The sequence below is a fragment of the Curvibacter sp. APW13 genome (assembly GCF_032337135.1).
GTDB lineage: Bacteria > Pseudomonadota > Gammaproteobacteria > Burkholderiales > Burkholderiaceae_C > Allorhodoferax.
In genome coordinates, this window is record NZ_JAVXZZ010000001.1 from 1 (window position 1) to 57,671 (window position 57,671).

45 protein-coding genes and 1 other RNA gene (1 of these 46 running past the window's edge) are annotated in these 57,671 nt (G+C 63.6%); 18 read left to right on the forward strand and 28 right to left on the reverse strand.

The window, feature by feature from the left end:
* Window positions 1-210 precede the first annotated feature (210 nt).
* Window positions 211-789 carry a hypothetical protein gene (locus RQP54_RS00005; protein ID WP_315676028.1) on the reverse strand — a complete coding sequence of 193 codons (579 nt, stop codon included), beginning with the start codon at window positions 787-789 and terminating at the stop codon, window positions 211-213.
* Between the two features lie 192 nt (window positions 790-981).
* Window positions 982-6,945, reverse strand: a complete 5,964-nt coding sequence (locus RQP54_RS00010) for an alpha-2-macroglobulin family protein (RefSeq protein WP_315676029.1) — start codon at window positions 6,943-6,945, stop codon at window positions 982-984.
* A gap of 285 nt (window positions 6,946-7,230) precedes the next feature.
* Here RQP54_RS00010 and RQP54_RS00015 point away from each other — a divergent pair, with 285 nt between their 5' ends.
* From RQP54_RS00015 to RQP54_RS00025, 3 genes are read left to right on the forward strand one after another with little or no spacing between them, the layout of a single operon-like run.
* The gene (locus RQP54_RS00015; RefSeq protein ID WP_315676030.1) at window positions 7,231-7,869 is read left to right on the forward strand and encodes a GbsR/MarR family transcriptional regulator; all 639 of its coding nucleotides are present in this window, start codon (window positions 7,231-7,233) and stop codon (window positions 7,867-7,869) included.
* Complete coding sequence (locus RQP54_RS00020; RefSeq protein ID WP_315676031.1) at window positions 7,856-9,247, forward strand: cytochrome ubiquinol oxidase subunit I; 1,392 nt, start codon at window positions 7,856-7,858, stop codon at window positions 9,245-9,247. The genes RQP54_RS00015 and RQP54_RS00020 overlap by 14 nt, the downstream gene beginning before the upstream one ends.
* A 7-nt stretch (window positions 9,248-9,254) precedes the next feature.
* Window positions 9,255-10,286 carry a cytochrome d ubiquinol oxidase subunit II gene (locus RQP54_RS00025; protein ID WP_315676032.1) on the forward strand — a complete coding sequence of 344 codons (1,032 nt, stop codon included), beginning with the start codon at window positions 9,255-9,257 and terminating at the stop codon, window positions 10,284-10,286.
* A 40-nt stretch (window positions 10,287-10,326) separates the two neighbouring features.
* Here RQP54_RS00025 and aroQ read toward each other — a convergent pair whose 3' ends face one another.
* The 6 genes from aroQ to RQP54_RS00055 form a co-directional block, all read right to left on the reverse strand.
* A complete protein-coding gene (gene aroQ / locus RQP54_RS00030; RefSeq protein ID WP_315676033.1) occupies window positions 10,327-10,773 on the reverse strand; it encodes a type II 3-dehydroquinate dehydratase in 447 nt (148 codons plus the stop codon).
* 83 nt (window positions 10,774-10,856) lie between these two features.
* Window positions 10,857-11,951, reverse strand: a complete 1,095-nt coding sequence (gene aroC / locus RQP54_RS00035; RefSeq protein ID WP_315676034.1) for a chorismate synthase — start codon at window positions 11,949-11,951, stop codon at window positions 10,857-10,859.
* Window positions 11,952-11,983: 32 nt separating this feature from the next.
* Window positions 11,984-12,478: a hypothetical protein gene (locus RQP54_RS00040; protein ID WP_315676035.1), complete on the reverse strand. Its 495-nt coding sequence runs from the start codon at window positions 12,476-12,478 to the stop codon at window positions 11,984-11,986.
* Window positions 12,479-12,514: 36 nt separating this feature from the next.
* The gene (locus tag RQP54_RS00045) at window positions 12,515-15,163 is read right to left on the reverse strand and encodes an ATP-binding protein (RefSeq protein WP_315676036.1); all 2,649 of its coding nucleotides are present in this window, start codon (window positions 15,161-15,163) and stop codon (window positions 12,515-12,517) included.
* A 19-nt stretch (window positions 15,164-15,182) separates the two neighbouring features.
* Window positions 15,183-16,295: an ABC transporter substrate-binding protein gene (locus RQP54_RS00050; protein WP_315676037.1), complete on the reverse strand. Its 1,113-nt coding sequence runs from the start codon at window positions 16,293-16,295 to the stop codon at window positions 15,183-15,185.
* Between the two features lie 177 nt (window positions 16,296-16,472).
* Window positions 16,473-16,940: a CBS domain-containing protein gene (locus RQP54_RS00055; RefSeq protein ID WP_315676038.1), complete on the reverse strand. Its 468-nt coding sequence runs from the start codon at window positions 16,938-16,940 to the stop codon at window positions 16,473-16,475.
* A gap of 149 nt (window positions 16,941-17,089) precedes the next feature.
* Here RQP54_RS00055 and RQP54_RS00060 point away from each other — a divergent pair, with 149 nt between their 5' ends.
* A complete protein-coding gene (locus RQP54_RS00060) occupies window positions 17,090-18,382 on the forward strand; it encodes an O-acetylhomoserine aminocarboxypropyltransferase (RefSeq protein ID WP_315676039.1) in 1,293 nt (430 codons plus the stop codon).
* 108 nt (window positions 18,383-18,490) lie between these two features.
* Window positions 18,491-19,297 carry an alpha/beta hydrolase gene (locus tag RQP54_RS00065; protein ID WP_315676040.1) on the forward strand — a complete coding sequence of 269 codons (807 nt, stop codon included), beginning with the start codon at window positions 18,491-18,493 and terminating at the stop codon, window positions 19,295-19,297.
* 18 nt (window positions 19,298-19,315) lie between these two features.
* On the opposite strand, the gene RQP54_RS00070 is transcribed toward RQP54_RS00065, so the two are convergent.
* The 3 genes from RQP54_RS00070 to RQP54_RS00080 form a co-directional block, all read right to left on the reverse strand.
* A complete protein-coding gene (locus RQP54_RS00070; RefSeq protein ID WP_315676041.1) occupies window positions 19,316-20,962 on the reverse strand; it encodes a potassium channel family protein in 1,647 nt (548 codons plus the stop codon).
* Between the two features lie 73 nt (window positions 20,963-21,035).
* Window positions 21,036-21,485: a PACE efflux transporter gene (locus tag RQP54_RS00075; protein WP_315676042.1), complete on the reverse strand. Its 450-nt coding sequence runs from the start codon at window positions 21,483-21,485 to the stop codon at window positions 21,036-21,038.
* A gap of 26 nt (window positions 21,486-21,511) precedes the next feature.
* The gene (locus RQP54_RS00080; RefSeq protein ID WP_315676043.1) at window positions 21,512-22,729 is read right to left on the reverse strand and encodes a YihY family inner membrane protein; all 1,218 of its coding nucleotides are present in this window, start codon (window positions 22,727-22,729) and stop codon (window positions 21,512-21,514) included.
* Window positions 22,730-22,751: 22 nt separating this feature from the next.
* Here RQP54_RS00080 and RQP54_RS00085 point away from each other — a divergent pair, with 22 nt between their 5' ends.
* Window positions 22,752-23,183 (forward strand): DUF2069 domain-containing protein, encoded by a 432-nt coding sequence (locus RQP54_RS00085; RefSeq protein WP_315676044.1) that lies wholly within the window; start codon window positions 22,752-22,754, stop codon window positions 23,181-23,183.
* Window positions 23,180-24,619 carry an FAD-binding oxidoreductase gene (locus RQP54_RS00090; protein ID WP_315676045.1) on the forward strand — a complete coding sequence of 480 codons (1,440 nt, stop codon included), beginning with the start codon at window positions 23,180-23,182 and terminating at the stop codon, window positions 24,617-24,619. The genes RQP54_RS00085 and RQP54_RS00090 overlap by 4 nt, the downstream gene beginning before the upstream one ends.
* Here the strand turns inward: RQP54_RS00090 and pepD are convergent, their stop codons facing one another.
* Window positions 24,620-26,092, reverse strand: coding sequence for a beta-Ala-His dipeptidase (gene pepD, locus RQP54_RS00095; RefSeq protein WP_315676046.1), 1,473 nt, complete (start codon window positions 26,090-26,092; stop codon window positions 24,620-24,622). It lies immediately after the preceding gene.
* A gap of 192 nt (window positions 26,093-26,284) precedes the next feature.
* Here pepD and RQP54_RS00100 point away from each other — a divergent pair, with 192 nt between their 5' ends.
* The 3 genes from RQP54_RS00100 to RQP54_RS00110 all read left to right on the forward strand — a co-directional run bounded on the left by RQP54_RS00100 (window position 26,285) and on the right by RQP54_RS00110 (window position 30,649).
* The gene (locus tag RQP54_RS00100; RefSeq protein ID WP_315676047.1) at window positions 26,285-27,475 is read left to right on the forward strand and encodes a S1C family serine protease; all 1,191 of its coding nucleotides are present in this window, start codon (window positions 26,285-26,287) and stop codon (window positions 27,473-27,475) included.
* Window positions 27,476-27,563: 88 nt separating this feature from the next.
* Complete coding sequence (locus RQP54_RS00105; RefSeq protein WP_315676048.1) at window positions 27,564-27,977, forward strand: response regulator; 414 nt, start codon at window positions 27,564-27,566, stop codon at window positions 27,975-27,977.
* A complete protein-coding gene (locus tag RQP54_RS00110; RefSeq protein ID WP_315676049.1) occupies window positions 27,974-30,649 on the forward strand; it encodes a PAS domain S-box protein in 2,676 nt (891 codons plus the stop codon). Before RQP54_RS00105 ends, RQP54_RS00110 begins: the two co-directional genes overlap by 4 nt.
* Before the next feature lie 170 nt (window positions 30,650-30,819).
* On the opposite strand, the gene RQP54_RS00115 is transcribed toward RQP54_RS00110, so the two are convergent.
* The 8 genes from RQP54_RS00115 to RQP54_RS00150 all read right to left on the reverse strand — a co-directional run bounded on the left by RQP54_RS00115 (window position 30,820) and on the right by RQP54_RS00150 (window position 42,903).
* Complete coding sequence (locus tag RQP54_RS00115; protein WP_315676050.1) at window positions 30,820-31,806, reverse strand: ABC transporter ATP-binding protein; 987 nt, start codon at window positions 31,804-31,806, stop codon at window positions 30,820-30,822.
* 96 nt (window positions 31,807-31,902) lie between these two features.
* The gene (locus tag RQP54_RS00120) at window positions 31,903-32,604 is read right to left on the reverse strand and encodes an ABC transporter transmembrane domain-containing protein (RefSeq protein WP_315676051.1); all 702 of its coding nucleotides are present in this window, start codon (window positions 32,602-32,604) and stop codon (window positions 31,903-31,905) included.
* A 152-nt stretch (window positions 32,605-32,756) separates the two neighbouring features.
* Window positions 32,757-33,815, reverse strand: a complete 1,059-nt coding sequence (locus RQP54_RS00125) for a hypothetical protein (protein ID WP_315676052.1) — start codon at window positions 33,813-33,815, stop codon at window positions 32,757-32,759.
* Complete coding sequence (locus RQP54_RS00130; protein WP_315676053.1) at window positions 33,815-35,596, reverse strand: restriction system-associated AAA family ATPase; 1,782 nt, start codon at window positions 35,594-35,596, stop codon at window positions 33,815-33,817. Before RQP54_RS00130 ends, RQP54_RS00125 begins: the two co-directional genes overlap by 1 nt.
* Entirely contained in the window at window positions 35,593-37,203 is a 1,611-nt protein-coding gene (locus RQP54_RS00135; RefSeq protein WP_315676054.1) for a restriction endonuclease subunit S, read from the reverse strand. The genes RQP54_RS00130 and RQP54_RS00135 overlap by 4 nt, the downstream gene beginning before the upstream one ends.
* The gene (locus tag RQP54_RS00140) at window positions 37,200-38,864 is read right to left on the reverse strand and encodes a class I SAM-dependent DNA methyltransferase (protein ID WP_315676055.1); all 1,665 of its coding nucleotides are present in this window, start codon (window positions 38,862-38,864) and stop codon (window positions 37,200-37,202) included. Before RQP54_RS00140 ends, RQP54_RS00135 begins: the two co-directional genes overlap by 4 nt.
* Before the next feature lie 15 nt (window positions 38,865-38,879).
* On the reverse strand, window positions 38,880-41,678 hold the full coding sequence (locus RQP54_RS00145; protein ID WP_315676056.1) for a DEAD/DEAH box helicase family protein: 2,799 nt from the start codon (window positions 41,676-41,678) through the stop codon (window positions 38,880-38,882).
* A gap of 169 nt (window positions 41,679-41,847) precedes the next feature.
* Window positions 41,848-42,903, reverse strand: a complete 1,056-nt coding sequence (locus RQP54_RS00150; RefSeq protein WP_315676057.1) for a Fic family protein — start codon at window positions 42,901-42,903, stop codon at window positions 41,848-41,850.
* Window positions 42,904-43,066: 163 nt separating this feature from the next.
* Between RQP54_RS00150 and RQP54_RS00155 the strand changes: the two genes are divergently transcribed.
* Complete coding sequence (locus RQP54_RS00155) at window positions 43,067-43,270, forward strand: hypothetical protein (RefSeq protein WP_315676058.1); 204 nt, start codon at window positions 43,067-43,069, stop codon at window positions 43,268-43,270.
* Between the two features lie 11 nt (window positions 43,271-43,281).
* Window positions 43,282-43,770: a DUF3489 domain-containing protein gene (locus tag RQP54_RS00160; RefSeq protein WP_315676059.1), complete on the forward strand. Its 489-nt coding sequence runs from the start codon at window positions 43,282-43,284 to the stop codon at window positions 43,768-43,770.
* Window positions 43,771-44,339: 569 nt separating this feature from the next.
* Here RQP54_RS00160 and RQP54_RS00165 read toward each other — a convergent pair.
* Genes RQP54_RS00165 through RQP54_RS00180 form a run of 4 tightly spaced genes read right to left on the reverse strand, consistent with a single transcriptional unit; the run spans window position 44,340 to window position 46,947 of the window.
* Complete coding sequence (locus RQP54_RS00165; protein WP_315676060.1) at window positions 44,340-44,810, reverse strand: hypothetical protein; 471 nt, start codon at window positions 44,808-44,810, stop codon at window positions 44,340-44,342.
* 21 nt (window positions 44,811-44,831) lie between these two features.
* Entirely contained in the window at window positions 44,832-46,481 is a 1,650-nt protein-coding gene (locus tag RQP54_RS00170; RefSeq protein ID WP_315676061.1) for an AAA family ATPase, read from the reverse strand.
* On the reverse strand, window positions 46,481-46,726 hold the full coding sequence (locus RQP54_RS00175) for a hypothetical protein (protein ID WP_315676062.1): 246 nt from the start codon (window positions 46,724-46,726) through the stop codon (window positions 46,481-46,483). The genes RQP54_RS00170 and RQP54_RS00175 overlap by 1 nt, the downstream gene beginning before the upstream one ends.
* Window positions 46,723-46,947, reverse strand: a complete 225-nt coding sequence (locus tag RQP54_RS00180) for a DNA-binding protein (protein WP_315676063.1) — start codon at window positions 46,945-46,947, stop codon at window positions 46,723-46,725. Before RQP54_RS00180 ends, RQP54_RS00175 begins: the two co-directional genes overlap by 4 nt.
* A gap of 329 nt (window positions 46,948-47,276) precedes the next feature.
* Here RQP54_RS00180 and RQP54_RS00185 point away from each other — a divergent pair, with 329 nt between their 5' ends.
* From RQP54_RS00185 to RQP54_RS00200, 4 genes are all read left to right on the forward strand, one after another.
* Window positions 47,277-48,170 (forward strand): hypothetical protein, encoded by an 894-nt coding sequence (locus tag RQP54_RS00185; RefSeq protein ID WP_315676064.1) that lies wholly within the window; start codon window positions 47,277-47,279, stop codon window positions 48,168-48,170.
* A 464-nt stretch (window positions 48,171-48,634) separates the two neighbouring features.
* A complete protein-coding gene (locus tag RQP54_RS00190; RefSeq protein WP_315676065.1) occupies window positions 48,635-49,096 on the forward strand; it encodes a DUF2924 domain-containing protein in 462 nt (153 codons plus the stop codon).
* On the forward strand, window positions 49,093-50,433 hold the full coding sequence (locus tag RQP54_RS00195; protein ID WP_315676066.1) for a recombinase family protein: 1,341 nt from the start codon (window positions 49,093-49,095) through the stop codon (window positions 50,431-50,433). Before RQP54_RS00190 ends, RQP54_RS00195 begins: the two co-directional genes overlap by 4 nt.
* Window positions 50,430-50,882, forward strand: coding sequence for a hypothetical protein (locus RQP54_RS00200; protein ID WP_315676067.1), 453 nt, complete (start codon window positions 50,430-50,432; stop codon window positions 50,880-50,882). Before RQP54_RS00195 ends, RQP54_RS00200 begins: the two co-directional genes overlap by 4 nt.
* A 233-nt stretch (window positions 50,883-51,115) precedes the next feature.
* Here the strand turns inward: RQP54_RS00200 and ssrA are convergent.
* From ssrA to ompA, 4 genes are all read right to left on the reverse strand, one after another.
* Window positions 51,116-51,492, reverse strand: a transfer-messenger RNA (tmRNA) gene (gene ssrA, locus RQP54_RS00205).
* Window positions 51,493-51,507: 15 nt separating this feature from the next.
* The gene (gene gph, locus RQP54_RS00210; protein ID WP_409997514.1) at window positions 51,508-52,185 is read right to left on the reverse strand and encodes a phosphoglycolate phosphatase; all 678 of its coding nucleotides are present in this window, start codon (window positions 52,183-52,185) and stop codon (window positions 51,508-51,510) included.
* Window positions 52,182-52,892: a bifunctional 2-polyprenyl-6-hydroxyphenol methylase/3-demethylubiquinol 3-O-methyltransferase UbiG gene (gene ubiG, locus RQP54_RS00215; protein WP_315676068.1), complete on the reverse strand. Its 711-nt coding sequence runs from the start codon at window positions 52,890-52,892 to the stop codon at window positions 52,182-52,184. The genes gph and ubiG overlap by 4 nt, the downstream gene beginning before the upstream one ends.
* Window positions 52,893-52,992: 100 nt before the next feature.
* The gene (gene ompA, locus RQP54_RS00220; RefSeq protein ID WP_315676069.1) at window positions 52,993-53,637 is read right to left on the reverse strand and encodes an outer membrane protein OmpA; all 645 of its coding nucleotides are present in this window, start codon (window positions 53,635-53,637) and stop codon (window positions 52,993-52,995) included.
* A 246-nt stretch (window positions 53,638-53,883) separates the two neighbouring features.
* Between ompA and gyrA the strand changes: the two genes are divergently transcribed.
* Both gyrA and serC read left to right on the forward strand, forming a co-directional pair.
* Complete coding sequence (gene gyrA, locus RQP54_RS00225; RefSeq protein WP_315676070.1) at window positions 53,884-56,514, forward strand: DNA gyrase subunit A; 2,631 nt, start codon at window positions 53,884-53,886, stop codon at window positions 56,512-56,514.
* 92 nt (window positions 56,515-56,606) lie between these two features.
* Window positions 56,607-57,671 carry the 5' portion of a 3-phosphoserine/phosphohydroxythreonine transaminase gene (serC, locus tag RQP54_RS00230; RefSeq protein ID WP_315676071.1) on the forward strand. Its footprint extends 63 nt past the window's final position, so 1,065 of the gene's 1,128 nt are visible here — the first part of the coding sequence; its start codon is at window positions 56,607-56,609; its stop codon lies off the right edge, out of view.

Genomic DNA, 57,671 nt, shown 5'->3' on the forward strand with positions numbered 1-57,671 from the left:
CACCCAGACTCAACTCAATGCAATTGCGAGACAATTGAATGAGAGGCCGCGCAAGACGCTCGGCTTCCATACCCCCGCTGAAATGTTCAGCGAATGTGTTGCATCGACCGGTTGAATCCGCCGCCAAGAGCGGCCCTTAGCAAACGACTGGTTTGCCGAAGTCTAGATTGAGCGGTCTTGGATTTACAGCGTGCCGGACAACCGCAGGATTCAAGTTGGGTCTTTAAGGCACTTGTCGACGAACCAGCGTTCCGTAGCATCGCTTCTGTTCAGCCCGAAGAACTTGAGTTGCTTTGGGGAAAGTTTTGCGACTACCTGCACTTCTTGTGACCTATCCTCAACCCGCGTCTTGGCGACAAGGAGGCGTGCACCAATGACCCCAATGATTGCAATAGCCTCATGTTTGAATGTCGGAAATTCCTCGGGACGTTTTGCCTCGTAGTAATAAGCGTTGTGGTCGATCTCCTCGCCAAGAGAGATCGATGCCCCCACTGAAGTAAGCTGCCCCTGAATAAAGCCGCGATAGACCTGGCTGCTATGGCTGTGCCAGGTGCCGCAAACTTTATTTCCCACGGTCGTTAGCTTCAGCGCCCAGATCGTTCGCCTAGCGATGCCTTTGTTTATGTCGTATTCAGAGCAAATGCCACCGCCGCAGTTCCATTCCTCGACGCCCCATACTCCGTCAATTGCTTGCGCGGAGAGGGCAAACGGGGAGGCCGATGCGAGTATGAAAAGTGCCAACCCGCGAAGGGTCGCGAGCAGACTATCGTGATGGTGTTGTCTGTACATATCTGCTTTTTGCTAGACAAATTGATGCACCGTTGCATTTCCCGCCTCCGATGCATTCCGACGGTCCATCGTATCCGACTATGTCCGCTTTAGGCGAGCGAATGCGGGTTGTCCGAATTCCGCTCTGGGTCGTAAGCGAAAGCCCCGCTCAGCAGCCACCACTCTCACGCCCCAGCGCCCCCCGGCACTCCTCTACCTCCCTGCCTCCACCCTCACCCGTGCATTCGGCGCCTCGCCAAACATCTCCGGCGCATACATCGCTTCCACGCGACTGGGGGGCAGCGAGAAATCACCCGCGTTGTTGAGGCGGATCGTGTATTCCATCTTCACCGTGCCTTTGGGCAGGAACTGGTAGTAGCTGCGGAACGCCTCGAAGCTGCGCTCCTCGAACGCCAGCCAGCCCCAGCCTTCGCGCTTTTCGCCTTGCGTCGCGATTTCACTGTCGCGCCCCAGGCCGCTGCCCAGAATGGTGGCGCCTGCCGGCACGGGGTCGGTGATGACGGCCCAGCTCATGTCGGCGCTGGCGTTCACCTCCAGCGTGATGCGCAGCACGTCGCCACGGGTGTAGCTGCCTGCGGGCAGGTTCTTGTTGGCCTGCTCCACGGGGGTGATGGTCTTCTTGATGCTGTAGCCTGCGCTGAACGGGGCCTTGAGCGGCACCGCCGCCACCGACAGCAGCGTGAGCCAGGGCTTGCCCGGGCCCTGGTGGGTCACGTTCAGGGTGTCTTTTGCAGCGGTCTTGCTCCAGGGCAGGAACATGCCGTTGTTCTTCAGGTTGCCCGGCGCGGCGGGCGCGCCAAACCACGTGCTCTGGTGCGCAGCGCCTTGGGGGTCGGTGGTCTTGATGCGCTCCACCTTGCTCCACTCCACCTGCGCGGAACCTGTGCTCATGCTGGCCTTGGTACTTCCAGCCACGGGCACCGCTTCGAACCTGGCGCTGAACTTCTCCAGTGCCAGGCCGCCCCACAGGTTGGCCGTGGTGGTGAGCCAGGCCCCGCCCTGCTGGCGCTGGATGAAGCCATTGGCCAGGCGGCCCATGTCGTCGCGCCAAAGCGGGTCGTCCATCACGGCCAGCAACAGTCGGGCGGTGTTGACGTCGCCGTTCTGCATCAGCCACCACCAGTAGTCGTCGCGCTCGCTGCTGAAGATCATCTTGGTACCCTGGTAGCTGATGCGGCTGCGCAGCACTTGCGTGGCCTCTGCCAGGCGCTTGTCGCGCTCGGGTACGTCCTGCACGCGCTTGAGGATGTTCAGCCAGTCGATCACCGCATGGGTGGGCCACTGGTTGGGCGCGATGGTGATGGAGCCCAGCATGCGCGCCTGGGCCTTGCCGTAGCGCGACAGGGCTTCCAGCGCAGCAAGCTTGCGCACGTCCAGGTCCTTGCGGGGGCTCCAGAAGTCGCGCTGGATGCGCCCTTCCACAAACGCGATCAGCCCGCGCTCCATGGGCGCGCGCACCTCGTCGCTGAGCGCAAAGGCCGGGTTCAGCGCCGCAGCCTCGTGGGTGGCTGCCAGCAGGTAGGCCGTGAGCGTGTCGCTGCCGTGGTTGGCCTCGCCGTCGCGTGGTGGGAAGTAGTTGGCCAGGCCGTCGCTGTCCAGGTAGCTGGGGATCTGGGTCACCACGGTCTGCCACAGCTTGCCGTCGCGCAGACCCACGGCCTTGCTGGTCTTCTGTTCCAGGCAGGCAAAGGGGTAGCGGGCAAACCAGTCCTTCACGCCGGGCAGGCCTTCGGCCAGCTTGGGCTGCAGGGCGAGCTTGAGGCCGCCACGGCCAGGCAAGGCGTCGGCTGGCGGGTTCACGTCCAGCGCCAGCGGGCCGTCCAGCTGCACCAGCGTAGCCTGCTGCACCGTCAGCGGCACGGCCGGGATGATGCGCTGGCGTGCCTTCAAGGCGTCGCGCGCGCCACCCAGGGTGTCACGCGCCTCGATCTCCCACAGGATGGCCTCGAAGCGGCTCTGGGCCAGCTGGGCGGGGGCGGTCACGGTCCAGGCCACTTCCTTGGCTTCACCCGCGAGAATGTCCACCGTCTGCGGCTTCAGGTCGAGCAGCGTGGCGCGCGGCGTCACTTCCACCTTCATGGGCTTCTGGGTGGTGTTGCGCAGCGTGAGCTGGGCGCGGTACTGGTCGTCCTCGCGCACCAGGGGCGGCAGGCCGCTGATGATCTGCAGGTCTTGCGTGGCGCGGATGCTGGTACTGCCGGTGCCGAACAAGCCGGTGGAGGCATCGGCTACGGCGACGATCTTGAAGGTGGTGAGTGCATCGTTCAACGGCACCGTCACCTGCGCCTGGCCGTTGGCGTCGAGCTTGAGCGCGGGCTGCCACAGCAGCAGGGTGTCCAGCAACTCGCGCGCGCCGCTCTTGCCACCGCCGCCACCGGCGGGCACGGCCTTGCGCCCGTAGTGGCGCCGGCCGATGATCTCCATCTGCGCGGTCGACGTTTCCACCCCCCAGCTGCGCCGCTGCAGCATGGCGTCGAGCAGGTTCCAGCTGGCATTGGGCATCAGCTCCAGCAGGGCCTGGTCCACAGCGGCCAGGGCCACCTCGGCATGGGCTGCCGGAGCGCCGTTGGGCAGCTTCACCTGCACCGTGACCTTCGCATGGCTGCGCACTGCGTAGCTGTCCTTGTCGGCCTTCACGCTCACGGCCAGCTGGTGGGCCTGGGTACCGACGCGGATTTCGGCCGCACCGAGGCGGAAGGCCGGCTTGCTCAGGTCCACCAGCGCGGTGGGGGCCACGTACTCGCGCCCTTCGTACCAGAAGCTCTGCCACCACTCGCGCGGGGCCTTGTAGCCCCAGGTGAAGAAGCTGTACCACGGCACTTCGCGCAGCCGCCCGCGCAGGGCCAGCACGCTCACATACACATTGGGGCCCCAACCATCTTTGATCTTCACCTGCACCGTGGGGTCCTGCCCATTGAGCTGCACCACCTCGGTTTCCAGGATGCCTTCGCGCTCCACCGCCACCAGGGCAGTGGCAAAGCGAAACGGCATGCGCACCTGAAAGCGCGCGGTCTCACCGGGGTTGTAGCTTTTCTTCTCGGGCAGCAGGTCGATGCGGTCGTGGTTCTCGCCACCGAACCACAGCTCGCCCTGCTTGGTCACGTACACGCTGCTGGCGGCCTGGGCCTTGTTGCCGGCGCTGTCCTTGGCGCTCACCACCAGCTCCACCTCACCGGCTTCGTTCACGCTGGTGTCGCACAGCAGCAGGCCGCGTGCGTCGCTCTTGCCGCTGCACACTTCGCCGAGGTCCTTGGTGCTGGTCTGGTTGTCGTAGGTGTAGAAGCCGCCCACCATGCGCTTGCGCGTGGTGGTGACGATGCGGGCCACGGCACGCACTTCCAGCGGCACGCCTTCCTGCGGCTTGCCTGCCAGGTCCAGCGCCAGGGCGGTAAAGCGCATCTTCTGGCGGCTGGACACCCAGCCTTCGGTCTTGATGCCGGCCACCACCGCGGCAGGCCACAGCGTGTGGGTGCTGCGCAGGGTCTGTACCTCGCCATTGGGGTCGGCGTAGGTGGCTTCCAGCACCAGGTCCTGCGGCTGGCTGGCCTTGGGCACCTGCTCCAGCTTGAGCTTGCCGGCGCCGTTCTTGTCCAGCGTGAGGGGCTGCTTGTCGGCAATCACGCGCGCATCTATCACGGCCTCCTGGGTTTCCTCCCCATTGCCGGTGTCGGTGGCAGCACCGCGCGGGGCGGAGAAGCTGTAGTCGGCGTAGTCCGCGAAGCTGAGGTACTTGCCACGCACCAGGGCCGACACCCGCACCGGCAGGTTGGCCGCACCGCCGCCGGACACGTAGTTCACCTGCACGTCCACCGGCACGGCTGGCGTGTTCACCAGCGCTTTCTTGTCGGCTGGCGCCACGCGCCCTTCGAGCACCGGCAGGCGGAACTCCTCCACGCGGAACTGCCCCGTATAGAAAGTGCCGCGGTAGGCATCGGCACCGCGCAGCTGCACCTCGTACACCCCCAGCTTGGCCGCGGGCGGAATGGCAAAACTGCTCTCGGCCGACAGGCCGCCGGTAGCCGTCTTGCGCCAGGCCAGCGGCTGGGTGAACTGCTGGCCGCTGCCCACGTGGGTGACGACCAGCGTGCCCGGCGTGGTCTGGGGCAGGCCAAAACCGGACGAGGTTTCGCTGCGCAGGATGTGCTTCATGGACACTGTTTCCCCCGTGCGCAGCAGGGTGCGGTCAAACACGGTGTGGGCGCGCTCGTCGGGGCGCGCCGAGGTGCTGGTGGGCAGGTTGAAGCGCCAGGCCTCGATGCCGCGATTCCAGTCGCTCCAGGTGAAGGCGATGTCCTGCACCGTGCCCTTGCCGTCCGCCGTGGGCTGGGTGGCGCGGGCGCTGACGAAGTAGGCCCGGGTGTATACGCCGTCGTTGCAGGCCGGGGCCTCGGGCGACAAGCCGCTAAGCCGGGCCACGCCGGTGGCGTCGGTCACGCCCGTGGCCAATTCCTTGCCGCGGCAGTCCGACACGCGCACCTGCGCACCGGCCACCGGCGTGCCCTTGTCCAGCGTGGTCACCCAAGCCAGGGCGTTCTCGCGGCCCAGCTTGAAATGCACACCCAGGTTGGTCACCAGCGCAGCGGTGCGCACATACATCGTGCGCCGGTCGCCGTGGCGTTCGTCGATGAGGCTCTTGCCCAGCGCCTGGGACGCGATTTCGACCACATGGAAGCCCGCCCCCAGCGGGATGCCCACCACCTCAAACGGGCGCGGGTCGCCACTGGCGGGCTTGGGCAGGTCCAGCGCTCGCACGCCACCCTGGCCCTGCAGCAGCGAGACCAGGCGGCTCTGCACCGAGCCGCGCGCGAATTCCTCGATGTCCTTGGGCAAGGGCGTTTTCGAGTTCCGCGCCGCCTCACCGCGCGACACCCAGAACTGGTCGAAGTGCTGCACCTTGCGGTACCAGGCAATGATCTCGGCGTCGGTACCCGGCTGCACCGTGCTGACCTTGCCAGCGGGTGGGGCGCCGCCTGGGCTCAGGCCTTGCACGCGCAGGGCAGGCTCCACGTTGCGCAGCGTCACCGGCAGCAGGGCTACGCCGTCGGGCTCGGCCAGCCGCTCCACCACGCCGAAGGGCGCGGCGGCAAACTTGGCCAGCGGCGGCATGGCGGCTGTGGCCACCTTGAGCGGAAAGCTGTCGGCATTGCGCAGGCTGCGCCCCGACGCGTCCTTGAAGCCCTTGGGCAGCTCCAACGTGAACTGGGTCTGCTCAGGAAAGATGCCCTCGAATCGCACGCTGTTCACCGACTGCTCGCCGTCCAGCTCCTCGCCTTGTTCGTTGGACACGGGCTTGAAGCTGTCTTTCGCGCCCTTGAGGCGAATCTCGCCCAGCAGCTTGGCGGGCACTGGCGCATTGAAATGCAGCCGCATGGGGCGGATAGGCAGGCAGGCGCTCTGGGCGTTTTCGCGCTCGCAGCTGAAGGTGGCGGTAAAGGGCTCGCGCACCCGGTAGTCGAAGCGGCGCTCCACCGTGTTGGGCAGGCCCTGGGCCTGGCCTGGCTTGGCCGGTGTGCTGACACCCTTGCCCCACACCAGCTGCACCTTGGCCGAGGCGCTGAGTGTGCGGTTGCAGGCCAGCGTCACATAGCGCAGCGGCTGCTTGGTGGCGGCCGCCTCCAGCCCCTGGGCCTTGAGCAGTGCCTGGCGGTCGGCGCCGGCGATCAGGCGCACGGGCACGCGCTCACCCAGGCCGTCCACCGCGCACCACACGTTGGCCTGCACGCTGGCCAGGCTGGCGTCGCCGTTGAGCTGCAAGGTGAAGAACTGTTCCTCGTCGATGCGCGAGCCGCTGTAGGGCCGCGCGCTCTGCACGAACGGGCCACCGGTGTTGAATTTGAATGGGCCACCGCTCAGCTCGGCGCCCTTGGGCGACTGGAAGCCACTGCGCACCTGCAGGGTGCAGGCCACGCCCGGTGGCAGGTCGTCGGCAAAGTCGAACACCCAGGTGCGGTCATTGACCCAGCGCCCGGTGCCCTGGGTGACCTGGGCGTCGCTGCAGCTCAGGCTCAGCGGTGCGGCAGCCTTGGGGTCGCCGAAGTTGACGGCGCTGTCGTCGAACTTGGCCACCACCTGGCGCACCTGGGCCACTTCGCCCTGGGGCGACACGCCCACCAGCGAAAACGCCATGGCAGGTGCCGCCACTGCGGACACGACCATCGACCAAAGGATTGGAACTCCACGCTGCACGGCCACCTCCCGATGAAGGTGGCAAGCATAGAGCAGGCACGGCCGCTGCGGGGCAGCCCTTGCAACTTTTGGCATCTGCAACAGCGCAAGGCTGATGCTCAGGCGCGAACCTACCTTCCCACACACACCACCAAGCCAGCCGTGCCCACCGTGCGGCGGGTGAATGCCCCTATTCCCAAGCGTGTTTAGTCGCTGCGTGACGACAGAAATTCTTGAATTTTCAGAAAATTCTGAAAATTCAGAAAGATCCATGCGATGAACTTACCTCCCCTGACACAACGATTTGTCATGCACTTCGGTGAAATGGGCAGTCGTTGGGGCATCAACCGCACGGTGGGCCAGATCTATGCGCTGCTGTATGTGTCGGCTCGGCCCCTGAATGCCGACGAAATCAGCGAAGCACTCGCGTTTTCCCGCTCCAACGTGAGCATGGGGCTCAAGGAACTCCAGTCCTGGAACCTGGTGCGGCTGATCCACCAACCCAACGACCGGCGCGAGTACTTCCAGGCACCGGAAGACGTGTGGGTCATCTTCCGCACGCTGGCCAACGAGCGGCGCAAACGCGAGGTCGACCCCACGCTGAGCATGTTGCGCGACGCCCTGATGGAGCAACCGGCAGTGCCGGAAGACATCCACGCCCAGGAACGCATGCGCCAGATGCACAGCTTCATCGAGCTGATGACCGACTGGCTGGACGACGTCCAGAAGATGGATTCGGCCACCCTGGCCAGCCTGATGCAGATGGGCGGAAAAGTGCAGCGCTTTCTGGAAATGACCGAGCGCGTAAAGCAGGTATTCACCGGCAAACCCGAGCCAGATGCCGGCCCGGTTGGCCTGTCCGCAGCCAACCGGGACACCTCCCCCCTACCAGGAGCAGACCATGGACAGCCTTGACCCGCTGGTGCTGGCGCGGATCCAGTTCGCCGCCAACATCACCTTCCACATCCTGTTCCCCTCGATCAGCATCGCGCTGGGTTGGGTATTGCTGTTCTTCAAGATGCGCTTCCTGCGCACGGGCCACAGCCACTGGATGCAGGCCTACCAATTCTGGGTGAAAGTGTTCGCGTTGACCTTTGCGCTCGGCGTGGTCAGCGGCATCACCATGAGCTTCCAGTTCGGCACCAACTGGCCCGGCTTCATGAACACCGTGGGCAACGTCGCCGGGCCCTTGCTGGCCTATGAAGTGCTGACGGCGTTTTTCTTGGAGGCCACCATGTTGGGCATCATGCTGTTCGGACGCGACAAGGTCAGCGAACGGGTGCACACGCTGGCCACCTTCCTGGTCGCCGCCGGCACCACCGCCTCCGCCTTCTGGATCCTGGCGCTGAACTCGTGGATGCACACTCCGGCAGGCTTCGAGATCATCGATGGCAAGGCGCACGTCACCAGCTGGAAGGAAGTGATCTTCAATCCGTCCTTCCCGTATCGCCTGACCCACATGCTGCTGGCGTCGGGGCTGACCGTGGCATTTCTGCTCGCTGGCTTGAGCGCCTACCGCTGGCTGCGCGGCGACCGCGCACAGGAAGTCCGCGCCACCCTGCGCACCGGCTTCACGCTGGCCGCCTTGCTGATTCCGCTGCAGATCGTGGTCGGCGACCTGCACGGCCTCAACACCCTGGAGCACCAGCCCGCCAAGATTGCGGCCATGGAAGGCATCTGGGAAACCCAGGCAGGCGCACCGGCCGTACTGTTCGCCATTCCGGACGCCAGCTCGCAGAGCAACCGCTGGGAAATCGCCATCCCGAAACTGGCATCGCTGTACCTGACCCACGACTGGAACGGCGAGGTACAGGGCATCCAGGCCTTTGGCGGCCAGCACCCGCCGGTAGCGCCGGTGTTCTGGGCCTTTCGCGTCATGGTGGGCGTGGGTCTCCTCATGGCGGCCGTGAGCTGGCTGGCCGCCTGGCAGTCCTACCGCGCCCGCCGTGTGCCACACGGTGACGGTGTGCCTGCCACCTGGCTGCTGCGCGTGCTGGTGGCCATGAGCTTTGCCGGCTGGGTTGCGCTGGTGGCAGGCTGGTACGTGACCGAGATCGGCCGCCAACCCTGGCTGGTGCAGGGCGTACTCACCACCGCACAGGCCGCCTCCACCGTGCCTGCGAGCAACATTGCACTGACGCTGGGCATGTACCTCACCCTGTACGCGCTGCTGCTGGTGGCCTATGTGCGGGTGGTGTTCTACCTGGCCTACAAGGCCACCCTCTCCGCCCCCGAGGCCCACGCCGCAGCGAATCCGCCCGCCGCCACCTGCCGTGGCCCCCACCCTGCCTGACCGATCGATGACCATGATCTACCCTGACTTGACCCAACCCGCGGGATGGTTGCCGCTGGCCTTCGCCCTGGTGATGGCACTGGCCATGCTGGCCTACGTGATCCTGGACGGCTATGACCTGGGCGTCGGCATCCTGCTGCGACGCGCCGACGACGCGCAGAAGGACACCATGATCGCCAGCATCGGGCCGTTCTGGGACGCCAACGAAACCTGGCTGGTGCTGGGCGTGGGGGTGTTGCTGGTGGCCTTTCCGCTCGCCCATGGAGAGATCCTGGGCGCGCTGTACCTGCCCGTCGCGCTGATGCTGCTGGCCCTGACCTTGCGCGGCGTGGCGTTCGACTTCCGCGTCAAGGCGCGGGCCGAATACAAGCCTTTGTGGGACCGTGCATTCTTTGCCGGCTCGCTGCTCGCCGCCTGGTCGCAGGGCTTCATGCTCGGCAGCCTGGTGACCGGCTTTCGTGCCGATGGCGGTAGCCAGCTGTTCAGTGCCCTGGTCGGCCTCTGTCTGGTCGCAGCCTATGCGCTGCTGGGCGCGGGCTGGCTGATCATGAAAACCGAAGGCGCACTGCAACTGCAGGCCGTGCGCTGGGCACGGGGCAGCCTGTGGCTGACGGCCGTGGGGGTCGCGGCCATCTCGGTGGCCACGCCATGGGTGAGCGAACGCATCTTCGACAAATGGTTCAGCTTTCCGAACGTGATGCTGCTGCTGCCGATTCCCGCCATGACGGTGGCCCTGTTTGTCATCATCGCGCGCAGCCTGCGCCGACTGCCCACCCGCTTCGCGCAAGGCAACCAGTACGGTGCCGCCGTGCCGTTTGCCGGCACGGTGGGTGTGTTTCTGCTGGCTTTCTATGGGCTGGCCTACAGCCTGTTCCCGTGGTTGGTCGTCGACCGCCTGTCGATTTGGCAAGCCGCCAGCGCTCCGGAAGCGCTGCGCGTCATCTTCTACGGTGTGGTGGTCGTGCTGCCGGTCATCATCGGCTACACGGTGTTTGCGTACCGCGTGTTCTGGGGGAAGACCACCGCACTGCGGTATTGATGCGGGGGCCTAACGGCCCCACTCACCGCGCCCCCAGCGCCTACTGCATCTGGGCCAGACCGGCCACGGCCAGGGCGTAGCCGTTGACCCCAAAGCCCACCATGACGGCCTTGGCCACAGGCGAGATGCAGGAGTGGTGGCGGAAGGCCTCGCGCGCGTGCACGTTGCTGATGTGCACCTCGATGAGGGTGATGCCCGTGCCCTTGATGGCATCGTGCAAGGCGATGCTGGTGTGGGTGTAGGCACCGGCGTTGAGGATGACCCCGGCGAGCTGGCCCTTGGCCTGCAGTTGCCCGGCCTCGTGGATCCAGTCCACCAGCGCGCCCTCGTGGTTGCTCTGGCGGAACTCCAGCGCAAAACCGTTGGCGGCGCAGGCACGCTCGCACAAGGACTGCACGTCGGCCAGGGTCTGGGCACCGTAGACCTGCGGCTCGCGCGTGCCCAGCAGGTTGAGGTTGGGGCCGTTCAGGACGAATACGGTTTTCATGCAAAGCCTCTCGAAGTGGTGCTGCAGTCGCTATGGTTTCGGTAGCTGCCTACGCAATGTCTACGCGGGCCAGGCCCATTTTTTCACAGATTTCCGGCAATGGGTGCCAGGCTGGTGCGTACGTCGGCGTTCTGGGCCCGGTGGCGCAGCGCATGGTCCATCACCACCAGGGCCAGCATGGCCTCGGCAATCGGCGTGGCGCGTATGCCCACACAGGGGTCGTGGCGGCCCTTGGTCACCACCTGCGTCGGGTTGCCTTCGATGTCGATCGAGTCGCGCGGCGTCAGGATGGAGCTGGTGGGCTTGATGGCGATGCTCACTTCCAGGTCCTGCCCGGTGGTGATGCCACCGAGCACGCCACCGGCGTTGTTGCTGGCAAAACCGTTGGGCGTGAGGCTGTCGCCATGCACGCTGCCGCGTTGGGCCACGCTGGCAAAACCGGCCCCGATTTCCACGCCCTTGACGGCGTTGATGCCCATCATGGCGTAGGCAATGTCGGCATCCATCTTGTCGAACAGCGGCTCACCCAGGCCCACGGGCACCTTGGTGGCGCAGACGCGAATCTTGGCGCCGCAGGAGTCGTGCCCCTTGCGCAGGGCTTCCATGTAGTCTTCCAGCGCCGACACATCGGCCACGGGGGCAAAGAACGGGTTGTTGGGCACATGCTCCCAGCCCTCGAAGGCAATGGGCAGTTCACCGATCTGCGTCATGCAGCCGCGGAATTCGGTGCCGTACTTTTCCTTCAACCACTTCTTGGCCACGGCACCGGCCGCCACCATGGGCGCCGTCAGGCGCGCGCTGGAGCGGCCACCGCCGCGCGGGTCGCGCAGGCCGTACTTCTGGTAGTAGGCGTAGTCGGCGTGGCCGGGGCGGAAGGTCTCCAGGATGTTGCCGTAGTCCTTGGAGCGCTGGTCGGTGTTCTCGATCAGCAGCGCAATCGGGGTACCGGTCGTCTTGCCTTCATACACGCCGCTGAGGATCTTCACCTGATCGGGCTCGTTGCGCTGGGTGACGAACTTGGAGGTGCCGGGGCGGCGGCGGTCCAGGTCGTGCTGGATGTCGGCCTCGCTCAGGGCCATGCCCGGTGGGCAGCCGTCGATGATGCAGCCGATGGCCGGGCCGTGGGATTCACCGAAGTTGGTGACGGTAAAGGTGTGTCCGAAGGTATTGCCGCTCATAGGGGGATTATCCCCGACGGCGAGCCCCCGACTCAGTGACGAAGCCAGCCGCGCACGCGCTGGCGCAGGGCCTGGGCCCAAGCCCGTACCTGCCGGACCACGGGGCGCGACTCCAGCCACGCATGGGCACGCTGCAGCAGCCGCTCGATCCAGACATAGACCCGGTCGAACCAGGGCATGCGCCGGGCGCTGTCGCGCACCAGGTCAAACAGGTAGGCCGCGACGGCCGTGCCGGCCAGCTTGGCCAGCACAAAGATCACCACCCCCAGAAGCGCGTGCCCCTGGGCCAGGGCCCACAAGCCCGCCACCTTGAAGGGAATGATGACGACACCGGGCGCCACCAGCACCAAGAGGCTGGCCCAGGGCGGCAACGCACGCAGGTAGGCTTCCAGCCGGTGCACCCACGGTTGGTCCACCAGGCGCTGCACCGCGGCCTTGAGGTGGTCCCACAGCCACTCCTCCAGCAGCAGCACGATGACGGCGATGGAAATGAGCGGGCGCAGCAGCGCGTGAAGCAGGCGGGACATGTCGGGTTGCACATGCGGCCAGAAGCGGATGGATGCTCACTCCACCAAGGCCAGCCGATTCTGCAGTCGCGCAGAGGCGACCAGCGCTGCTTCGAAATCCAGCCGCTGCATGGCATCGCTGAGCTCCGCTGCTTCGGCGCCCAAGGCCGCACCCGGCCCCTGCTGGAAGGCCCGAAACACCTCCAGCGACTCCATGTTCGAGTGGAGCAGCAATTCGGACAAGCGCTCGAGTTGGGCAGCAGCCAGTCGCCGCCCCGCAAGGTCCAGCCCCGCCGTGGCCCGCACCGGCGACGTATGCCTGTCCAGCGAGCTGCTCGCTGCCGTCAGGGCGGCCAGCCCCGCATCCAAGGTGGACTGCATCTCCTGCAACCAGGCTTGCGTGCCGGTTTCGGGCAAGCCGGCCTTGACCTGCTGCTCCCAGCGCGCGATTGCCGACGATAGCCCCGTGGCGCCAATGGTTCCAGACAAGCCCTTGAGCGTGTGCAGTTCGCGCCCGATCGCGGCCGCATCGCCCGCAGACCACAGCACCCGCAGACGGTGCGCCAGCCCCCGGGCGCTCTCGATGAAGCTGTGCTGCGCACTGCGCAGCAACGCGGCATCGCCACCCATGCGCTGCAATGCACTCTCCATGTCAATCTGATCCGGCGAAGACGAGGTGGTCACTGACACAGTGGCTTCGCCCCCCTGCGATCCGCGTGCCACCCCTTCCCCATTCAGGCCCGGTACGGCCACCGGCGCGCTGGCATGGTCCGCGGGGTCGGAATGGGCCACCAGGGACGGTTGCGGCTCGCCGGTGAGCTGCAACAGCAGGGCCACCAGCCGGTCCAGCTCGAAGGGCTTGCCCACATGCTCGTTCATGCCCGCGCGCAGGCAGGCTTCCCGGTCCGACGCCATGGCGTTGGCGGTCATGGCGATGATCGGCAGCCGGGCCCATGCGGCGTGCTGGCGAATCGCCTGCGTGGCCTCGAAGCCGTCCATGACCGGCATCTGCAAATCCATCAACACGGCATCGAACCCTTCCGGATTCGACAGCAGCTGGTTCAGCGCGACCTGACCATTCTCCGCCGCAGTCACGAGCGCGCCTTCGCGGCGCAGCAGGTTTTCCGCCACCATCTGGTTGATCTTGTTGTCTTCCACGAGCAGGATGCGCATGCCGCGCAGGCGGTTCTGCCCCACGGCCTTGCCCACCGCGCCAGGATCCGGCTCGGTTGGCTTGACCTCCGCGTCTGAGACCAGGGGCAATTCCAGCGCAAAGTAGAAGCGGCTGCCCTTGCCCAGGGCACTCTTCACATGCAGCCTGCCCCCCATCAGCTCGACCAGGCGGCGTGCGATGCTCAGCCCCAGGCCCGAGCCACCGAAGCGGCGCGTGGTGCTCGACTCGGCCTGGGAAAAGCTGTCGAAGATGCGCACCTGCTGTTCCGGCGAAATCCCGATGCCGGTATCGCTGACCGAAAACTCCAGCGTGGCCCGGTCAGCCCGGCTCTGCAATGCAAGCACCCGCACCACCACCTCACCCTCATGGGTGAACTTGACCGCGTTGCTGCCGAGGTTGACCAGGATCTGCATGAGCCGCAGGTCATCACCGCACACGTGGCTCGGCACCGCCGGGTCCAGGTCGAAGCGGACTTCGATGTCCCGCCCAAGCTTGCTGGCCGACAGCACCACGGACAGGTCATCGAGCAGTTTGCGCACGGAGAAGGTGCGCACATCCAGCGCCATCTTGCCAGCCTCGATGCGGGAGTAGTCGAGTATGTCGTTGAGCAGGCCCAACAGGAACCTGGCCGCCCCTTCAAGCTTGGTCACATAGTCATCCTGGCTGCTGTCCAGCGGCGTGACGCGCAACAATTGCAGCAGCCCCAGGATGGCGTTCATCGGGGTGCGTATCTCGTGGCTCATGTTCGCCAGGAACTCGCTCTTTGCCACGCTGGCCGACTCGGCCAGCTCCTTCGCCGCTCTGAGTTCGTTGCTGCGCTGGGCCAGCTCTTCGGTACGTTCCGCCACCAGAGCGTCCAGGTGGGTCATGTGCCGGTCCAGGGCAGCCTGCAGCTTGGCAAAGCCCTCGACCACCAGATCGATCTCGTCACGCACGTGGTCCGGCTCCCGCGCCAGCTGCAGCGACTCGGACAACCGGCTGGGCTCCAGTGTGTTGGCGTAATCGGCCACGGTGCGCAGCGGCAGCTCCAGCTGGCGCCGCAGCACGACGCGCACCAGGGCACAAATCACGAGGGTCAGAACGGCATACCCGGCAATCGAGGTGCCCACCGCGTAAGCCAACGCACGGTACAGCGCCTGGGTGTCTGCCGCCACATCGAGCTGCCCGATCACCATGGTCCCGCTGGGGTCCTTCAGCTCAAATCCGAAAGTGTTGCCAGCTTGCACCATGCTGGCCGTGCCCAGCTCGAATACCTGGCCGGTCTTGACGGAAAGACGCACGGCTCCGATTTCCGGCAGTTCCACCAGCGCCTGCAGCTGCTGTCGCACCGCTTCCGGCTCGATATCCCAGACCACTGCAGCGATCAGGGGAACGCGTGTCCGCCCGATCTCGGCAATCGTCCGCCCATAGTCCTCGCGCGTGTGCTGCCAGATCAGCACTCCCTGCACCAGACAGATCAGCAGCGCACAGGCGCTGGCGGCCTTGACGATGGCCACCATCAGCTTGCGCGCTACCGGGGTGATTCTCTGCATGGCGTGCTGGTGGAGTGGCTCAGCGTATCAGCTGTTCGAAGCTGAAGTTGTAGCGCTTCAAGGCGGGGTTGACCACCTTGCTGAATTTGCGGAAGTCGACACTGTCGAAGCGCCCCTCCCCGTAGCGGTCGAGGAAGAGCCTGGCCTTGTCCGGACTGAACAGCGCAAACATGGGCTGGCTCATCTCCAGGCCCTCACCGGCAAAGTCGCGGCCGTTGTGGAAGTCATACAGCATCACCAGCGCCCAGGCGCCCAGGATGAAATGGCCCCCAGCCAGTGCGTCCATCCGCCCGGAGCGAATCGCTTCCATGGCTTCGCGCGAGGTATTGATGCCGCTGAAGATCGCGTCCTTGCCCGGAACACCACCGGACGCTTCCAGCGACTGCATGGCGCCAAAGGCCATCAGGTCGTTGGCTGCCCAGACCAGTTTCGCATTGGGAAAGCGCTTGAACAGCCATTCCGACTGCTCTGCGGCCTTGTCGCGGCGGAACTCGCCGAACACTTCCTGGTCGATGACGGCATCGGGTGCCGCTGCCACCACCTTGCGCATGGCTTCGCTGCGCTTGACCGAAGTGGTCGTGGCGCGGTCGCCACTGATGGCCAGCACGTGCAGCTTGCCATCCGGCGCCTGGAGCTTGCGCGCGCGGCCGATGCGCAGCAGTTCCTGCATGGTCAGCTGGCCCGCTTCCTCGGCTTGGGGCTCCAGGCTACCGAGCCAGTTCTTGTACTTTTCCCGCGGCGCTCCGGTCACCGCACGCTCGGCCGGCTGAATGATGCCGCTGAAGGCCATGAAGGTCTTGATGCCGGCACCGTCCAGAATGCGCAGCATCTCCGGCCCGGTACCGCCTTCGTTGGCAATGATCACGTAATCCGGCCGCGCTGCCGCGGGACGCGCGGCGATCTGGGTGGCTTGGTCAATGGCCCGCAGGGTCTGGCGCTCGACGTAGATGACGTCGAGCTTGATGCCCAGCCCCTTGGCAGCCGCCTCCATGGCGCGGGTTACGGTGAGCCAGTAGACCTCGTCACTCTTGCCCGGGTTGATGAAGGTGACCGAAAACGACCAGGCTGCCGAGGCCTGCACGCAGGCAAGGATCAGCACCAGCATCGGGCGGAAAAACTTCATGGTGCGCATGGTCTCGTACTCCTCTCAGGGGGTTTGTGCGCCATGCTAGCGCGATTTGCCGTCGCTGGGGCAGCGCATCACCATGCAACTGAGCCGCCTTGGCCCCACCGACGCACGCCCTGGCGCTGCAAGCGAGCGCTCAAGGCGCTGTACGGCCTACCGAGCGTGAACGGTGCCCAGTGCGCATCAAGGCGTCGTGGGACTGCGCTTGTCGCCCTCTTCGGCCGGCCAGTCGCGGATGTAGGCCTTGAGCATCTGGTTCTCGAAGTTCTGGCTTTCCACCACGGTCTTGGCCACGTCGTAGAAGCTGATGACGCCCATGAGCATGCGGTTGTTGATGACGGGCATGTAGCGGGCGTGGCGCGCCAGCATCATGCGCCGCACCTCGTCGATGTCGGTTTCGGTGGTGCAGATCAGCGGGCCGTCGTCCATGGCGCGGTAGACCGTGGTGGTACCGAAGGCCCCGCCATTCTTCACCACCGCCTTGATGACTTCGCGGAAGGTCAGCATGCCCACCACGAGGCCGTGCGACATGACCACCAGCGAGCCCAGGTCGTGCTCGGCCATCAGTTGGGCGGCTTCGGCCAGGCTGTGTTCGGGGGTGATGGTGTAGAGCGTGCTGCCCTTGACGCGCAGGATGTCGCTGACTTTCATGGTGATTCCTCGATCAGGCGGCGGGCCGTGCTGCCTGCCGTTCAGTCGCAAAATATAGCCCACAATTGCTCACCCAAGCTGACAGCCCTGTCTCTAGAGAGATGCCCCGGTTTTCAGCCGTCTGAAATCATCCACCGACAAAGGTTCCCATGCCCGGATACGCAGACCCCAATTTCGACACCCTGGCCCTGCATGCCGGGGCCACGATTGACGCCACCGGCGCCCGCGCCGTGCCCATCCACCTCACCACCTCGTTCGTGTTCGAGTCCAGCGACCACGCAGCCTCGCTCTTCAACCTGGAACGCGCCGGCCACGTCTACAGCCGCATCAGCAACCCCACCAATGCCGTATTCGAGCAGCGCATGGCGGCGCTGGAAGGCGGCATCGGGGCCATCAGCACTGCCAGCGGGCAGGCAGCGCTGCACCTGAGCATCGCCACGCTCATGGGTGCCGGCGGCCACATCGTGGCCAGCACGGCGCTGTACGGCGGCTCGCACAACCTGCTGCACTACACCCTAAAGCGCTTTGGCATCGACACCACCTTCGTCCCCCCCGGCGACCTCAATGCCTGGCGCGCCGCCGTGCGCCCGAACACCCGCCTGTTCTTTGGCGAGACCGTGGGCAACCCAGGCCTGGATGTGCTCGACATTGCGGCCGTGAGCGATATCGCCCACGCCGCCGGTGTTCCGTTGCTGGTCGATTCGACCCTGACCTCGCCCTGGCTGATCAAGCCCTTCGAGCATGGCGCCGACCTGGTCTACCACTCGGCCACCAAGTTCCTCAGCGGCCACGGCACCGTGATCGGCGGGGTGGTGGTGGACAGCGGCAACTTCGACTGGGAAGCCAGCGGCCGCTTCCCCGAGCTGACGCAGCCCTATGCGGGCTTCCACAACATGGTGTTCTCGGAAGAGTCCACGGTAGGTGCCTTCCTGCTGCGGGCACGGCGTGAAGGCCTGCGCGACTTCGGCGCCTGCATGAGCCCGCATTCGGCCTGGCTGATCCTGCAGGGCATCGAGACTCTGGGCCTGCGCATGGAGCGCCACATGGCCAACACGGCCAAGGTGGTGGAGTTCCTGGCCAGCCACCCCCTGGTGAGCCGCGTGGGCCACCCGCTGCTGGAAAGCCACCCCAGCCATGCGCTGGCGCAAAAGCTGCTGCCGCGCGGTGCCGGCTCGGTGTTCAGCTTTGACCTGAAAGGAAGCCGCGCCCAGGGCCAGAAGTTTGTCGAAACGCTCAAGATCTTCAGCCACCTGGCCAACGTGGGCGACTGCCGCAGCCTGGTGATCCACCCCGCCAGCACCACCCACTTCCGCATGGACGACGCGGCATTGGCCAGCGCCGGCATCGGGCAGGGAACGATTCGCCTGTCGATCGGCCTGGAAGACAGCGCCGACCTGATCGACGACCTCAAGCGTGCGCTCAAGGCCGCGGAAAGAGCATGAAGGCCGCGACCGTCGCCATCAGCAGTCGCTATGCAATGAATAGCTGGCTACGCATATTCCACGCGGGCTACAGCCCGATTTGAACCCCGAATTCGTCTGGACACTGCCATGTACCTTACCGTCAACAACGCTGCCACCTACTGCTACACCGGCGGCAAGACTTTCGATGCGGCCAAGCCCACACTGATCTTCCTGCACGGTGTGCTCAACGACCACAGCGTCTGGATCCTGCAGACCCGCTACCTGGCCCACCACGGCTACAACGTGCTGGCGCTGGACCTGCCCGGGCACTGCAAGAGCGCGGGCACGCCGCCCGCCACCATCGAGGACGCGGCCGACTTCGTGCTGGCGCTCATGGACGCGGCCGGCCTGCAGCAGGCCACGCTCATCGGCCACAGCATGGGCTCGCTCATTGCCCTTGAAGCGGCGGGGCGGGCCCCCGACCGCATGAAGCAGCTGGTGCTGGTGGGTACCGCGTTTCCCATGAAGGTGTCCCCTGCCCTGCTCGACGCCTCGCTGAACACACCCATGAAGGCGCTGGAGATGGTCAACGTCTTTTCCCGCTCCACGCTGGCGGCACCGCCCTCGGCCCTGGGCCCGGGCACCTGGGTGTTTGGCGCCGGCATGGCGCTGGGCAAGCGCGTGCTGGCCAGCAACCGGGACGTCAACCTGTTCCACACCGGCTTCAAGGCTTGCGACGCCTATGCGGGTGGCGAGGCAGCGATGGAACGCGTGACCTGCCCGGTGCTGTTTGCCTTGGGCGCGGTGGACCAGATGACCACCCCGAAAGCAGCACAGGGCCTCATCGCGAAATGCGCCCACCCGACCGTGGTGCAGCTGCCCGGCGGCCACCACCAGATGACCGAAACCGCCGAAGAGTTGCTGGCGGCGCTCAAGGGTTTTCTGCGGCCCTAGGGGCGCTGCCCACCCTGCTCAGGCCGCGGCAGTATCTGCGGCAAATTCGTTCTGGAAGCGTTCCAGGCTGTGGGCCGAACCACAGACAAACAGCACATCGTCGCCATGCACGGTGAACTCCGGCCCGAACTCCACCTGCACCACGCCGGCGCGCTCCACCGCCACCACCTTGGCCCCGGTGCGCTCCAGGGCTTCGCTGTGCCAGGGGTGGTGTCCCACCAGTGCATTGCCCTTGAGGCGCTGGATCTTGACGTGGTTTTCCATCAGCGCGCCTTGTTCGTCGAGCAGGTGGAACGCCAGAATCTGGCCCGTGACCTGGCCCACCGAAATCGCGAAGTCCGCTCCCGAGCGGTAGAGCCGGGCAATGTTGGGGGTGCGCAGCACACGCACGATCAGCGGCACTTCGGGGGCGTAGTCGCGCACCACGGCGGTAGCAAACACCGACTCGCCGTCATCGCTCAAGGCCAGCACCACGGCACTGGCTTCGCGCACGCGGGCCTGGTCCAGACAGATGCGATCCAGCACCGTGCCTACCACGTCAACGCCAGGGCCGGCCATGCGGTCAATGACAATGCAGCGCTCTCCCGCATCACGCAGCATTTCGGCCACCTTCTGCCCGACGGCGCCGAAGCCGGCCACCACGATGGGGCCCTGGCGGCGGATGGGCAAGGCCATGCGCTCCACCACATCGAGGTTGGCCTGCACTCCCACCACCACCAGGATGGCCCCGGCCTCGATGCGCGTGTCGGGCCCCTTGGCGGTGGTGAACACGCCACCGAGCCACTGCCCGATCACCGACACCCCGTGAAGCTCACGCAGACGCAAGTCCCCCAGGCGCTTGCCGGCCAGCGAGCTGTCGGCGCGCACCCGGAACTCGGCCAGCGCCAGCTGGGCACCCAGCAGGTGCAGCCCTTCGGCCTGCGGGCTCATCTGCGTGCTGGCGCGCGAGGCCAGCGCAGCACCCAGCACGTGCGCCGGCGTGAACACTTCGGTGGCGCCGATCTGCAGCATGGGAGCGCGGTACAGCGGGTCATCCGCCAGCGCGAACAAGGGGCCGGTAAAGCCGTGCTCACGTGCCAGCATGGCGCAGGCCGCGTTGGCGTGGTCGTCGGCATTGCACACCACGGCCCGCGCCTGGGCCACGCGCTGCAGCGCCTGCGGGTCGTCGGCCAGGTTGCCCAGCACCACCTCGTAGCCGCGGTCGCGCAGGCTGCGCGCCAGCTGCGGGTCTTCCTCGAAGATGACGAAGGGGCTGTTGGCGGCATTGAAGTCCACCAGCAGCGACTCCAGCGTGGGCCCGTAGCGGTAGAACAGCACCTTGCCCGCTATGGGGGGCAGCTCGTGCTGCAGCCGCACCTCGAACTTCTCTTCAAAGTAGGGCAGCACCAGCACCGGAAAGATCAGGAAGATGAGCATCTGCCCGATGAAGGGCGTGATGATCACGAACAGCGCCATGGCCGGGTGCGCCCAGTGGTTGTCGTGGCCATAGCCGGTGTTGGTCATGGTCTCGGAGGCCCATTGCAGGCCTTCCAGAAACGTGCGCGGCTGCCCTTCCAGGTAGGTCATGCCCAGCATGTACAGGGAGCCCAGGGTGAGGACGGCCAGCGGCAGGAAGGCCAACAGCGCGAGCAAACCGTATGAGGAACTTTTGGTCTTGCGGGGCATGGAGCACGTGCGAAGGTGGTGACCCGGCTAGCTTAGCATCGACCCGCGGTACCCACGGGGGTGTGCTACTGCCCTAGCGCGCCGACTCGGGCAGGCCGAACAGGTGGTCGAAGCACCAGGTGAAGGCCACGGTGTAGACCATGAAGAACAGCAGGAAACCCAGCTCGGTCAGCAAGGCCTGCCACAGGCCGATGTGCAGCCACCAGGCCATCACCGGAATCAGGAACAGACCCAGCCCGCCTTCGAAACCGATGCCGTGCACCAGGCGGCGCAGCGGCGAGCGGCCCTTGACGGTCTGGCGCCGCTCCCACCATTCGAACAGGGCATTGAAGCTGTAGTTCCAGGCCAGCGCAATGCTGCTCATCAGCACCGACAGGCCCAGGGCCGAGCCCGCCCCTTCCGCGAACACCAGTGCGATGGCGGGCGTGACCAGGCTGATGGCCACCACCTCGTACAGCACCGCCTGCAGCACGCGGCGCGTGCGCGGAGCCAGTGCCAGCCCCAGCAATCCATGTTCATGCATGCCGGGCATCCACGTTGCTACAGTTTTCAGAGCGCATCACGCAGATTCAATGCGGGCCAGCGCTCAATTTCATACAAATTCTTGCCCTGCGCAGGGGGTGGCAGCAGCAGCCGCTGCATCAGCGGCTGCAGGGGGGTGGTGGCGGGGTCGGCCAGCAGCACGAAACGCGCACCATGTTCCTGGCTGTCACCTTCGCTCAGCAGGCCGACCCAGTCCAGCGCCTGCAGCGCCTCCATGACCGTCTCCAGTCGCTGGGTGTCCACCCGCAGCTGGCCACCGAGCTGCTCCATGCTCAGCCCACGCTCAGGCTGCGCGCGCGCAGCATCGAGCAGGCGCAGCACGTCGAGTGACAGGCTGAACTGCCAGCCCGGTCCGCTGCGCATGCGGTGTGCCCCCGCCAGCAGGTTCGGGATGTAGGCCGTGAGCGTGGCGCCCAGCAGCACGATGATCCAGGCCACATAGATCCAAACCAGCAAAATCGGCACCGTGGCAAATGCGCCATACACCATGGAATAGGTGGGCACCTTGCTCAGGTACAGGGCCAGCGCCTTCTTGGCCAGTTCCATGGCGGTCGAGACAAAGAGCCCACCCATCCAGGCATGGCCCCAGCGCACCGAGGTGTTGGGCACGAAACGGTACAGGGCCGCCATGCCGCCCGCCACCAGCAGGAACTGCACCACTTCCAGCAGCAGGCCCACGCCACCCGGCATGGCCCCGACCAGACCCTTGCTGGCCGAGACCGCGTAGGAGGTGATGGACAGGCTCACGGCCAGCATCAGCGGCCCCAGGGTGATGGCGGTCCAGTAGATCAGCACGCGTTGCGCAAAGGGGCGTGGCGAACGCACGCGCCAGATGCTGTTGAGCGTGCGGTCGATGGTGAACATCAAGGCCAGCGCCGTGCCAAACAGCACCGCAATACCGGCCGCCCCGAGCTTGCTGGCCTTGCCGGCAAACTGGTTCAGGTAACCCAGCACCTGCTTGGCGATGTTGTCCGGCACCAGGCTTTCGATCAGCCACTTCTGCAGCACGTCCTGGAACTTGGCGAACATCGGGAAGGCCGTGAACACGGCCAGCGCCACGGCGATGAAGGGCACCAGCGAGATGATGGTGGTGAAGGTGAGCGAGCTGGCGGTGAGCGCCAGGCGGTCTTCGCGGAAGCGCTCGCGCAGGGTCAGCACCGCGTCGATCCACGGCACACGCGCTATCTCGGCCAGCCACTGGCGCAGACGGGTAAGGAATTGCATAGCCCGCTATGATGCCAGTTCCATGAATCAGACTGCTTCGGGCCCTTCGCCCACCCCCGCTCCCAATGCCCCGCCTCCCCTTGCTGACCTGGCCCGCTGGGTCGCCGTAGCCAGTCTGCTGGCCCTGATTGCCCTGTGCCTGGCCTGGGAGCTGGTGCTGGCACCCCTCAAACCCGGTGGCTCCTGGATCGCGTTCAAGGCCCTGCCGCTGTGCCTGCCGCTGGCGGGCCTGCTCAAGCACCGCATGTACACCTACCGCGCCTTGAGCCTGTGGATCTGGCTCTACTTCACCGAGGGCGTGGTACGCGCCTACAGTGACACTGCGCCCAGCAACTACTACGCCCTGGCCGAAGTGGCCCTCACCGTGGTGCTGTTCGTGGCCTGCGTGGTGCACATCCGCGTGCGCCTGGCAGCCGCCAAGGCCCGGGGCCTGACCGAAACGGCCGCCGCATGAACGCCCGGCACACAGCCCTTCTCGACACCCTGCGCTCGCTGGTGGGCGCCGCCCACGTGCGCACCCCCGACACCGACGACCTGACCCCCTACGAGCAGGACTGGCGCAAGCGTGCGCGCGGCCGCGCCCTGGCCGTGGTGTTCCCCGCTTCCACCGCCGAGGTAGCCGCGGTGGTGCGCGCCTGCGTAGCAGCGGGGGTGGCAGTGGTGCCGCAGGGCGGCAACACCGGCATGGTGGTCGGCGCCACACCCGATGACAGCGGTACCCAGGTGGTGCTGCGCACCACACGCATGGATGCCATCCGAGCGATCGACACAGGCAACCAGACCGTAACGGTGGAAGCAGGCTGCGTGCTGCAGACCCTGCAGGACGCCTGTGCCGAAGCCGGCTTCCTGTTCCCCTTGAGCCTGGGCTCGGAAGGCAGCTGCACCATCGGCGGCAACCTGTCCACCAACGCCGGTGGCACCCAGGTGGTGCGTTACGGCAACACGCGCGAACTGTGCCTGGGCCTGGAGGTGGTGACGCCCCAAGGCGAGGTGTGGAGCAACCTGACCGGCCTGCGCAAGGACAACACCGGCTACGACCTGCGCCACCTGCTGATCGGCGCCGAGGGCACGCTGGGCATCATCACCGCGGCCACGCTCAAGCTCAGCCCGCTGCCCAACGTACAGCTCACCGCCTTTGCCGCCGTGTATTCGCTGCAGAGCGCGGTGGAACTGCTGACCCTGGCGCACCGCCAGCTGCATGCCGGCCTCACCGGCTTCGAGGTGATGGGCCGCTTTGCGCTGAGCCTGGTGCAGAAGCACTTCCCGCAGCAGCGCATTCCTTTCATCGACACCTTGGACGAGACCGCCGCGCCCTACTTCGTGGTGCTGGAAAACTCCGACCTCGAATCGGCCAGCCACGCCCGCGAGCGCTTCGAGGCCCTGCTGGGCCAGGCCATCGAGGAAGGCTGCGTGCTCGACGCCGTCGTGGCCGAGAACGTGGCCCAGGCGCACGCGCTGTGGCACATCCGCGAGAGCATTCCGCTGGCGCAGGCCCAGGAGGGCCTGAACCTCAAGCACGACATCTCCTTGCCCATCTCGTCGATCCCCGAGTTCGTGGACGAGGCCTTACCCGCCCTGCAGGCCGCCTGCCCCGGCGTGCGTCTGGTGAACTACGGCCACCTGGGCGACGGCAACCTGCACTTCAACGTGCAGGCCCCCGTGGGCAGCGACGCCGAAGCCTTCTTGCGCGACATGGAAGCGCCCATCGCCCATGTGGTGTACGAACTGGTGAAGGCGCGCGGCGGGTCGATTAGCGCCGAGCACGGCATCGGTAGCCTCAAGCGTGAGAAATTGGTGGAGTACAAGGACCCGGTGATGCTTTCCACCATGCGCGCCATCAAGCAGGCGCTGGACCCGCAGGGGCTGATGAACCCCGGCAAGATGGTCTGATCAGGCCGGCTGCGCCAGCGCGGTGATGATCGTGCGCAGCAGCGTCCAGCAGCGCTCCACCGAGGCAATCTCGACCCGCTCGCCCGGTGCATGGGCACCGCGGATGGTGGGCCCGAAAGACACGGCGTCCATGCCCGGGTACTTGGCGTTGATGATGCCGCACTCCAGCCCGGCGTGGATGACCTGCAGGCGCGAGGCTTCGCCAAAAGTCTGCGCGTACACGGCCTGGCACTGGGCCAGCAAGGCCGAATTCGGGTTCGGCGTCCAGCCCGGGTAGTGGCCGTCCACCGTCACGCTGGCACCCGCACTGCGGAACACCACGGCGATGGTCTCGGCCAGTGCCGCCGTCTGGTCGTCGCGCAGCGAGCGCACCATCAGGTTGGCGCTGAACTGGCCGTCTTGCAGATCGACCACCCCGAGGTTGTTGGAGGTTTCCACCACCCCGGCGAAATGCGGGCTCATGGCGCGCACGCCGTAGGGTGCCATGCACAGGGCCTGCACCAGGCTGCGCTGGGCCGCCGAGGTCACGGCCTGGGCAGGTTCGCCAGCGGCAGGAGACCACTGCACCTGGACCTGGGATTCGCCACCCGCCACCAGCAGGGTACGGCGCCATTGCTGGGCCAGCACGTCCACCAGGCGCTGCGCCGTTTCCACCGACGCTGCTGGCACGGCCAGCACGGCGCGGGCTTCGCGCGGCAGGGCGTTGCGTGCCGTGCCGCCGCGCAGCGACACCAGCTGCACCGCATCGCCCAAGGCGAACTGCAGCGCCTGCAGGGCCTGGGCCAGCAGGCGGTTGGCATTGCCGCGTGGCAGGTGGATATCGACCCCCGAATGCCCGCCGCGCAAGCCGCTGATCGACAGCGTCCACAGCGCGTGCCCCGCGGCCACCGGTTCGGTAGGCCACTGGGCCTGCACCTCCACATCGGCCCCACCCGCGCAACCCAGGTAGAACTCGCCCCACTCTTCTGTGTCGATGTTGAGCATGCGCGTGGCGCGCAGCCAGCCGCCTTGCAGGCCGTGGGCGCCGCCCATGCCGGCTTCCTCGTCCACAGTTAGCAGCACTTCGAGCGGGCCGTGCTGCAGGGTATCGTCTTCCAGCGCCGCCAGCGCCAGGGCCACGCCCAGGCCGTTGTCGGCGCCCAGCGTGGTGTTCTTGGCAACCAGCCAGCCGTCCACCACCTCGGCGGTGATGGGCATGGTGTGGAAGTCATGCACCGTGCCACTGTTGGCCTGGCACACCATGTCCAGGTGGCCCTGCAGCGCCAGCGGCGCCACATGCTCCAGCCCGGGGCTGGCGGCCTTGCGGATCAGCAGGTTGCCCGCGGCATCCACCTCGGTCTGCAACCCACGGCCCTGGGCCCAGGCGACCAGGTGTTCACGCAACGCAGCCTCATGGCGCGAGGGGCGCGGAATGGCGCACAGCGTGGCAAAGTGGTTCCAGACCAGGGACGGAGACAGGGCAGCAATGGACATGACGGAAGACGCGAGGGAACAGGGGCCGCCATTCTAGGCGGCGGCACATGCCAGGCAGCCGGGCCTCACAGCCGCTATGCATTTGGTAGCTGCCTGCGCAATATCTACCTGGGCTAGAGGCCAATTTGGCACCTAAACGCCAATGACGAAGCCTCCCCTTGCAATGCCAGCCTGCGCCGCCATCTACCGCGCATGTACGACCCGTATTCGCCCCCGCCCCGCCCGCTTCGCGACGACCGCTTTGTGCAGCGCTGGCTGTTCATCACCGCCTGCATCGCCGCGCTGATGCTGCTGTGGCATTTCTTGCCCACCATCGAATCCGCCATCGCCCCGCGCCAGGCCGCCGAGCGCACCGTCACGCCGCGCGGCGAGCTGGCGGCCGACGAGCGCAGCACCATTGCGCTGTTCGAGCAGTCGCGCGACTCGGTGGTGTACATCTCCACCGCGCAACTGGTGCGCGACGCCTGGAGCCGCAACGTGATGTCGGTGCCGCGCGGCACCGGTTCGGGCTTCGTGTGGGACGACGCGGGCCATGTGGTCACCAATTACCACGTCATCGAAGGGGCCTCCACGGCCACCGTCAAGCTCTCGGACGGGCGCGACTACCAGGCCGCCCTGGTGGGCGCCAGCCCGGCGCACGACATTGCGGTGCTGCGCATCGGCGTGGGTTTCAAGCGCCCACCCGCAGTACCCGTGGGCACCAGCGCCGACCTGAAGGTGGGGCAGAAGGTGTTTGCCATCGGCAACCCCTTCGGGCTGGACTGGACGCTCACCACCGGCATCATCTCGGCGCTGGACCGCTCGCTGGCCAGCGATAACAGGCAGGGTCAGGGCCAGGGCACCATCGAGCACCTGATACAGACCGATGCCGCCATCAACCCCGGCAACTCGGGCGGCCCGTTGCTGGACTCGGCTGGGCGCCTCATCGGCATCAATACCGCCATCTACAGCCCCTCGGGGGCCTCGGCCGGCATCGGCTTTGCGGTGCCGGTGGATACGGTGATGCGCGTGGTGCCGCAGATCATCCAGAAGGGCCAATACCTGCCACCCGCGCTGGGCGTACAGCTGGACGAAGCCGTGAACGCGCGCCTGCTGCGGGCACTGGGCACCGAAGGCGCCGTGGTGCTGCGCGTGCTACCCGGTTCCGCAGCCGAGCGCGCCGGCCTGCAAGGCCTGGGCCGCGCTGCCGATGGCAGCCTGGTGGCGGGTGACATCATCACTGCCGTGGACGGCAAGGTGGTCAAGACCGTGGCCCAACTGCAAGCCCAGCTGGACGAACGCCGCATCGGCGACGTGGCCAAACTGACCGTGCAGCGGGAGGGAAAGACGCGGGAAGTGGCGGTGGAGTTGCAGGCGGGGGAGCGGGGGCGGGGAGTTCCCTGAACAGGCCCTGCTTCGCTACACTTGTCGGCGGCGAGTCAGTATGGAAACAGTCTGTCGGCACCGCTGCCTGGGCGGGGGAGGAGCACCAGTGAACACTTCAACGCAAGCCAGCATCCTGCTGGTGGAAGACATGGAGGAGATGCGCAACATCGTGCAGCGCCTGCTCAACGCCATGGGTTTTCGGTCGGTCACCTTGGCCCGCCACGGTGAAGAAGCCTGGCGGCTGATGCAGGAGAAGACCTTCGACCTGGTGCTGTGCGACTGGAACATGCCCCGCATGTCCGGGCGCGAACTGCTGGAGCGAGTACGCCAGGACACGCGCTTTGCAACACTGCCTTTCATCATGCTCACCGGAGAAAACACCTCCGCCCAGGTCAAGAGCGCCATCGCCGGTGGGGTGACCGGTTTCATTGTCAAGCCGTTCACGATGGCACTGCTGGAACAGCGCATCCGGGCATGCCTGGCCGCGTCTTCAGCTCCCCAGAGCGAAGCACGTCCATGACGCACTTCTCTTCCGACAGCCCCCAGCCCCCGCACGCTGCGCAGGTGGAAGCGCTCGTCCACAAGCTGCAGGCCCGCGAAACCCATCTCAACAACCTGCTGGACTTTGCACCGGACTCCATCATCGGCATGGACGCCCAGGGGCATGTCACCGACTGGACCCCGGGCGCGGTACGCATTCTGGGCTGGACGCGGGAAGAAGCCGTCGGGCGTCGCCTGTCGGACCTGGTCATCCCGCCACACCACCGACAGGCCCACGAGCAAGGCCTGCGCCACTTCATGCAGACAGGTGAAGCGCGCATGCTCAACCGCATCGTGGAAACAGAGGCGCTGCACAAGGATGGCCGGGTATTTCCAGTCGAGCTGTACATCTGGTCCATGCCCGAAGACGGTGGCGTGGGGTTTGGCGCGTCGATCCGCGACCTGTCCGAGCGCCTGCGTTCCCAGGAGTCGCTGCGCCTGTCCGAAGAGCGCTACCGGTCCGTGGTGGAACACCTGGGAGAAGGCATGTTCGTGGCCAAGGCCAACCGGGTGGTGTTCGCCAACCACATGGCCAGCGAGATCCTGCGCATACCGAATGCGGGCCTGCTGGGTGCCGACCCGATAGACTGGATTCACCCCGAGGACCGCGGCGTGCTGCTGGACCTTCGTGAGCAACTGGCGCGCGGACAGACCACCCAGGCCAGCTACGAAGCCCGTCATATTGGCCAGGACGGCGTGGTGCGCTGGCTCAACATCCGCCCCACCCCGGTGGAATGGGAAGGGGGGCGGGCCACACTCACCTTCTTCTCGGAAATCACCGAAAGCAAGAACACCCAGGAAGCGCTGCAACGCTCGGAGGAACGCTACCGCGCCGTGATCGAGCATGTGGACTCCGGCATGGTGGTGCTGCAAGGCGAGCATCTGGTGTACGCCAACCGGCGCGCCTCCGAGTTGGCCCGCATGGACCCGGACGAGATCCTGAAGGTTGGCTTCCTGCACCGCGTGCACCCTGAAGACCATGCCATCATCCAGGAGCGGCGCCGACGCCGACTGGCCGGGGAAGAGGTACCGAACCGGTATGAGGTTCGCCTGCTGTTCGACGACGGCAGCATCACCTGGATCGAATTGGGGGTGTCGGTGGTGCCCTGGAATGGGCAGCCCGCCACCATTACCTTCTTCTCCGACATCACCGAGCGCAGGCAGATGGACATGGCCCTGCATCGCTCCGAGGAGCGCTATCGGGCCGTGGTGGAGCACAGCGGCGAAGGCATGCTGGTGGTGCAGGACGGTCGCTTCGTCTTCGTCAACAACCGTGCCACCGAAATCACGCAGGTGTCCCGCGAAGACCTGATGCGTGAAGGCTACCTGCACCGCATTTACCCCGACGACCGCGCCCTGGTCGACGAACGCCGTCGGCGGCGACTGGCCGGCGAAGAGGTACCCAACCGCTACGAGATCCGGCTGCTGATGCCCAACCAGGAGGTGCGCTGGATCGACATCGGCGTGACGGTGGTGCCCTGGGATGGCGCGCCAGGAACGCTGACCTTCTTTTCCGACATCACCGAACGCAAGAAGGCCGAGGAGGTTCTGCATCGCACCTCTTCGGAGCGCGAGGCCATCCTGCAAAGTGCCTTGGTCGGCATCGTGCTGGCGGTGGACCGCAATCACCAGTGGGTCAACGACAAGTTCGCTGAAATGGTGGGCTATGCGCGCGAAGAACTCATCGGCCAGTCCACGCTGTTGGTGTATTCCGACCCGAGCACCTGGGAGCGCTGGGGCGAAGAGCAATACGCCGCCCTGCGCAGCCATGGCACCTACACCACCGAGCGACCGCTCAAGCGCCGCAATGGGGATGTGGTGTGGGTGCAAATGGCGGGGCGTTGCGTGCGCGAGCGCGACCCCGACTCCGGCGTCATCTGGACCTTTCTGGACATCACCGGGCGCATACAGGCCGAGCAGAGGACCCGTGCAGCGCTGGAGCAACAAAAGGAGCTCAACGAGTTGCGCAGCCGCTTCGTATCCATGACCAGCCACGAGTTCCGCACCCCATTGGCCACCATCCTGTCCTCGGTCGAACTCATCAAGTTCTATGGCGACCGCCTGCCACCGAGTGAACTGGCCGAAGTGCTGCAGACGATCGAAAACGGTGTGCACCGCATGACCCGCATGCTGGACCGGGTGCTGATGCTGGGCAAGGCCGACGCCCACATGCTGGAATTTGAGCCGCGCGACATGGACCTGCTGGCGCTGTGCCACACCCTGGTGGACGAAGCACTGGCCCAGCAACCCGACACGCGCTGCACCCTGGTCAAGGACTTCGCAATGCAGACCCACTGTGGCCGCTACGACGACAAACTGTTGCGGCACATCTTCAGCAACCTGCTCTCCAACGCCATCAAATACTCCCCGGACGGGGGTGAAGTACGCTTCTGCGTGGGGCAGCGCGATGGACAGCTATGCCTGGAAGTCTCCGACCAGGGCATCGGCATTCCTGCGGAAGAAATTGGCCACTTGTTCGAGTCCTTCCATCGCGCCAGCAACGTCGGCAACATTCCCGGAACCGGACTGGGACTGGCCATCGTGAAGAACTCGGTGGAACTGCATGGAGGCACGCTGCAGGTGCGCAGCGCACCAGGCGCCGGTACCTGCTTCACCGTCCTCCTGCCGCTGCAAACACCTACCGGCGCGTGACCGAATGGAGGGTGGAAACTGTTTTCGGGGCCGTCCCACTGCGCTGCCAAGTCAGCGCACACGGGCTGCGAAGCAAGTGCATGCGCGCAAGCTGGCAGGTAACAGACGAACACCAGAAACGTTCGCATCAGTTCACCCCTGATCCGTCGGGCATGCGTGCGAGAGTACGCTTACGCAATGCCCTCGCCCGTCTGCAACCGCCACAGCGCCGCATACACCCCACCCTGGGCCACCAGCGCATCGTGCGTGCCGCTTTCCACGATGCGGCCCTGGTCCAGCACATGGATGCAATCGGCGTGGCGCACGGTCGATAACCGGTGGGCGATGACCAGCGTAGTGCGGCCCTGGCTCACCACGGCCAGCGAGCGCTGGATGGCGGCTTCGGTTTCGTTGTCGACGGCACTGGTGGCTTCGTCCAGCACCAGGATGGGTGGGTTCTTGAGGATGGCGCGGGCCAGGGCCAGACGTTGACGCTGACCGCCCGAGAGCTTTTGCCCACGCTCTCCCACGCGCGTAGCAAAACCCTGCGGCAGGCGTGCGATGAATTCGGTGCATTCGGCCAACTCCGCAGCCCGTTCAATGTCGGCCTGAGCGGCACCAGGAACACCGTAGGCAATGTTTTCCGCCACGGTGCCGTCGGTGAGGAAGGTGTCCTGGGCCACATAGCCAATGGCGCGGCGCAGGTCCTGCAGGTTCAGACTGTCCACGCTCTGGCCATCCACCAGCACCTGCCCCTTCTGCGCGGTGTGGAAACGCAGCAGCAGCTTGATGAGGGTGGACTTGCCCGAGCCCGTGGGACCGACAAAAGCCACCGTCTGCCCGGCCTGCACGTGCAGGTTCACGCCATGCAGCACGGGGGGCTCGCCGTAGGCAAAGTCCACGTCTCGCAGCGTTACCTCACCGCGCACGCTGTCGGGGGTAAAGTGGCGTCCTTCGTAGGGGGTGCGCACGGGCGTGTCCAGTAGCTCGAACGCGCGGCTGATGGCGGCCATGGAGCGCTGGTACATGTCGGCCACTTCGGCCAGACCAGTCAGCGGCCACAACAGGCGCTGGGTGAGGAATACCAGCACCGAGTACGCGCCCACGGCCAGTTCGCCGTGCAGGGTGAGCCAGCCACCGTAGAGCAGCGTGGCCGTGAACCCAGCCAGGATGGCCATGCGGATGACGGGTGTGATGGCCGCGCTGACACGGATGGCGCGCGCGTTGGCTGTGCGGTAGGCGTTGCTTGCGCTTTCGATGTGCGCAGCCTCTAACTACTCGGTGGCAAAGGCCTTGATGGTGGCCAGGCCCAGCAGGTTGTTGTTCAGGCGCGCATTCACGTCACCTGCCGCTTCGCGCACCTCGGCATAGCGTGGCGCCAGGCGGCCCTGGAACCAGAAGGTACCCCACAGGATGAGCGGCACCGGCAGCAGCGCCACGATGGCCAGCCCCGGCTGCAGCGCAAAGAATACGGCGCTGACCATGATGGAGGAACAGAACACCTGAATGATCTGGTTCGCGCCGCCGTTGAGGAAGCGCTCCATCTGGTTGATGTCGTCGTTCATCACCGCCATGAGGCGACCTGTGCGCTGGTGCTCGAAATAGGCCATGTCGAGCTTCTGAACATGGGTATAGGTATCCAGCCGCATGCGGTGCTGCAGGTCTTGCGCCACCTGGCGCCAGCGCACCTCGTACAGGTACTGGAACAGCGACTCCCCACCCCAGATGAAGACATTGAGCACGCCCAGCACCAGCAGCTGGTGCCACACGTCGGTGATTCCCCAGGCCACCAACACGTGACGGGCCAGGAAACTTTCTTCCCCCTTGACCACCACGTCCACCGCGGCACCGATCAGCACCTCGGGCAGGACGTCAAAGAACTTGTTGAGAACAGAGTAGAGGCTGGCGGTGCGGATGTCTCGCCGGTAGGACTGCGCGTAGCCCAGCAGGCGGCGCAAGGGATGGATGGGAGTCATGTCTGGCGGGAAGCCCTTGCTTTCGAGGACGAAAAGGCAAAAAAAAACCAACCAGATTCTGGTTGGTTTTCCGGATTTGGTGGCGGATGGTTGACCATGTGCTGACCGGCCTCCCGAGCTTATGAGCACTGGCGCGGGGTGCTGCGGGGATTTCAAAGAACGCCGATTTTCTGGCATGCCTCGAGAAACGCCTTTCGGAGGAAATTGCAATCGGCATACGGCCGGCTCTGTGCCTGCTGGACACGCATGGCTAGGATGTCGGCGGGCTGCTTGTCATACGCTTGGCATTCATCGATGACCTGCGCCAGCCAGTACTTGCCGTCGTTTTCCCCGCAGAGTTTGGCTTTGTAGCGCTCTTCAATGCCGTAGACGTCCTGCCAGGTGTCGAGTTCTTCAGCCAGCGCCGCAGGGCCGAATTGCACTGTGATGTCAGCAGGCACCATCTTGTCGATGTCCGCGTGCTGTAAGGTGACCTGTATCTGAACGTTATGCCCCGCTGGGGCATACGGATTGAAGGCCTTGCGCCGCCCGGCAGGATTGTGAGCGGGATCCTTGCTGAGTTTATAGGTGCTATTGCACTCGTGGCAGGCGGGCGCGAGATTGCGAAAATTGATGGAGTTGAATGGGTACAGCGCCTTGGGCAGGTAATGGTCGTAGGCCTCGCGTTTACTGTGATGCGCGCCCTTGATATCGCCGATGCCGCAGAACGGACACTTTCCTACTGTGTTGGTGGACACGAAGGCCTGATAGTGATCGTCGATGTCACCGATTTTGGCGCGCAATGCAGCGAGGTTCAGCAGCGACTGCGAGTACAAGCCCTTGAAGAACGTACCGAACTGGGCGGCAAGGTCTTTGTGATGGACTGCGATGTCGGCGTAACGGGCGAGGTGTGTGGCCGGGTCATTAGCACACACTTTCTCCAGATCATTATTGCCCTGATACCACTGCTGAAACTGATTGATCTGCACGGAGGTCAGTGCCGAAAACAGGCCGTAGATTCGCTCCACATGGCCGTAGAAAAAATCGGCACCCTGCGCGTCGGAGTAATAGAAGGCCTCCATCACTTCTCGCAATTCCGCGTTGGCGTCGAACAGGTTTAAACCAAAAGGCCCACTCGCCGGTGCCTTGCACCACACTTCATGAAAGATGAAGTCGATGAACGCCTGCATCTTCTCCATCTGGTGCGGGACATAGGTGTACGGAAACAGCATCAGCCCTGCGCCTCCCCATCGCCCGGCTGATTAGCATCCAGGATGGCCTTGATCAGCAGCACTTTTTCCACCGAGTCGCCGAGTTGCTGGTGAATCTCCGTGATCAGGGCTTCCTTGTCTTCGCCGCCCTGCTCAAAGCGGGCCCGCAACGCCTCCAGCAAGGCCTGCGCATGGCCGCCGATGGTTTCGCGCTTGCCGAAGGTGTTCATGGTGATCTTGTTGATCGAAGCGCCCAGCGTGTTGTAGTCCGGATGGCGGATGCTGACTGCGCCGGTGATTTTGTCCTTGGCAAACACCAGCACCTTGTCCGGCTTGCTGTCGGAAATCAGGAATGGCGTGTGGGTGGTGATCAGCATTTCCTGTCCCACATCCCCGGCATCCAGCAGGCACTGGCGCAGGCGGGTGATGAAGTTGGCGCGCCAGTCCGGGTTGAAATGCGTCTCGGGCTCATCGAGTAGGAACAGGCTGTTGGTGTCCCTAAACAGCAGGCATAGCCCGAGGCTGTGCAGCAATTGATGCTCGCCATCCGACAGCTCCTTGAGCATCATCGGCTGCGCCACGCCCTGCTTGGTGAAGCGCACGAACTTGAAACGCATGATGCGCTGGTCGGATGCCAAGGTCGGCACAGTTTCGCCGACGTAATGGCTGGTCGATGTGTAGAGATCGGACTTCAGCGCATCGCTGACCGAATACAGATTCAGCGTCAGCAGGACTTGCAGTGCCTGGAACAGGGACAACGCAGAACCGTCGAAATTGTCGCGGAAGGCATCTTTCGTCCGTTCATTGACCCAATAGTCCAGGATCAGCGTATCGGTGGCTTCGTCATGGAAATGCAGCGTGGCGCAACGCTTGAGCTTTTCGATGATAGACGTGCGCTCGTCGCCTTCCAGCCCATACAGCAACTTGAGGCGGTACTCGCCGGTCTCTGGGTCGAGGCCTATGGCGGCGTTGTCTGCAAAGTAGCCATCTTGCGTATAACCAGGCAGAACGTAATCGCCGGAAGTAAAGGTCTCCACTTGTTGGCGTGTCAGCGGGATGCTGCGTCGAATGAGGATGCGAAATTCCTTGAGCGCCTCGATGCCTACATCCTCGCGGAAGGGCTGGAGCGTGGTTTCGTCCTGGAACAGCAGGTTGCACAGCAGAATGGCCTGGCTGAATCCACTATCGAGGTAGGCTAACCGCGCATCTGGGCGACCGGGATAAGGAAGCTGTTTGGCCAGTGCTGTCCAGTATTCGTCGAACTGCACAAAACGCATTTTGAAAAAGGGCAAGCTGAGGATTTCGTTCTCGCCCGACGAATAGCCCAGCACGTACTGCGGCAGCAGGATGTCGGCGTGGCCGCCCTTGAAAACCTCGTAAACGTCGGTGTCGAAGTCGCTCTGGTTCTCCCACAGAAAGCGCACCGATTCACCGGGGTTTTTCCACACCCCCACTTTCGCCCACGCTGGACTGTCGGGGCCACGGTACTCAGCGGGTATGCGGATCAGGTAATCCAGTTCAAACGCCACCGGCGAAAAGTCCTGGCCAGTGTTCTGCAACACCTCGGGCAGAAAACTGCGGCGCACCCGCAGGATTTCCAGCTGAAAGAAGATCGCCGCCAGTGCTTCGAGCAGGTTGGATTTGCCACTGCCATTGGGGCCGGCGCAGACAAAGGGCGCAAAGCCGTCGGGCTGGGCCAGTTCATCCTGCAGGCTCCATTCCGTGCGGAAGTGATGCTCAAAACCACAGGGCAGACTGCGAAAGCCTGCCGGGTCGGTGATCTTGAGGCGCAGCAGTTTCATGTCTGGACAGCCTTCAGTTCGATGCGGTTGCCCATGTCATCAAACGCCTGCATCAGTGTGCCAGCAGCCAGTGCATCGAATACCCAGGCTTTGATATGTTCGTAGTCGTTGGCACCCAGCTCGAAATCGTTGTCCGGGTGAAGTTCCGCCAGCCGGGTTTGCGCCGCCGCCATAAAGTGCTGCACTGAAAAAGGCGTGGTACCCAGTTGGCTGCGATAGGCATCCAGCCACTGCGCGAGCAGATTCTTGCGCGCCTCAACGCTCTCAAGTGCAGCCAGCAAGTTATCGGTGTCAGGTAAATTGATGGGCAAGCCTTGTTCGACGGGTGCTTGCAAAGATTCTGCTGCCACGGCTTTTTCTTCCTCGGGTTGTGTGCCCGGCAAGGGCGCGCGCGACAAATCCAGTTCGCCCTTGAATATCTTCTCATTCAAGGCGCTGTATAGAGATTCAAAATCGGCGATGTTTTGCTCGTACGTATCGCGAAGAGCCGCAATTCGGCTTGCAACCAACGAAAACTCCCGTTGCAGAGTTATCGGCGGCAACATCAGCGGAAGTTCCTTTTGCTTTGTGATGCCCAAGTAAGCCCTTGTTGCCTGATTGCCACCTTCTTTCCGAAGCAGCCATTGAAAGTAATCTGAATCAAAGTATGCCTTCAGATAAGCGGGAAGAATATTTTCAGGGTCGACTCTGTAGTAGGTGGTCTGCGGGCTAAAAATGTAAGTATCGAACTTGTCATTCAGGACGGCCGTCAATCCCAGCGTTCCTTTGTGTGACAAAAGAACATCCCCGGCTCGAGCAAAACCAATGCGGAGCTTTTTTAGCCAAATTGGCGGCAAGTAATAGCATTTGTCAAAGAGTATCCGGCCATTCCTGACAACATTTGCCGTAACAAATGGCAAACCAGTTCCGGAAAAGTCCGAAACCTTGGGGTGGTCGTTTCCATGATTTCCATCCTGGATTCCCAGAATTGCCCCCTGTTTGGCGAAATGACCAAACGTCGCCTTATCCCACCCTTTCTCATTCCGCGCCGGATCGCCAAACATCTCCAGAAACACGCTCTTGAGCAGGTCGTCGAGTTGCTGCAGGTGTTGTTTGCGCTGGGCGATCAACCCTTCCACTTTGCCGAGCAGATGGGCAATGCGGATTTGGTCGTCGAATTCTTCGGGAACAGGGATTTCGAAGTTCTGAATTTCACCCAAACCGATGGCTGGATATGCCGGGTCTTTAATCAGTGACGACGGAGGGAAACGCTTCAAAGCCAGTCGCAGGTAATCGACATGGGCGCCATCTTTGGGAATCAATGTCGCCAAGTGACTGACAACGTGCGCTGGATTCTGAAGGACGTAAACACGATCTTTCGTGGCAGACATGCCACTCTTGGCAAAGAGAATAGTGCCCTTCGGATAGGTTTTCAGCTTGCGCAGCTTCGCCGTTTCTGGGCTGACAAGTTCGAGTTCGGATTCTTTCTTTCCTGAAAGCAAAGCTTCCAAACTGCCTGCGCGGACGAAGGGAACGCCGCTCTCAGAAAATTCGTTGTCCTTTGGTGCGCCTTGACCTGCTGATACCACGGCAAGTTGAGACAACGTGGTCGGCTTCATCGGGATCATCCCACCATTCCCTTCAACACCAACAACTCGCGCACGATGCCGCTTTGCACCTTGGCGAGGTCTTCTTCATCCACATCGCCCACATCAGCCTGAATCAGCCGATCCAGAATCACGCCCGGCGCGTCGTAATGCACCTCCTCAAACACATCGGTTTTGTAACGGGAGAGTGAAAGGTCGAAGTTGTTTTTCTCGTCCGCAATCTCAGTGCGCGGCACCATGAAACATTTCGCCGTGCGGTCAGTGTCGGTGGCGGGATTGCGAGCGTGGTATTTGGCAACGATGTCTTGCAGGTCGCCACTGCCTTCCTGCTTGCCGCGCTTGTCGTCCAGCGAATAGCCGTCGGCGGCCATCTCGTAAAACCAGACGTGTTCGGTGGCAGGCTGGGTGACTTTGTCCTTCGGGCCCCAGACCTTGGTAAACAGCAAGATGGCAGTGCTGACCCCCGCATAGGGTTTGAACACGCCGCTGGGCATGGTGATCACGGCCTTGAGGTCGCAACGATCCACCAGCAACTGGCGCAGCGTCTTGAACGCCGAGCCTGAGCCGAACAGCACGCCTTGTGGAACGATGACACAAGCGGTGCCGCCTTTCTTGAGCAGACGGTAGATGTTCTCGACAAACAACAGCTCGGTCTTGGTGGTGCCCAGTTGCAGGTTTTCGTTGATATCACCCTTGTCGATGCTGCCGGTGAAGGGCGGGTTGGCCATCACGATGTCGTATTCGGATTCCTCGGTGTAGCTCTTGCTGAGGGTGTCCTTGTAGTCGATGTGCGGCTCGTCGATACCGTGCATCATCAGGTTCATCAGCCCCAGACGCACCATGGTGGCGTCGATGTCGTAGCCCCACAGCGAGCTGGCCAGAATGGACTGCGCTTTTTCGGTAAGGGCGGCGGCGACCGAGGTGCGCACGAAGCCATCTTCATCGGGTGTGAGGCCTTTCGTGCCGGCTTTGATGGCGAGCTGCGTGACGATGTACTGGTAGGCACCGAGCAAAAATCCGCCGGAACCGCAGGCCGGATCGGCAATCTTGTGGCCCAGTTGCGGCTGTACCAGATCGGCCATGAGCTTGATGATGTGGCGCGGGGTACGGAACTGGCCGTTCTTGCCAGCGGTGGCGATCTCGGACAGCAGCATTTCATAAACGTCGCCCTGGATATCCTGAAAGGCCTGGCCGTTCTCGCGCGAATCGCGCTCCATCACCTCGAAGATGTCGTCGATGGTCTTCACCGCCTCCACCAGCAGGGCTGGCTTGGGGATGATGAAAACCGCATTCTTCATGTGGTGGGTGAAGTTGGACTCGGCACCGTTCAGGTCCTTGAGGAAGGGAAACACCTTGCCCTGCACGTGCTGCAGCATGTCTTCGGCCTGCATGCGCTTGAATTCGCTCCAGCGCAGGCTGCGCTTGTCGATGGCGAATTTTTCGGGCTCCGGCTGGCTGCGGTATTCCGGCGGAATCCAGCTGCCAACGAATTTTGAGGCGTAGGTCTCGCCAGTCCATTCAGCATCGGCTTGGCGCTTCTGGTCCAGCTCATCGAGCCGTTTCATGAACAGCAGGTAGGTGATCTGCTCGATGGCGGTGAGTGGGTTGCTGATGCCGCCGCTCCAGAATTTGTTCCAGAGCTGGTCGATCTTGCCTTTTAGTTCGGGGTTGTTCTGTAGCATGAGGTGCCCTGTTTTTTAGGCAGCCAACCGTTCGGTCAGCTGCAGGATTTCGTTGATCTCAAACGGACTGAACACGCCACGTATGCCCTGCGGGTGAATGACCGTGAAGGGGGCGTTGATCAGGTCTTTTTTCTCCACCTTTTCGCGCTCGATGATGAAATTTTTCAACAGACTGAGGAATTCCATCTGCCGGCTGCTGAGCGTGGTGTGGGCGCGGATGAATTGATCGAAGGCGGCGCTGACTTCATCCGGGAAGCTCTTGAGCACTTCAATGCCCAAGATGTGGCGGATGAACTGGATGAAGCGCGCCTTGCGGTTTTTGTAGACCTGGCGCAGCAGGTCTTCAGTGATGTGCGGGTGTTCTTCGTGCAACAGTTCGGCCAGTTCATTGGCTTCCACCATGCTGACCGCCGCGCCGTTCTTGATCTTCTGCAGCACCGGGTTGTGCGCGGTGAGTTCAGCAATCAAGGCCTCGACCATTTCGCGGTAGCGGGTGATGCTGACCGCCTCGTGCTGCGGGCCGAACTCCACCCATTCCTTCTTGTGCAGTTCATCGGCCAGATCGAGATGGGTTTGCTCCTGGCCGGTGCTTTGTTCGCGGAATTTCATCAGCGGGCCGAGTTTGGCAATCAGTTCGTCGAAAGCATCTTCGTCGGCCTTGGCCCAGTAGTGGCTGGTTTGCGCGGCGCGGATCAGCGTTTCTTCCTGCTTCACGAAACTGACGGAGAGCGGCAGTTCGCTGATCTGTTCGGCGATGCCTTCCTTGATGGTCTCGGCTTGCTCTTTATCCTCATTGAGAACGGCCAGCGAATATTCCAGCAGGTCTCGCTCAAAACGCATGGCCTTGAAGTCGGCCTCGGAGACGGTGCGGAACAGCGGTTTGATTTCGGTGCGCAGGAATTCCAGCCGTTCGTGGCTGAGACTGATCCAGAAGTTGTCATCGTCCAGCCGCGCCAGCGCAGCGGCGGCTTCCTTGATCACCACCGACTCTTTAGGTAGCGCCGCAATCTGCAGGCGGAGCTTGGCAATTTCGCGCGCGGCGATGTCGGCATGGCCGCTGTCGCTGGCCTTTTCGATCTTGTCGAGCCGCAGGCCCACCAGCCGCACCGGCAGCGGCAACTGGGCCTTTAGCTCCTTGCCCTTGGGGTTGAGTTTGAAGTATTCGAAGTTGTCCCAGCAGTCGAGTATTAGGAACACATCTTTTTCAAGGCACCAGGGCTTGGGCTTGCTGGTTTCCAGCAGGCGTGTGCCGCGCCCGACCATCTGCCAGAACTTGGTGTAGGAATAGACCGGCTTGGCGAACACGAGGTTGACGATCTCGCGCACGTCGATGCCGGTATCGAGCATATCCACACTGATGGCGATACGCGGCATGTCGTTGTTGGTGAACTGATCGAGTAGGCCGCCCTTACCGTAGACGCGCGGATCGTCCGACACCAGTACCTTGGCCAGTTCGCCGTTGTACTGCGGATAGAGTTTGTCGAAGATTTCCTCCATGCGCCGAGCGTGGGCCTTGGTGGCGCAGAAGAAGATGGTCTTGCCCGGCAGCACGCCGTTGGCGTCCTTGATGGCCTCTTCCATGAACTCGCGGACGATCAGGGTGTTGGTGCCCTTGTTGATCACCTGCTTTTCAAGCTGGGTGCCCTCGAAGTTGATGTCTTCAACCTCCTTGCCCTGCAGGATCAGTTTTTTCTGGTCTTCCAGTGAAATGGTGCGCTTGCTGATACCTTCCATCTGGAACTTGGTCTGAATCTTCATGACCTGGAAGTTGCAGAGATATGGCGGCACGTTGTTCACCGCTTCTTCGTAGGTGTAGGCAAACGTGGGAATGCCGTCTTCGCAATGAAAAAGCTGGAACGTGTTGTGGTCGATGATGTCGGTAGGCGTGGCCGTCAGGCCCAGCGTGATGGCCTTGAAGTAGTCGAGGACTTCGCCGAAGGTGTTGTAGATGGAGCGGTGGCTCTCATCGACGACGATGAAGTCGAAAAAGTGCGGCGACAGGTTCTGCGCTTCGTCCCGGACGATGTTCAGCATCGTCGGGTAGGTGGCGACGTACACACGGCGGTCCGTGGCAATCAGCTTTTCACCCACGTTGGGCCAACGCGGCTCATTGGGCATGTGCTCCTTGAAGGCGGCCAGTGCCTGCTCGCGTAACGCGATGCGGTCCACGAGAAACAGCACTTTTTCTGCGTGCCCGGCGCGCATCAAGGCATCGACCATGGCAATGCAGGTGCGCGTCTTGCCGGTGCCGGTGGCCATCACCAGCAGGAAATCACGCTGCTTTTTTTCGATGCCTTCGAGCACCGAGCGAATCGCGCGGATCTGGTAGTCGCGCCCGGCGATCGAGGTGTTAATGAATTCCTGCGTCAACGGCTTGCGATTGCGACGAATGTAGGCAAAGCGTTCCAGATCGTCGCGCGTGGGAAAGCCGACAACCTTGCGTGGCGGCGCGTTTTCCAGATCCCAAAAATAGAGCTCGTGGCCGTTGGTGTAGAAGCAGAACGGCAGTTCGCCGCCCAGCTGCTTCTGGATGTTGTAGCAGTACTGCTTTGCCTGCTCACGGCCAATGGCGGCATCTCGGCTGGTCTTTTTGGCCTCGATCACCGCCAGCGGTTTGCGGTCTTTGCCGAGCAAGACGTAATCACTGAATTGGTGGCCTTCGTATGGTGTGCGAGGTTCAGCTACGCCGGGAGGCAATTCCGTCAGGATGTCGAACTCCTCGACCACCTGAGTGGGGTCTTTGACGTTCCAGCCCGCCAGCGCGAGTTGCTGATCGATCAGCTCTGACCGCGTTTGCGCCTCGGATTTGGTCATGCGTAACCTTCCCCCAGCTGTGTGCCCAATGCGAATGGCATTGCTGTCGACCACTCTTCATCGCCCGTGGTCGATAGAAACCTTTGATTCATTGGGCCAGCACCGAGGTATCGCCCGGCGGCTATCGCCGATCTATCGACGATAAGGCTCAGGATGTCCGATAGCACCTTCATGGCCTCGCCCCCGTTTGTTCCCATTTGGCAGCGCGGCCTTTGCCCGTTGGCGTGATCAACCCTTCGGCTTTCATGGCCCGCAAGACGACGCGCACCATGTCGCGGCTAACACCCGGGCAGGCTTCTTCGATTTCGGAGATCGAGAACGGCAGGCTGCGCTTGAGGATTTCGGCTCGCACACGGTCGCCCTTGGCACCGCGCCCACGTTCAATGGTGCCGACACGTGCTTCGAATTCCTTGTAGGCGCGCAGCAGTGCGCCCCAGAAGTAGTCCAACCACGGCGCGATATCGTGGGCACCGTCGTGCCAGCCCTGCGAACTGGCCTCCAGCGTTTCGTAATAGCTCTCTTTCGACTCTTCGAAGATGCGCTCCAGACTGATGAAGCGGCCTACCGCGTAGTCGAAGTGATAGAGCAATTGCAGGGTCAGCAAACGTGCGATGCGGCCGTTGCCATCCGGGAAGGGGTGGATGCAGAGAAAATCGAGGATGACCAGCGGCACCAGCACAAGGGGGTCAGCCAAATGTTGATCCAGTGCAGTACGATAGCGCGCAATCAGGTCGGTCATTGCCATGGGCGTGAGATGCGCCGCCACGGGCCGGAAGCGAATGCGCGAGCTGCCATCGGGGTGGCGCTCGATGATGTCGTTGTTGGTGGCTTTCCAGTGCCCGCCCGGCTGTGGCATGTAGCGATACAGAATGCCGTGAAGCTGCAGGACAGTGCCCTCCGAGAATGGCATCTGCTCGCCACTTTCGTGGATCAGGCCCAGCGCGTCACGGTAGCCTGCCACCTCTTGCTCGGAGCGGCTTTGCGGCGTGGCGTTCTTGAGCACCAGCGACTTCAGGCGGTGCGCCGCGACCACCACGCCCTCCAGGCGGTTGGATGACTCGGTGGACTCCACCACGGCCACCTGACGCAAGTCGCTCAACACCTCGGGCGACTGTGCCACGTATAGCTGCTGCTTGCCCCGGTACTCGCCCAGAGCACGTAGCGTCGCCAGTTGCTGGGCATCAAAGCGCAGCTTGGCGAGGTAGTCGGGCAAGAGTGAGTGCATGAAGGATCTCGGGGGGCCGTAAATGGGGTAATCGTACTCTGAATTGGGGTAATGCGCCACGCCATTGCCCTTATAAATGAATAATTACCCTATTTGGCAACGCTTGGCTTCCTGATCGTTCAGCGCGTGAATGGGGGCGTCATCAATTAATCCGGAGCCTGCCATGACCACCCAGTCCACCGCCCTCGAAACCTACCTGCAAGGCCTGCCGCTGATCCTCGACAAGATCGAGGCCATGCGGCAACTGGCCGATGATCATTTCGGCCATGACCCGGCTGCCATCCACTGGGGCCACGTCGGTGACCTCGGGCGGGTGGATCAGGCGCTGGATGACCTGCTGGCGATCTTCGATAGCCAGGCCAAGTAAGGGAGGCAACGATGGAAGCCCTGCCCAAACTCTCCCCAGCCCAAAGCCTGCTGCTACGAACCGCCGCCCGCCGCGACGATGGGCGCGTGATCCCGCCTGACACTCTGCGCGGCGGCGCGCGGGTTAAGGTATTGACTGCGCTGTTGCTACGTGGCTGGATCGAGCCTGCTGCCGACGGCGACCACCTGCTGACCGACGCGGGCTACGTGGCCATCGGGCAGCAGCGCCCCGTACCGCTGGATGACGTCCAGCCGATGGACACCACCGACGACCTCCAACTTCTGGAGGGCATCTCGGTTCGCCCCGGCACCAAGCTCGCGGCGTTGGTGATGGCGCTACGCCGCCCGCAGGGGGCAACCAGCCTGCAACTGATACTGGCCACCGGCTGGCAGCCGCACACGGTGCGCGGGGCGATCTCCGGAATGCTGCGCAAGAAACTCGGCCTGAACGTGGTGCTGGCGCACAACGATTCCGGGGAGCGGGTGTATCGCGTGGTCTGATCAGCGAAGGCCGGGGCGTGAGTTCAATTCACCCCCTTGCCGCAAGGGTGTCCAGTTTCTGGATACCCCTTTGCGCGCTCGGGCTGCAAACCTGCGAGCCCGGTACGCACCTAGGTTCGCACCTTCTGCGTTCCCGCCATCCCGTCCACGTTAGCACTGGCGCGGCATTCGGCCCGTTGGCCCACATCGCCGGGTGCGAACCGCAAACCCTGCAAACCTTGTTTTCTGGTCGGACGGTAGCGAAATGCTGCGCTGTCGCCCCCCGTATTGAAATATCGCCAGGAAGGACCCCTTTCGCCTGGGCGGGTCGCCGCTTCCCGGTCCGGCCAGCATCAACACTCGAGTGAGGTGAGCATTCCCAATGCTCACCCTCTCTTTAGAGAGGAAACACCGGGAAGCCGGGAATGCTTTGATTTAATTGGGTTTTAATCCTTCCCGGCTCCGCTGGGAACGATTTGGTTCGGGAACGATTTAAACCCTTGGTTTTGCTGGTGTTTAATCGTTCCCACCCCTGAGCGTTCCCGGTGGGAAAGCGGGAAGCCGGGAACGATTGTTGGGGGTGGGAAGCATTACTCGGCAACCGGCCGACCGGCGCTGGAGGGGGTCAGGTGGCCGGTGACAAACACCGCCTGCCCTTGGGCGACCGGACCATCGGGCACGTCGAGCCACTTCACCAGTTTGGAGCCTTCGGCCATGGCCGTGATCAGCTCACCCTGAGCCAGCAAAGCATCCACCCAGCCGGTGAGCCGATGCTTGCCGATGGTGTGGAAGGCTTCGGGCAGCTCATGGCGGCGCTCGTACAGACCGTTGCCGCCAGTCTTAGTGTAGGGCTGACCGTCCCGTGCGGCACGGGCGATGGCGGATTTCAGGGCGGGCAGCAGGTCATCCGGCTCCGGTCGGGTCTGGCGCAGACGGTCGCTGCAATCGATCAGCAAGCCGCTGGTACCGCGCAAGAAGGTGGTCATGCGCAGGTTGGCGCGGCCATTGGCCTTGACCACGCCGCCCATCACCATGCGGCCGCGCTCAAAGGGTTCGCCCAAGGACTCGCAGAGCTTCTTGGCCTAATCTTCCTTGGGGTGCCACAGGGCGTAGACCGCCCGCACGCCGTCGACCAGACCGCCAGTACCCCGGATCGCTTCGCGGGCCTGCTCGGGCGTGGATGCCTCGCGCTTGGCAAAGTGGTGCGACACGATCACTGAGGCCCCCGTGCTGGCCGCCAGCGCCGCCAAACGCGAGCAGACAAACTGGGCGTTTTCTGGCACGTTCAAGTCCAGCGCGCACAGCGGCTGCAGCGGATCGAGCACCACCAGGCACAGGCCGGGCATGGCCTTGAGTTGCCGCTCCAGATCCATCCACGCTGCTGTGATCGTTGGGCCTCGGCTGGCGGGGTCGGGCGCGAACAGTGGCACTGCGCCACCGGCATCGGGCAGGGGTAGCACGTAGAGCCGGTCTGGAATCGGCCCGAGTGCGTTGAGCCGGTTGTGCACCTCGATGGCATCATCCTCGGCGGTGATGTAGATCGCCACGCCATGACCTGCCAGCGCGCCGCCGAACAGGGTTGGAGCATTGGCCCAGACGCCATCGAAAGCTGCGACTTCACGCGTGAGCGCCAGCAGCAGGAAGGATTTGCCGACCCCGCCCGCAGCGGCGATCAGCGCGGCTTGTGCCTGGGGGAACACGCCTTCGACCAGCCAGCGGCGTTGCTGGGGCTGCCCGATGAAACGGTCGGCCGCCCGCCAGCGGGTGATGTCCAGCGTTGGGGTGGCGGTGGCAATGTCGGTGACCGGCGCGGAGGTACGTAATAACGCCTCGACATCGAAACCTTCGGCCATGGCATCGGCGGCATCCCACTTCGCGGGCTTGTCCTGCGGCACACGGACACGGCGGACCGAGGCTCCGATGCTCGCCAGCTTCCGGATAGCAGCAGTGGCATAACGCGCACCTGCTTCATCATGATCGGGCCAGACGGCGACCGTTTTGCCTGCCAGCGGTGTCCAGTCGGTCTTGTCGATGGTGGTCGCCGCGCCGCCCATTGCCGTGGTGGCAACGATGCCCAATTTCATCAGGGCATCGGCGCATTTTTCACCTTCGACCAGCACCACGGCATCCGCTGTAGCGATGGCAGGCAGGTTGTAGAGTGGACGCGGCTCCGGCATACGCATGGCTCGCGCCCGCACATCCCACGGGCGGTACTGCTTGCCGGTGGGTGTGTCGTGGCGATAAACACAGGCCAGCAGACTGCCGTCGGCCGCGTGGTAATTCCATTTGCCGGTGTGCGGGCCGAGATCGTCATAGGCACGGCTGGTGTGCAGCACTGGCGCGGTGGCGATACGCGGCACCATCAGCCAATCACCTGCGTCTTCCAGCAGGTCGCTGAAGTCAGCGGGCAAGTGGTAGCCCCGCGTGCTGGCCCACAGCGCCAGCACATCGCCCGATTCGCCGGTGGCGAAGTCAATCCACAGGCCGCGCTTGGGCCCGTCCAGTTCGACCACCAGGCTGTCGCCGGGCTCGCCTTGTAGGTTGCCGATATAGAACTGGCCGCCACGCCGCTTGCCGCGTGGAAACAGATAGAGCAGCACCGATTCCAATTGGTCCAGCAGGCGGGCGCGGATTTCATCCTTGTCGTGGCGCGGCAAGATGAGGTCGGCTGCATCGTTGAAATCGAAGAAAGGATGGCGGACTACTGTGGCCGCTTGCGTGGTAGTCGCCATCATTGCGTGTGCCCCGCATCCAGCCGTGCCTTGAACCAGTCGCCATTGGCGCGCACGCAGTAATAGGCGCGACCGGGGCCGGTGTCCTTGGCATCGGGCACGATCCACAGCTGTTCGCGGGCGTCGTAACGCCAGCTGCCCGGGCCGAACATTTTGTCGAGCATCGCCTCGATGCCGTGCTCGGCAATGTGGGCACGGAGTTGCCGGGTGAGGCTGTCGCGCTGGCGGCGTTGGGCGCGGTTCATCGCCAGATTCCTTCGCTGATGGATTGGCCTGCGGTGCAGCGACGGGTGCGCTGTGCCTCGTGTGCCGACACATCATCCATGCGGTATAGCACCCGGCTGCCCAGCTTGAGAAACGTCGGGCCGTTGCCGGTCATGCGCCAGCGCTCAAGGGTTTTTTCGGAAAGGCCCCAGCGGGCCGCCAGCGTGCGCGGGGTGATCAGTTCGGGCAGCGTGTTTTGCATCGGAATCTCCTGTCGTCGTTGGGGGACGCTGTCCCGTCGAGAGGGATGTGCGCCCGCAATGAGGAGATTCTTCGCCTGCTGATTTCCGAAGGCAAATGGCCAAAATTCGCTTTTGTGCGAAACGGGCACCAATAGCCCCCAAGCGTTACTCTAAATTGCTATCTGCTTCAGGGTTTTTTTACAACAGTGCCCCGGATATCGAGGACGACCAAGGCTGAATCGTGCCCGCAAACCCTCAGCCACCCGCTGCGCCCTGATCGACCTGAACTGTCTCCACGCGGACCATTACACCTGTCTGAACCATTCTCTATTTTCGACAGGAGTCCACCGTGAATCTGATCCGCCGCAGCAAAAAATCCACTGACGTCACAGCCAATGCCGAATCCCCTTTGAATGAAATCGGGGATGTCAGTGCCGTGGCGGCGATGTTTGCCCGTCTGCGCCAGCAAAACGCCCAGTACGACCAGGCCATTGCCGCACTGGTCACGGCCAACCGCATCACCTGTGGCTGGGACAAGCCCGCCGAGCCAGAGATGGCGCTGACCATTCAGCGCGAGGTGCTGCTGGCCTTGGACGATGCGGATGCGCTGGCCAAGTTCGATCAGGAACACCAGCAGGCACTGGCCCTGGAACAAGCCGCCCGTGATAAGGCCACGCAGCAGGTACTGGAAGCGCCCACCCGCATCAAGGCGCTGGAGCAATACCTCAACGACCTGGCGGGGCAGATGGTGGCCGGGCTGGATGAGACGCTGATCGATCAGGAAATCCGCCGCATCTTCCGGCCCAGCGCGCAGCGAATGCTGGAGGCCGCCAAGATCTTTGTGCAGGCCTGGCGCGAGATGCAGAGCGTGGAGGCAGTCCTGCTGCAACGCGTGCGCCTGACCCACACACGCGTGACCGGCGATGCCTGCACCCGGTATGACCATGAGCTGATCGGACAGGCACGCGATGGCGATCTGCTGCCCACGCTCATCGAGGGTCTGCCGTATGAAGCGCTGCGTGATCTCAATGACGAATTCACACGCACCGACAACGAACTGGTCGCGGCGCTGGACAACGCTCTGCGCAGCGCGGGCTTCGATGGCTTCGGCCTCAAAGTCTATCGCCCCAAAGCCAAGGGCGATGAGCGCAGCATTTACGCGCCCGACCCCAATCCGCCGAAGAAGGTGCTTGCGCCCTACGCGGGCCATCGTGTGTGTGACGTGGTGCGCGTGGATGTATGAGGGAGACAATCATGGAAATCCAGCCTTCACGCCAGCATCAGCCTGATCGCATCGGGCCGCTGTCGCCACGTAGCGCACCCGCCCCGGATATTCTGGTTCGCCCGCAGCAGTTCTTGCCACCGGCAGCACAGGCAGCCATCACGCGGGATGACGGTGTGGGTGCAATGCCGTCCGTATCGCAGGCATCGTGGGGCGATGCATCGATCAACGTTCCGGGCAGGCCATCGATATCCATCGTGCGCCGACCACGGCGAGTACGGGTAACGCTGCCATGGTGGTGGCGCTGGCTGTGTGCAGCCGCGCGTGTTGAACGCCGCCTCCGGCGTTGGTGGCATCGCCACGTCCAACGTCAGCCGCGTCAGCATCGCCGCCGGTGATTAATAGACGATAGAGCGCGGTTTGACTTGGCTTCTGCCAGCCACAGCGCGTTCATGGACCTGTCTCAACCACAGGAGAAACTCGAAATGACGGACACCCCCAACGGCAGCATCTCGGCCCAACTGGCCGTGCTGCCATCCCTGCCGATGGCCGAGCTCTGGGCGCTATGGGATCAGCACTTTCCCCGGCGGCCCAGCCATCGCAATCGCCATTACGTGGAATCGCGTCTGGCCTACCGCATCCAGGAGAAGGCCTACGGCGCGCTGCCCACCAACATCCGCAAGATGCTGGTCGAGGCCGGAGCCAAGCATTCCAAGATCAAAAGCAGTGTTGGGCGCAACGCGCAGACCTTGTTGATGCCCGGCACCACGCTGATCCGCGAATGGGATGAGCGCCAGCATCGCGTCACCGTGACGCCCGATGGCCTGTACGAGCTCAACGGTCAGGTGTTCAAGAGCCTGTCGGCGGCAGCGCGCCACATCACGGGCACGCAGTGGAACGGGCCGAAATTCTTCGGCCTGCGTGACAGCAAGGCAGGTGGTCAATGAACGCGCCATTGCTCGTGCCGCCCAAACGCTGCGCGGTGTATTGCCGCGTGTCCAGCGACGAAAGGCTGGACCAGTCCTTCAATTCTATCGATGCTCAGAAGGAAGCCGGGCACGCCTTCATCAAGAGCCAAAGCCACGAGGGCTGGATCGCGGTGGCCGATGATTACGACGACGGCGGTTTCTCTGGCGGCAACATGGAGCGGCCCGCACTGCGCCGCCTGATGGCGGATATCCAGATGGGCAAGGTCGACATCGTGGTTGTTTACAAAATTGACAGGCTCAGTCGCTCGCTGGCCGATTTCGCACGGATGGTCGATGTGTTCGACCGCCACCGCGTCAGCTTCAGCTCCGTCACGCAGCAGATCAACTCGGCCACCTCGATGGGCAGGCTGATGCTGAACGTCCTGTTGTCGTTTGCCCAATTTGAGCGCGAAGTGACCGGCGAGCGCATCCGCGACAAGATCGCCGCCAGCAAGGCCAAGGGCATGTGGATGGGCGGGCCGTTGCCGCTGGGATACGACGTCGATAATCGATTGTTGGTGATCAACGAAGTTGAGGCCACGTTGGTGCGGCGCATCTTCGATGACTTCGTAACCGTGCGCTCGGCCACGCTGATGGCCAAGGCCTATGGCGCGGAAGGGGTAGTCACCAAAGGCGGCAAGCCCTTCACCAAGCAGACCATCTATAAGATGCTGCACAACCGGATGTACCTGGGCGAGATAGTGCACAAAGGGCAGAGCTTCCCCGGTCAGCATCAGGCCATCGTGACGCAGGCGCAGTGGGATGCAGTCCACGCGTTGATCGCCACCGATGGCATTGATCGCAGGCGCGAAACCAATGACCGCCAGAGTGAACCGGTGCTGCTGCGTGGCCTGCTGTACACGTCTGATGGCGAACGGCTGGTGCCGAGCTACACAAAGAAGAAAGGCAAGACCTACCGCTACTACAGCCCGATCAAACACCGGCGCTTCGGCGCATGGGCCAGCCAGCACGGGCCGCTGCCAGCCGCGCCGATTGAAGAACTGGTCACGCAGCAAATCGTGGCGGCGCTGTCAGCCCCGCACATCGTGCAATCGGTGTGGGACCGGATGCAGCAGATTCGACCGGACCTTACCGAGCCGCAGGTCGTGCTGCCGATGCGCAATCTCGCCAGTCTGTGGCGGGAGTTGTTTCCAGCGGAGCAGTGCCGACTGGCGCAACTGCTGATCGAGCGGGTGGTGATTGCCGACGGCGGGCTGGAAATTATCTGGCGCGATCAGGGTTGGCAGGATCTGGCTGGAGAGTTGCTGCCCAGCACCATCGGTGCGGAATTGCAGGAGATGGAGGACACTGTATGAAACCTAAAGTGCAGACCTTGGGCGCAGCCATCGCCCGCGAACGCCGGGATGGCGGGCAGGTGAAGCTGTCCACCTTTATCCCGTTGAAAATCCGCAAGCGTGGCGGAAGCAAGGTGGTGGTGCGCCCGGACGGCCAGCTCGACACGCTGGGCAAGGTAGTCACCCAGATCGACAAGCCCTTGCTGGTGGCGCTGACGCGGGCTTTCTACTGGCAGCAGTTGCTCGACGACGGCATGGTCGGCAGCGGTAGCGAGATCGCCCAGCGTGAAGGTCTGCACCACTCGACGGTCAACGAGCTGCTGCGTCTGACCCTGCTGGAGCCTGCCATCATCCAGACCATCCTGGCCGGGCGGCAGCCCCGGTGCATGAGCCTGCTGTGGTTCCAGCGCAATCCGCTGCCGACCGACTGGGTGGCGCAACGGGAGGTGGTAATGGCGTTTGATGCCTGACCGGTCGCCTTGGTTGACGATGAACCGCCGCGCATAAGTGCTTGATTTTGCGCGAGCCAAAACCGCGCCTACCCGCAGGGCAAACGGAGAATAGAGACAGATTTGGAGCCGGAAGCGCCGAAAACCGGGCCTTTCGGCAGGTCGCCACCCGCAGTACGGATGGCCGGAACCCCGCACTGCGCGGGGATTTCAGGCAAGAAAAAGGGCCCGGAGATTATCCGAGCCCTTCAATTTGGTGGAGCTGGGGGGATTTGAACCCCCGTCCGAAAGCCATCTTCGAGCAGATCTACATGTTTAGCGGTCTGATTTGGATCTCGCCACGTGTGTCGCGCAGTCGCACGCTACAAACGCCGCCAGTACCCTGTTTTCTCGCCTGCCACCAAGGTACCCGGTGTCAGGCCAGCCGATGTAAATGACCTTACAGCCTGGACAGCTTGCGCCACCCTTGCCCGGCCCATCGGCCTGCCGTTGTAAGGCTCACTGGTTATTAAGCAGCGAGTGCGAAACGTTCGTCGTTTGCAGTTAGTTTTTTTGAATCAGTTTTACGAGCACATTCAGCTCGACATGCACCACGTCGATTCCGCACCCCCGTCGAAACCAGTGCAGCCCCGTGATGGGTGCTATTTTAGGCCGTCCGGAGCAATTGCAATAGGTCCAGCGGACTATTTATGTGGGCCTGTGCGCCCCACTGGCTGGTGTCCGACTGGGACCCCAGATAGCCATAAGTGGCCGCTACGGTGGGCATGCCGGCGGCCCGGCCAGCCACGATGTCGCGCTCATCATCACCCACGTACATGCATTGGTCCGGCGCCAGCGCCATGACCTGGGCTGCGTGCAGCAATGGCGCGGGATGCGGCTTGGCATGGGGCGTGGTATCGCCGCTGACCACAGCCGCCGCCTTGGAAAAAACCGGCATCGAGGCCACCAGCGGAATGGTGAAACGCTGGGATTTGTTGGTCACGATGCCCCACTGCAGGCCCAAACGTTCCAAAGCCCCAATCAGATCTGCCACGCCGTCGAACAGAAAGGTCGAGCGGGTCATCCGCGCTTCGTAGTTGCAGAAGAACTCTTCGCGGTAGGTCAGGAAATCGGGGTGTTCGGGTGTCATGCCAAAGGCCACACCCAGCATGCCGCGTGCGCCAGCGCCGGCCATCGGGCGGTAGGCGTCGATCGGCAGGCTGGGCATGCCGCGGTCGGTGCGCATCTGGTCCGCAGCAGCCCCCAGATCGGGTGCACTGTCGATAAGGGTGCCATCCAAGTCGAACAGCACGGCACGGATGCCTGCGGAAATCACCACGGTCATGCCACCTTGCGCACTGCAATCATGTAGTTGACGCTGGTATCGTCACTGAGACGGTAGCGCCGGGTCAGCGGGTTGTATTCCAACCCCTTGGTATGGGCCAGCGACAAACCTGCCTCACGGCAGTAGTGGGCCAGTTCGCTGGGACGGATCATCTTGGAATACTCGTGCGTGCCCCGGGGGATCATGTTGAGGATGTATTCCGCGCCCACGATGGCCAGGGCAAATGCCTTGGCGTTGCGGTTGATGGTGGACAGGAACACCCAGCCGCCCGGTTTGACGAGGTCGGCGCAGGCGCGGACCACAGACTGCGGATCGGGAACATGCTCCAGCATTTCCATGCAGGTCACGGCGTCAAACTGCCCGGCACGTTCACTGGCCAGCGCCTCGGCGCTGATTTCGCGGTATTGCACATGGGGCGTCTGGGCCTCCAGGGCGTGCAACTGCGCCACCTTGAGTGCCTTGCTTGCCAAGTCAATGCCAAGAACGTCGGCACCGGCACGGGCCATGGAATCGGCCAGGATGCCTCCACCGCAGCCAATATCGACAACCTTCAATCCAGAGAGCGGCTGGATCGCCTGAATCCATCCCAAACGCAAGGGATTGATGTCGTGCAGCGGACGAAATTCGCTGTCCATGTCCCACCAGCGGTGGGCGAGTTCGGAGAATTTGGCCAGTTCGGCCGGATCGGCATTGACTTGGTTGCTCATGATGGAATTATCCCGCGAAGCACCGGGCCTCGAAGCGCTGCCCGAAGGGCAGAAAACAAAAAACCCGCCGAAGCGGGTTTCTTGGTTGGAATCCGAGGGATTACTTGGCGCGGGTACCGACCACTTCGATTTCCACGCGGCGGTTCTTGGCGCGGCCTTCCTTGGTCTTGTTGTCAGCCACGGGTTGCTTCTCGCCCTTGCCTTCGGTGTAGATGCGGTTCTTTTCGATGCCCTTGGACACCAGGTAAGCCTTCACAGCTTCAGAACGTGCCACAGACAGCTTCTGGTTGTAGGCATCGCCACCGACGGAGTCGGTGTGGCCCACGGCGATGATGACTTCCAGATTGATGCCCTTGACCTTGGCAACCAGGTCATCCAGCTTGGCCTTGCCCTCAGGCTTCAGAACTGCCTTGTCGAAATCAAAGAACGCATCAGCGGCGTAGGTCACCTTAGAGGCAGCGGCAGCAGCAGCGGGGGCTGCGGGTTTGGCTGCAGCGGATGCAGCAGCAGTGGCAGCGGGTGCGGCAGCAGCAGGTTCAGCAGCCTTGGGAGCAGCGGCGATTGCGCCGTCACAACCAGGAGCAGCAGTGGCGGGGGTCCATACGGCATCGCGCCAGCACTCACCGGAAGCGCTCTTCCAGACTTCGCCAGAGGCACTGCGCCAGTTGTGAATTTCCTGAGCGCCAGCAACGGTGGCAAGGGCGGCAGCGGCGATAGCGATGGCTACTTTATTCATGTGTTTCATGGTTTTCCTTAGAACAGAACAAACTGCAGCTGCGCTGCAAGCATGGGGGCAATCCTACCAAAACAATAGCGTTCCGGTGTCGCACGATTGTGCCACATGCAAAACACCCGCTGGTGCGTTCCCCCGCCCGATACACGAGAAATCGCCCGACAAACGTGAATAAGTTGTTGCTGCACCGCGACAAACCAGTCTAGCGCTGCATCCCCTTAGAATGGCAGGTTGTCCAGCCTACGGCCCTCCGATCCCATGACACAGTTCGCCAAAGAAACGCTCCCGACCAGTCTCGAAGAAGAAATGCGGCGCAGCTACCTCGATTACGCCATGAGCGTGATCGTGGGGCGTGCCTTGCCCGATGCGCGAGACGGCTTGAAGCCAGTGCACCGGCGCGTACTGTTTGCCATGCACGAACTCAACAACGACTGGAACCGGCCATACAAGAAGTCGGCCCGTATCGTCGGTGACGTGATCGGTAAGTACCACCCGCACGGCGACCAGTCGGTGTATGACACCATCGTGCGCATGGCGCAGGACTTCTCCATGCGCCACATGCTGGTAGACGGCCAGGGTAACTTCGGCTCGGTGGACGGAGACAACGCTGCGGCGATGCGTTACACCGAAATCCGCTTGGCCAAGGTGGCGCACGAACTGCTGGCAGACCTGGACAAGGAAACCGTGGATTTCGGGCCGAACTACGACGGTTCGGAAAAAGAACCCCTGGTGCTGCCCACCCGCCTGCCCAATCTGCTGGTCAATGGCTCGGGCGGCATTGCCGTTGGTATGGCCACCAACATTCCGCCGCACAACCTCAACGAGGTGGTGGACGCCTGCCTGCACCTGCTGCGCAACCCCGAAGCCACGGTCGATGACCTGATGGAGATCATCCCGGCACCCGACTTCCCTACCGCCGGCATCATCTATGGCATTAACGGCGTGAAGGACGGCTACCGCACCGGCCGCGGCAAGGTGGTGATGCGTGCACGCTGCCACTTCGAGGACATCGACAAGGGCCAGCGCCAGGCCATCATCGTCGACGAGCTGCCCTACCAGGTCAACAAGAAGACGCTGCAGGAACGCATGGCCGAACTGGTGCACGAGAAGAAGATCGAGGGCATCAGCCACATCCAGGACGAATCGGACAAGTCCGGCATGCGCCTGGTGATCGAACTCAAGCGCGGTGAAGTGCCCGAAGTGGTGCTGAACAACCTGTACAAGCAGACGCAGCTGCAGGACACTTTCGGCATGAACATGGTGGCGCTGGTCAACGGCCAGCCCAAGCTGTGCAACCTGAAAGACCTGATCCAGGTCTTCCTGCAGCACCGCCGCGAAGTGGTGACTCGCCGCACGGTGTACAACCTGCGCAAGGCCCGCGACCGCGGCCACGTGCTCGAAGGCCTGGCCGTCGCGCTGGCCAACATCGACGACTTCATCGCCATCATCCGAAACGCCCCCACCCCCCCGGTGGCCAAGGCCGAGCTGATGAGCCGCAGCTGGGGCAGCAAGCTGGTGCGCGAGATGCTCACCCGTTCACGCGAAGATGGTGGCGTGGTCAATGCCGACGATTACCGCCCCGAAGGACTGGAACGCAGCTACGGCATGCAGGGCGATGGCCTGTACCGCCTGTCCGACACCCAGGCCCAGGAAATCCTGCAGATGCGCCTGCAGCGCCTGACCGGTCTGGAGCAGGACAAGATCGTAGCCGAATACAAGGAAGTCATGGCCGAGATCGACGACCTGCTGGACATCCTGGCGAAGCCCGAACGCGTGTCCACCATCATTGGTGAAGAGCTGACCGTCATCAAGACCGAGTTCGGCCAGACCAAGATCGGTGCCCGCCGCAGCCAAGTGGAACACTCGTCGTACGACCTGTCCACCGAAGACCTCATCACCCCGACCGACATGGTGGTGACCCTGTCGCACAGCGGCTACATCAAGAGCCAGCCGGTGTCCGAGTACCGTGCCCAGAAGCGCGGCGGACGCGGCAAGCAGGCTACCGCCACCAAAGAGGACGATTGGGTCGACCAGCTCTTCATTGCCAACACGCACGACTACATCCTGTGCTTCTCGAACCGCGGGCGCCTGTACTGGCTCAAGGTGTGGGAAGTGCCGCAGGGCTCGCGCGGTTCACGTGGCCGCCCCATCGTCAACATGTTCCCGCTGGCCGAGGGCGAAAAGATCACCGTGGTGCTGCCGCTGACCGGCGAGTCGCGCACCTTCCCGGCCGACCGCTTCGTGTTCATGGCGACCAGCATGGGCACGGTCAAGAAGACCGCGCTGGACGAGTTCTCCAACCCGCGCAAGGGCGGCATCATTGCCGTGAACCTGGACGAAGGGGACTACCTGATTGGCGCGGCGCTGACTGACGGTAAGCACGACGTGATGCTGTTCAGCGACGGCGGCAAGGCCGTGCGTTTTGACGAAAACGATGTGCGCCCGCTGGGCCGTGCTGCCCGCGGCGTGCGCGGCATGATGCTCGAAGACGGCCAGAGCGTGATCGCCATGCTGGTGGCCGAAGACGAGGAGCAAAGCGTGCTGACGGCCACCGAAAACGGCTATGGCAAGCGCACCAGCATCGTCGAATACACCCGCCACGGCCGCGGTACCAAGGGCATGATCGCCATCCAGCAGTCCGAACGCAACGGCAAGGTCGTGGCCGCCACCCTGGTCCACGCCCAGGACGAGATCATGCTCATCACCGACAAGGGCGTGCTGGTGCGAACCCGGGTCGCGGAAATCCGCGAACTGGGTCGCGCTACCCAGGGCGTGACGCTGATCAACCTGGACGAAGGCTCCAAGCTCAGCGGGCTGCAGCGCATCGTCGAGAACGACGCCAATAGCGCCGAGGGCGAAGCTGGCGAAGGCGACGAAGCGGCGACCTGAGCGACACCATGAAACGTGCAAGTCGCTACCATTCCGATAGCTGCTTGCGCAATGTTTACGCGGGCTTCGGCCCGATTTGATACCTAAAACCGATGCTGCGTCCGTACAACTTCTCCGCCGGCCCCGCCGCCATGCCCGCCGAAGTGCTGGCCCAGGCGGCCGATGAAATGCTCGATTGGCCGGATGCAACGGGCAAGCGATGCGGCATGGGCGTGATGGAGATGAGCCACCGCGGCAAGGAGTTCCTGTCCATCTACACCCAGGCCGAAGCCGACCTGCGTGAACTGCTGGCGGTGCCAAGCAACTTCAGGATCCTGTTCATGCAGGGCGGTGGACTGGCCGAAAACGCCATCGTGCCCCTGAACCTGGCCGCACGGCGCGGCGCGCAGGGTCACGCCCCGGCGGCCGATTTCGTGGTCACCGGCAGCTGGAGCGACAAGTCGCAGAAGGAAGCGCGCCGCTACTGCGACGTGCACATCGCCGCCAGCAACCAGGCCGAAGGCCACACCGCGATTCCCGCCGCGTCGACCTGGCAACTGCGCCAAGGCGTCAGCTATGTCCATGTCTGCGGCAATGAGACCATCAACGGCCTGGAGTACCACACCCTGCCCGACCTGAAGGCCCTGGGCAGCGATGCCGAACTGGTGGTGGACTTTTCCTCGAACGTGGCTTCGCGCCCCATGGATTGGAACAAGGTGGGGCTCGCCTTCGGTGGCGCCCAGAAGAACCTGGGCCCCGCCGGCCTAACCCTGGTGGTTGTGCGGGAAGACCTGCTGGGCCATGCGATGGCGCACTGCCCCAGCGCCTTCGACTACAAGCTGGTGGCCGATAACGGCTCCATGTACAACACCCCGCCCACCTACGCCATCTACATGGCGGGCCTGACCTTCCAGTGGCTCAAGCGCCAAGGCGGCGTCGCAGCCATGGAGCAGCGCAACATTGCCAAGGCCGAGTTGCTGTACCGCACCATCGACGCCTCCGGCCTGTACGAGAACCGCGTGGCGCCCGACTGCCGTTCACGCATGAACGTACCCTTCTTCCTGCGCAACGAAGCGCTGAACGACGCCTTCCTGGCCGGTGCCAAGGAGGCCGGGCTGCTGCAGCTCAAGGGCCACAAGTCGGTCGGCGGCATGCGCGCCAGCCTCTACAACGCCATG

What these genes read in the sequence shown, in the direction of transcription:
- RQP54_RS00005 (WP_315676028.1), bottom strand. Translation starts at nt 789, where the DNA reads ATGTACAGACAACACCATCACGATAGTCTGCTCGCGACCCTTCGCGGG.
- RQP54_RS00010 (WP_315676029.1), bottom strand. Translation starts at nt 6,945, where the DNA reads ATGGTCGTGTCCGCAGTGGCGGCACCTGCCATGGCGTTTTCGCTGGTG.
- RQP54_RS00015 (WP_315676030.1), top strand. Translation starts at nt 7,231, where the DNA reads ATGAACTTACCTCCCCTGACACAACGATTTGTCATGCACTTCGGTGAA.
- RQP54_RS00020 (WP_315676031.1), top strand. Translation starts at nt 7,856, where the DNA reads ATGGACAGCCTTGACCCGCTGGTGCTGGCGCGGATCCAGTTCGCCGCC.
- RQP54_RS00025 (WP_315676032.1), top strand. Translation starts at nt 9,255, where the DNA reads ATGACCATGATCTACCCTGACTTGACCCAACCCGCGGGATGGTTGCCG.
- aroQ (WP_315676033.1), bottom strand. Translation starts at nt 10,773, where the DNA reads ATGAAAACCGTATTCGTCCTGAACGGCCCCAACCTCAACCTGCTGGGC.
- aroC (WP_315676034.1), bottom strand. Translation starts at nt 11,951, where the DNA reads ATGAGCGGCAATACCTTCGGACACACCTTTACCGTCACCAACTTCGGT.
- RQP54_RS00040 (WP_315676035.1), bottom strand. Translation starts at nt 12,478, where the DNA reads ATGTCCCGCCTGCTTCACGCGCTGCTGCGCCCGCTCATTTCCATCGCC.
- RQP54_RS00045 (WP_315676036.1), bottom strand. Translation starts at nt 15,163, where the DNA reads ATGCAGAGAATCACCCCGGTAGCGCGCAAGCTGATGGTGGCCATCGTC.
- RQP54_RS00050 (WP_315676037.1), bottom strand. Translation starts at nt 16,295, where the DNA reads ATGCGCACCATGAAGTTTTTCCGCCCGATGCTGGTGCTGATCCTTGCC.
- RQP54_RS00055 (WP_315676038.1), bottom strand. Translation starts at nt 16,940, where the DNA reads ATGAAAGTCAGCGACATCCTGCGCGTCAAGGGCAGCACGCTCTACACC.
- RQP54_RS00060 (WP_315676039.1), top strand. Translation starts at nt 17,090, where the DNA reads ATGCCCGGATACGCAGACCCCAATTTCGACACCCTGGCCCTGCATGCC.
- RQP54_RS00065 (WP_315676040.1), top strand. Translation starts at nt 18,491, where the DNA reads ATGTACCTTACCGTCAACAACGCTGCCACCTACTGCTACACCGGCGGC.
- RQP54_RS00070 (WP_315676041.1), bottom strand. Translation starts at nt 20,962, where the DNA reads ATGCCCCGCAAGACCAAAAGTTCCTCATACGGTTTGCTCGCGCTGTTG.
- RQP54_RS00075 (WP_315676042.1), bottom strand. Translation starts at nt 21,485, where the DNA reads ATGCATGAACATGGATTGCTGGGGCTGGCACTGGCTCCGCGCACGCGC.
- RQP54_RS00080 (WP_315676043.1), bottom strand. Translation starts at nt 22,729, where the DNA reads ATGCAATTCCTTACCCGTCTGCGCCAGTGGCTGGCCGAGATAGCGCGT.
- RQP54_RS00085 (WP_315676044.1), top strand. Translation starts at nt 22,752, where the DNA reads ATGAATCAGACTGCTTCGGGCCCTTCGCCCACCCCCGCTCCCAATGCC.
- RQP54_RS00090 (WP_315676045.1), top strand. Translation starts at nt 23,180, where the DNA reads ATGAACGCCCGGCACACAGCCCTTCTCGACACCCTGCGCTCGCTGGTG.
- pepD (WP_315676046.1), bottom strand. Translation starts at nt 26,092, where the DNA reads ATGTCCATTGCTGCCCTGTCTCCGTCCCTGGTCTGGAACCACTTTGCC.
- RQP54_RS00100 (WP_315676047.1), top strand. Translation starts at nt 26,285, where the DNA reads ATGTACGACCCGTATTCGCCCCCGCCCCGCCCGCTTCGCGACGACCGC.
- RQP54_RS00110 (WP_315676049.1), top strand. Translation starts at nt 27,974, where the DNA reads ATGACGCACTTCTCTTCCGACAGCCCCCAGCCCCCGCACGCTGCGCAG.
- RQP54_RS00115 (WP_315676050.1), bottom strand. Translation starts at nt 31,806, where the DNA reads ATGGCCATCCTGGCTGGGTTCACGGCCACGCTGCTCTACGGTGGCTGG.
- RQP54_RS00120 (WP_315676051.1), bottom strand. Translation starts at nt 32,604, where the DNA reads ATGACTCCCATCCATCCCTTGCGCCGCCTGCTGGGCTACGCGCAGTCC.
- RQP54_RS00125 (WP_315676052.1), bottom strand. Translation starts at nt 33,815, where the DNA reads ATGCTGTTTCCGTACACCTATGTCCCGCACCAGATGGAGAAGATGCAG.
- RQP54_RS00130 (WP_315676053.1), bottom strand. Translation starts at nt 35,596, where the DNA reads ATGAAACTGCTGCGCCTCAAGATCACCGACCCGGCAGGCTTTCGCAGT.
- RQP54_RS00135 (WP_315676054.1), bottom strand. Translation starts at nt 37,203, where the DNA reads ATGATCCCGATGAAGCCGACCACGTTGTCTCAACTTGCCGTGGTATCA.
- RQP54_RS00140 (WP_315676055.1), bottom strand. Translation starts at nt 38,864, where the DNA reads ATGCTACAGAACAACCCCGAACTAAAAGGCAAGATCGACCAGCTCTGG.
- RQP54_RS00145 (WP_315676056.1), bottom strand. Translation starts at nt 41,678, where the DNA reads ATGACCAAATCCGAGGCGCAAACGCGGTCAGAGCTGATCGATCAGCAA.
- RQP54_RS00150 (WP_315676057.1), bottom strand. Translation starts at nt 42,903, where the DNA reads ATGCACTCACTCTTGCCCGACTACCTCGCCAAGCTGCGCTTTGATGCC.
- RQP54_RS00155 (WP_315676058.1), top strand. Translation starts at nt 43,067, where the DNA reads ATGACCACCCAGTCCACCGCCCTCGAAACCTACCTGCAAGGCCTGCCG.
- RQP54_RS00160 (WP_315676059.1), top strand. Translation starts at nt 43,282, where the DNA reads ATGGAAGCCCTGCCCAAACTCTCCCCAGCCCAAAGCCTGCTGCTACGA.
- RQP54_RS00170 (WP_315676061.1), bottom strand. Translation starts at nt 46,481, where the DNA reads ATGGCGACTACCACGCAAGCGGCCACAGTAGTCCGCCATCCTTTCTTC.
- RQP54_RS00175 (WP_315676062.1), bottom strand. Translation starts at nt 46,726, where the DNA reads ATGAACCGCGCCCAACGCCGCCAGCGCGACAGCCTCACCCGGCAACTC.
- RQP54_RS00180 (WP_315676063.1), bottom strand. Translation starts at nt 46,947, where the DNA reads ATGCAAAACACGCTGCCCGAACTGATCACCCCGCGCACGCTGGCGGCC.
- RQP54_RS00190 (WP_315676065.1), top strand. Translation starts at nt 48,635, where the DNA reads ATGACGGACACCCCCAACGGCAGCATCTCGGCCCAACTGGCCGTGCTG.
- RQP54_RS00195 (WP_315676066.1), top strand. Translation starts at nt 49,093, where the DNA reads ATGAACGCGCCATTGCTCGTGCCGCCCAAACGCTGCGCGGTGTATTGC.
- RQP54_RS00200 (WP_315676067.1), top strand. Translation starts at nt 50,430, where the DNA reads ATGAAACCTAAAGTGCAGACCTTGGGCGCAGCCATCGCCCGCGAACGC.
- gph (WP_409997514.1), bottom strand. Translation starts at nt 52,185, where the DNA reads ATGACCGTGGTGATTTCCGCAGGCATCCGTGCCGTGCTGTTCGACTTG.
- ubiG (WP_315676068.1), bottom strand. Translation starts at nt 52,892, where the DNA reads ATGAGCAACCAAGTCAATGCCGATCCGGCCGAACTGGCCAAATTCTCC.
- ompA (WP_315676069.1), bottom strand. Translation starts at nt 53,637, where the DNA reads ATGAAACACATGAATAAAGTAGCCATCGCTATCGCCGCTGCCGCCCTT.
- gyrA (WP_315676070.1), top strand. Translation starts at nt 53,884, where the DNA reads ATGACACAGTTCGCCAAAGAAACGCTCCCGACCAGTCTCGAAGAAGAA.